Genomic DNA, 54,740 nt, shown 5'->3' with positions numbered 1-54,740 from the left:
CTGTCGGACGGCTTGAGTTTCACCACTTCCTGGAGATAGGACAGGGTGTCGTCATCGTCGGTCAAAAGGGCCCTGGAACTGTGGTGGAGCGTGTGTTCATGCTTGTAGACGTCGAAGGGCTTGAGCATCAGCACGCCGGAAATGATCCGGCCGACCTTCAGGTTGCGCTCGCGGTCCTTGAAGACCATGTCGTGGGCGCAGTTGTGGCAGATCATCACCTGCATCTGTTTGATGCCGCCGGTCGCCAGCACGAAGCCCAGCAGCCAGAGCCAGACGCTGCCTTGCAGGTAGCCGGCGCCGGCCAGCGACGCGCCGATGCCGATCAATCCGGCGGAGACGATGATATGGTGCATCGGTTTGAGGGGCCGGACCCGGTCGAGGTCCTCGGGCAGGGGCTTGGCGGTCAGCCAACTCAAGAACGGCTGCATGAACCCTGGAAGCGGGCGCATCGAGTTACGTATCATCCATGTTTCCTCTAGGGTTTTGCTCCATGCAAAAAACTTTAACGTGACCTCTGGTTATTTCGAACAGAAATACATGGGGATCGATTTTTCATTTTTGGGTAAATCATCGACATGGATTGGGATGATCTGAAAGTTTTTATCTTCGTCGCCAAATCGAACAACGTGACCGAGGCCGGCGCCTCGCTCAAGGTTTCGGCTTCGACGGTGTCCCGCAAAATCGCGGCGCTGGAGGAATCCCTCGGCGCCGCTCTGTTCCTGAAGAAGACCAACGGCTACTTCCTGACCGAGGCCGGCCGGGCGTTGCTGCCGCTGGCGCTGGAGACGGAGGAGCGCTTCAAACTCATCGAGCGGCAGATGTCGCAGCCGGGGGAACGGATGGCCGGGCAGGTGCGCATCGACTGCCCGGAACTGATGGGCACGCACCTGATCATTCCCGCGCTGGCGCAGTTTCGTGAGCAGTACCCGGAGATCAGTTTCGACTTCTTCAATTCGGCCGTGTCGTCCAAGCTCACCCAGAGCCACAGCGACATCATCGTCCGCCTGCGCCGGCCCGAGAATGGCAACTTCACCATGCGCCGGGTCGGCACGCTGACCCAGGCGCTGTTCTGTTCCGAAGGCTATGCCGCCGCCCACGGGCTGCCGGCGGCGGTCGATGACCTGAAGCGCCACCGGCTGATCGGCTGGACCGAGGAAATGGCGTACATGCCGCTCGCGCAGTGGTTGAGCGACATGAGCGGCGAACAGAAACCGTGGATGCGCGTCTCCAACCTCAACGGTCAGCTCAAGGCCGTTGAAGCGGATCTCGGCATCGCGGCGTTGCCGGTCTATGTCGCGCACCAGTCAGGCTTGTGCCGGGTGTTGGCGGACGGCCCTTCGCACAGCTCCGAGGTCTGGCTGCTGCGCAACCAGGCGACCCAGGGCATCGGCCGTGTCGACCGGGTGGTGGACTATCTGACGCAAGTGCTGAGCGAAAGAACGGCCGCGATTCACTGACGGCCGTTCTGCGGGCGGGTCATGGCATGAGGATCAGGGAACCGCGGGTTTCCCGGTCCTGCACCCGGCGATGGGCTTCGGCGGCGTCGGCCAGCGGCAGGCGGGTGATGGCGGGCGCTCGGATGGCGCCGTCGGAGAAGGCCCGCAGCACCCGCTGAGCGGCCTCGGCGAGCTCGCTGTCTTGGCCGATGTAGTGCTTGAGCGACGGCCGGGTCACGTGCAGCGAACCCATCTGCCCCAACCGGGACAGGTTGAATCCGGTCACGTCGCCGGAGGCGTTGCCGAACGACACCAGATGCCCGCGTTGGCGCAGGCACGCCAGCGACAGTTCGACCGTCGCGCGCCCCACGGAATCGAACACAGTGTGGACGCCCTTGTTCGCCGTCAGTTCGCGGATGTGCCTGAGCGTGTCCGGCGCTTCGGCGTCGAAGGCCGCCACGCAGCCGGCGGCGAGCGCCTGACGTCGTTTGTCTTCGCTCGACGCCAGGCCGATGACGTGCAGGCCCCGGGCGCTCAGCCAGGCCGTGGCGATGCTGCCCACGCCACCGGCGGCGGCATGCCAGACCACCCAGTCGCCGGGTGCCACGGGTATGCAGCGGTGCGTCAGGTACTCGACGGTCAGCCCCTTGAACATCAAGGCGGCGGCCACTTCGCTGGGCATGTCGTCGGGCAGGCGGATGGCCCGCGAGGCCGGCAGCACGGCGTGGCTGGCGTAGCTCCCCGTCGAACTGTCGACGAACGCGACCCGGTCGCCGGGGGCGAGGCCCTGCACCTGCGGCCCGCATTCGAGGACGCGGCCGGCGCCTTCCATGCCCAGGCCCCGGGGGAACGGCGAGCCGTCGTCCAGCGCGCCGGAGCGGCGGTGCAGATCGATGAAGTTGACCCCGGCCGCCTCGACGGCGACGGTGATCTCGCCGGCGCCGGGGGCGCGCAGCTTGAGTTCGCGCAGTTCCAGGACGTCCGGTGCGCCGGGGGTGGTGAAGACGATGGCGTGGGCGTGAGTCATGGGCAGTCCTTACAGCGGGCCGATGCGCAGGAAGATCCACACGGCGACCGCAATCAGCATCAGGCCGAACGCGGCGTTCTGGGCCACCAGCAAGCGGGGACGCGAGCGGATCAGCTTCTGCACGGTCGAGCCCATCGAGACCCAGATGACGTGGGAGAAGAAGTTCAGCGAAATCAGTGCGGCGCTGAGGACCAGCACCACGGTGCTGCTGGTGTCGCCGGCGGGCAGGAAGGTCGAGAACATCACCAGCAGCATGACGATCCCTTGCACGTTGCCCAACTGCACGAAGATGCCGTCGCGAAACTGCAGGTGCAAGGTCTTGTCGCCGGGTGCCTTGAGCGGACGGCGCAGCAGGCGCACGCCCAGCCACAGGATGTACAGGCTGCCCGCCACTTGCAGGCCCCAGACCAGCGTCGGGTGGTTCATCAGCGTGTGGTAGAGCCCCAGGCCCACCAGCACGGCGATCAGGAAATAGGTGATGTCGAGGCCGGCGATGAACCAGACCGAGCGGCGCACGCCGCTTTGCGCGCCGGAGGTGGCGACCATCAGGTTGCCGGGGCCTGCGCTGAGGGTGAGCGGCACCATGGTCGACAGCCAGAGCAACCAGTTGATGCTGAAAATGTCTTGCATGCTTTCTTCCTTAAATCGCGGTGCGAACTGCTTTCGCGCCAGTCTAATTCGCGGCCGCTTCTAAGGTTATAGCGAAGAGCGCAAGGCGATATCCCAGAAATGGTGGAAGCCTTGCGCGCCGCCCGATGCAGGCATCGGGCGGCGGTCTGGAAGGGTGGGGAGGGAAGGGCTCAGACCGTGACGACGATCTTGCCGATCTGCTGGTTGGCCTCAAGGAAACGGTGGGCCTGCTGGATCTCTTCCAGCGCGAATGTCTTGGCGATCACCGGCTTGAGCGCGCCCGAGGCCAGGCCGTCGAGGATGAACGCCTTGGCCCGTTCCAGCGCGGCCGGGTCGGCGACGATCTCGGCGTACAGGTAGCCTTTGAGCGTCAGGCATTTGCCCAGCACGGTGAACAGCGGGAACGGCGTGGGTTCCGGGCTCAGGGCGCCGTATTCGAGCAGGATGCCGCCGCGGGCCATGCTCTGGGTGAGCGTTTCGAAGGCCGGGCCGCCGACCGGGTCGAACACCACCCGGGCGCCCTGGCCGTCGGTGAGGGCCATGACCCGCGCCACGATGTCTTCTTCGTCGCTGACGATCACATGGGCGGCGCCGGCGTTCAGCAGGGCCTGCTTTTTCGCCTGGGTGCGGGTGATGGCCACCGGCACCGCGCCAACGCTGCGGGCGATCTGGAACGCGGCCAGGCCGACGCTGCTGGAGGCGGCGGTGATCAGCACCACGTCGCCCTGGGTCAGTTTCGCCTGCTCGATCAGCGCGCCCCACGCGGTGACGTACTGCATCCAGGACGCGGCGGCCTGTTCGAAGGACAGGTTGGCCGGGTGCTTGACGGTGAGGTGAGCGGGCACGTTCGCCACTTCGCCGTAGGTGCCCCAGCGGGCGATGTCCAGCGGCGGGATCAGGCTGACCGCGTCGCCGACATTGAAGCCGCTGACGCCTTCGCCGACCGCCGCCACCACGCCGGCCGCTTCGTAGCCCAGACGGCTGGGGAATTCGGCTTCCTGCAGGTAGGCGTGGTTGCGGAACATCACTTCCGCGCGGTTCAGGCCGAAGGCCTTGACCTGGATCTGCACCTCGCCGGGCGCGGGGGCGGGCACGTCCACCGCTTCCAGTTTCAAGACGCTTGCGTCGCCGTATTCGTGAATCCTGACAATCCGGGCCATGTGCACCTCTGCTGTATCAATGGAGCGACGCACCGGGGCAGTCCCGGTGCGTGCGTGTCGTGGCGCCCAATTTAGTCTTTGGCCTGGGCCGGATAAAGCCCTACGATGGCGCGACACTAGAAACACAGGGTTTCCAATGGATCGCCTCACGTTGATGGCCACTTTCGTCCGTTCGGTGGAGCTGGGTTCGTTCAGCGCCGTGGCCGACGAGCTCAACCTGTCGCCGCAACTGGTCGGCAAGCAGGTGAAAATGCTCGAACAGCATTTGGGCGTTTCCTTGCTCAACCGCACCACCCGCAAGCAAAGCCTGACCGACTTCGGCCGCACCTTCTACGAGCGGGCCAAGCTGATCCTGGCCGACGTGGACGCCGCCGAGGAAATGGCCGCCGTCACCCGTGGCGTGCCCAGCGGGCGGCTGCGGATCAACGCGCCGGTGACCTTCGGCGTGAGCACATTGTCGCCGCGCCTGCTGGAGTACATGGTGCGTTTTCCGCAGGTGTCGGTGGACCTGACCCTGTCGAACGAACTGGTGGATCTGGTGGAGGGCGGCTATGACGCCGTGTTTCGAATCGGCGAACTGGCCGACAGCGGCATGAAGGCCTTGCCGCTCAAGCCGTACCCCATGGTGCTGTGCGCCGCGCCGGCATACCTGGCCCGGCGCCCGGCCATCGCGACGCCGCAGGACCTGCAGGCCCATGAGTGCCTGGCGTTCGCCTATTCGGACGGACGTTCGCACATTCGCCTTGAGGGACCGGAAGGCGTCGTCGATGTGCCGATCAAGAGCCGGCTGACGATCAACCAGGGCGACCCGTTGCTGGCCGCCGCCGTGGCCGGGCTGGGGGTGGTGATGCTGCCGCTGGAGCTGGTCAAGGATGCCTTGCGCGCAGGCACGCTGGTGCGGCTGTTGCCGCAGTACAAGGTGCCGGTCTCGCCGATGAACCTGCTGTACGCCCCGGACCGGCGGCTGACGCCCAAGCTGCAAAGCTTCATGGAGTTCGTCAGGGCCGCGTTCGGTCCGGGTGCGTGAGGCTCAGAGCTCCTGTTCTTGCTCGAACAGGGCGTCCAGGGTCTGCCGGCGGCGGATCAAGCGGGCCTGGCCGTCGCTGAACAGCACCTCCGGCAGCAGCGGCCGGCTGTTGTAGTTGGACGACATTGACGCGCCGTAGGCGCCGGTGTCATGGAACACCAGCAAGTCGCCGACCTTGGCTTCAGGCAGCGGTTGCGGGCGCAGTTCCTGGTCGTCCTGGGTGAAGATGTCGCCGGACTCGCACAACGGGCCGCCGACGACGGTGTCCACCAGCGGCCGGTCCACCGGGCGGCCTTCGGCGTCCAGCAGCGTCATGTGGTGGTAGGCACCGTACATGGCCGGGCGCATCAGGTCGTTGAAGCCGGCGTCGACCAGCACGTAGCGGCGGTTGCCCATGCGCTTGACTGCCCGCACTTCGCTCACCAGCCGGCCCGACTCGGCCATCAGGAAGCGGCCCGGTTCGATCTCCATGTGCACCGGATGGCCCAGCAGCGCTTCGATTTCCTTCCTGGCCACCGCCCAGGTGCGCGCATAGCGCTCGACGTCCACGGCGGCCTCGCCCGGACGGTAGGGCGTGGAGAGGCCGCCGCCGATGGAGAAGGCTTCGATGTCCTGGCCCAGGCCGGCGATCAGTTGCACCATCGACCGCGCCACCTCTTCCAGGTGCGAGTAGTCCACGCCGGAGCCGATGTGCATGTGCACGCCCACCAGTTTCAGGCCGAACTCACGGATCACCGCCAGGGCCTCGTGCAGGTCTTCGTGCCAGATGCCGTGCTTGCTGTTCTCGCCGCCGGTGTTGGTCTTGCGGCTGTGGCCGTGACCGAAACCGGGGTTGATCCGCAGCCATACGCGGTGCCCCGGCGAACGCTCGCCCAGTTGGCGCAGCATGTCGATGGAACCGGCGTTGACCTCCACCCCCAGCTCGACCACGCGCTCAAGGGTCTTGCGGTCGAACAGGTCGCAGGTGAACACGATGCCCGCCGGCGCGCCGCCGACCTGGAAACCGGCGAGCAGGGCGCGTTCGATCTCGCCCAGGGAGACGGCATCCACGTGCAGGCCGTGCTCGCGCATCAGGCGCAGGATGTGCAGGTTGGAGCAGGCCTTCTGCGCGTAGCGGACGGTGTCGAACGCGCGCAGGCGCCCGATGCGCTCAAGGATTGTCGCGGCGTCGTAGCTCCATAGCGGGGTGCCGTGGGTACGCGCGCTGTCGGCCAACAGGGTGAAGGGAAGCGTAGGGGACATGGCGCATGCTCATCGAAAGGATCGGCGCAGCATGCCGTGCCTCGCTCATCAGAAAAAATAGCTTTTTATTCGCTGTCCATTCATATCTGATATGACCTTCTTGTTGTCACCGGAAAATCCCAGTGAAGATCTCGCTGCGCCAGATCGAAGTGTTCCGTTCCATCATGCAGGCCGGCAGCGTCACGGGCGCGGCGCGGTTGCTGTTCACCTCGCAGCCGACGGTCAGCCGCGAACTGGCCCGGCTCGAACAGGTCTCCGGACTGCGCCTGTTCGAGCGCGCCGGCGGGCGCCTGCTGCCGACGGACCAGGCCCTGATGCTGTTCGATGAGGTCGAGCGCAGTTACGTAGGGCTTGAGCGCATCGAGCGCTGCGCGCAGTCGATCCGCAATTTCGAGCACGGCCGGCTGGCCCTGACCTGTTTGCCGCTGTTTTCCCAGACCCTGCTGCCCCGGGTGTGCCGGCGCTTCTACCGCTCCCGACCGGGCGTCAGCGTGAGCATCGTGGCGCAGGAGTCGCCGATGCTCGAAGAGTCGCTGGTCACCCAGCAGCACGATCTGGGCCTGACCGAAGTCGAGCAAGTGCCGCGCGGCACCCGGGGCGAGCCGCTGTTCAGCGCAGACATGATTTGCGTCCTGGCGCCGGGGCATCCGCTTTTGGCCAAACCGGTGCTGTCGCTGGCGGACTTTCACCGGGTCGACTTCATCAACCTGTCCAGCCTGGACGTTTACCGCCAGCGCCTGGACGAGTGTTTCCGCCAGGCGCAGGTCGACCGGCGCACGGTGATCGAAACGGACAACGCCGCATCGGTCTGCGCCATGGTCAGGCAGGGCCTGGGGGTGGCGATCATCAACCCGCTGACCGCATTGACGGAGGCGGGGCGCGACCTGGTGATGCGTCCGCTGGCGGTGTCGCTGCCGTACCGGGTCATGCTGATCCGGCCGGAGCACCGACCGGCGTCGGTCAGCGCCGATGCGTTCTGCCAGGCGCTGCGCGAAGAGGCGCAGTCGATGGCCGAGGGGGTGAGGGCCGCCTTGCGACGGCCATGAGGCGTGGTTCCGGAATTGAGCGTTTCTATGGCCTTTGCGGCGAATTTCAATTTCGCCCCGCACCTGTGCGACGCTAGACTGCGGCCTTGCCGCAGGAGAGCGGCCGGCGCACCCGCAGCGGCGTCCGGCCTTGGAAATCGCACTGAACCATCGGGGGAATGAACGCAGGCTGGTGATGGAAATCTGCTGCTATCAATATCGCCCTGAACAAAAACAATGGTGTCGCAGGCATACGCTTGAGTTTCTGACGTCCATCGACCTTCCGATGCTCGGATTGAAAGAAGGCGCGGCGTTTCTGTATTCCTCGATCCCGACAGAAGTGATCATCATCGTGAGGGAACAAGATGACTGGGGGCTTTTCGAACAACCACTCCGTGCAATGGGAACATGAAGTTCTCGACACAGTGGGCACCTTGCAAGCGTTTATCAGAAAGGCCGCACCGTTGAAGGTCGACATGGTGCTGGAGGGGGAGACCGGCACCGGCAAGGACACCCTGGCCCGGCGCATCCACGAACTGTCCGGACGCGAAGGTCAGTTGGTGGCCCTCAACTGCGCGGCGGTGCCGGAACAGCTGGCCGAGAGCGAACTGTTCGGGGTCATGGCCGGGGCCTACACCGGCGCCTCCAAGTCCCGGGCCGGCTACATCGAAGCGTCCGACCGCGGCACCCTCTACCTCGATGAAATCGACAGCATGCCCTTGCTGCTGCAGGCCAAGCTGCTGCGGGTGCTGGAGATGCGCGGCATCGAACGCCTGGGCTCGACCCGTTTCGTGCCGCTGGACCTGCGGGTGATCGTCGCCACCCAGACGCCGCTGGAGAAACTGGTGGACGAGGGCAAGTTCCGCCGCGACCTGTTCTTTCGCCTCAATGTGATCAAGATCCAGCTGCCGACCCTGCGTTCGCGCCTGCAAAACATCCAGCCGCTGTTCCAGCGCTTCGTCTGCGAGGCCGCCGAACGCCACCGCCAGCCGATGCCGGCCCCTGACCCGCACCTGCTCAAGTGCCTGCTCAACCACCGCTGGCCGGGCAACATCCGTGAACTCAAGTGCGCCGCCGAGCGCTTCGTGCTGGGCATGCCGGCCTTGCAGACCGACGATCCTTCGCCCCCGTGCCGGCAGGCCGCACCGCTCAAGAGCCACCTGCGCCTGTTCGAAAAGACCCTGATCATGGATTGCCTGTCGCGCCACGCCAAATGCATCGACTCGGTGGTCAGCGAGCTGGGCATTCCGCGCCGAACCCTCTATCACCGCATGAAAAGCCTGAGCATCGACTCCCCGGAACTCTGACGCCCGCGGTCCGTCCCCCGACGCCCGGAACCTGCCGCACCGGCCAATTCGCGTTCGCCATGGAACCGCTGCCGAGAATCGACCACTCATTGTTCGAACACCATCCGGTGCTCAAACAACAATCGATTATCAGGAGTAGACACTATGGCCGGTACCGCATCCCTTGGCGCTTCGATGGCTGCCATGCAACAAATGGACGCCACTGCAGCAGCCACCACCACCATGAACGCCCAGGCTCAGTCCAACAAGATGATGACCGATACCGTCAACGGTATCGCCAGCGCCTACCAGGACTCCGCCACCAAGGCGCAGAACGCCGCCCAGCAGACCGGCAAGGCGATCAACTACTAAGTGGTCACAGGCCCTTCCGGCCTTGGCCGGAAGGGCCGTGACTTGGGCAATCCAGGCAAGGAGCACCTTATGTTTTCCACTGCGTTGACACTCCCTCCAGGCGGCTCGTTCCAGGGCGGCTTCAGCCTGCCGGGCATGGGCGGGTCCCAGGGCGGCTCGGGCAACAGCGCCGGGCAGATCGCCGAGCTGTTGAGCCAGGCGCTGTTCGAGAAATCCGGCAGCGGCGCCAACATCCGCGACGCGAAAAACCCGCTGCTGGGCATGATCGCCGACTACATGGACAAGAACCCCGGCAAGTTCGGCAAGCCCGACGACGCCAACGGCAAGGTGCGCAGCTGGCGCGACGAGCTGACCGAGGACAACTACCTCAACAGCGAAGAGAAGGCCGCGTTCACCAAAGGCCTCGAAGGCATGATCAAGGACATGCTGGGCGGCGGCCTGCAGAACGGCGGCCAGTTCGGCGGCGGCAACGGCGGCGGCTGGAACCCGATGCCGGGCGGCAACGGCGGCGGAGGCTGGAACCCGATGCCGGGCGGCAACGGCGGGGGCGGCTGGAACCCCATGCCCGGCGGCATCGGCGGCGGTGGCGGCGTGCAGGACCTGCTGTCGTCGCTGCTGGGCAGCCTGGGCGAGGAGAAGCTCGACAACCTGCTCAAGCCCACCGGCAACCCGGCCCGCGATGCCCGCGGCGAGATGGCGTTCTCCAACGATGACAAGGACGTGCTCAAGGAAATCGCACGCTTCATGGACATGCACCCTGAAGAGTTCGGCAAGCCGGACGGCAAATCCAAGGACTGGATGGGCGAGCTGTCCGAGGGCGATCAATACATGTCCCGCGATGAGAGCAAGCAGTTCCAGAAGGCGATCGACATGATCAAGGGCGAGGTCAAGGGCAGTGCCCAGGGCCACTCGATGGGCGGACTGTTCCCCAACGCCGAGCAGAACTTCCTCAACGGCGGTGCCGGCAACACGCTGCAGACCGATGCCCGGATCACCGCCGGCAACGTGCTCTCGGTGCTGACGCAGCAAAGCACCGGCAGCCTCTTCGGCTGAATGTAAACCTTCGTCCTGGCAGGAGAGCGTGAATGGCGATTACAGGGGTAACAACCGGGCATTCGGGTGCAGCCGCGCCCGAGGCATTGCCGGCCAGGCCGCCTGCCGAGGCGGACATCGCCTGGTTCAATGCGCAGATGCAGCAGGCGGCGACGCGCGCCGCCGGCAACGAACCGTCGGTGTCGGCGATTTCCCAGGCCTCGACGGCGTTGCACAAAGACGCCGACAAGGCGACCCGCGAACTGCAGCGCGCCGCGCGCTCGGTGGACCCGCAGCAGGCGCTGCAGGCCAACCGGTCGCTGTCGTCGTTTTATCTGCAAAGCCTGCTCAGCGCCAAACTGGTGAGCAAGGCCGCCCAGAGCGTGGAAAAACTCACCAGTCTTCAATGAGGCGCAGCCATGCATCCCAAGGTATTCGGGCCGCTCGCGGCGGTGCTGACGGTTCTGCTGCTGGCCGGTTGCGGCGAGCGCATGGAACTGCACCGCGACCTCTCTGAACAGGACGCCAACGAAGTGCTGGCGGAACTGGCCGGCAAGGACATCGACGCGCAGAAGCGTCTGGACAAGAACGGCGTGGCGGTGCTGGTGGCCAACCGCGACATTTCCCGGGCGGTGCGGGCGCTGGAGGCGGTGGGTTTGCCCCGGCGCTCGCGTTCGAGCCTGGGCGAGGTGTTCCGCAAGGAAGGGGTGATCTCATCGCCCCTGGAAGAACGGGCGCGCTATCTCTATGCGCTGTCCCAGGAACTTGAGCAGACCCTGTCGCAGATCGACGGCGTGGTGGTGGCGCGGGTGCACGTGGTGCTGCCCGAACGCATCGCGCCGGGCGAGCCGGTGCAGCCGGCGTCGGCGGCGGTGTTCATCAAGCACCGCGCCGAGCTGGATCCGGACAGCGTGCTGCCGCGCATCCGACGCATGGTGGCCAGCAGCATTCCGGGGATCGGCGGCGCCGACGACAAGAAGCTCGCGGTGGTGTTCGTGCCGGCCCAGGGTTACCGCGAGACCGTGGAGACGGTGACGGTCGGTCCGTTCACCCTGACCCGCGAGCGCTGGCGGTTCTGGCAATGGCTGCTGGGGCTGTGCGCGGTGGCCGGCGTGCTGCTGGTCGCCGGCCTGTTCGCCCTCAATCCGCACTGGCGCCAACGCCTGGGCAACGCGGCAGGCGGCGGCAAGAACGCGCCGTCCGGGCCGGCATGAAGCCCCAGGAGGTCACGCCGCCGCAGGCGCTTGCCTGGGTGCGCTGGTGGGCCGACGCCGCTCCGCCATCGAACACCCCATGGCCGGCTGAGTGGCGGGCCCGTCATGCGGGCATGGGCGCCACGCGGCCCGCGCCGCCCAACGGCGGACTGTTGCCGTTGCTGGTGCTGGACGCGCAGCAGTGGGCGAAGGTGCTGAGCCTGGCGGTGGCGGTCTGCGCCGGCAGCCAGGGCGAACCGCCGCCGGGGCTCGATGACGCGGGGCTGCGCTGGTGCCGCCGCCTGGGCCGGGCGCTGCAGCCGGGCCATTGGCTGCCGGCCCGCTGGCGCGAGGGCGACACGCAGAGCCAAGGCCTGAGGCTGCTGCGGGCCTGGGTCGGCGAACCGGTGTGGCAACGCCTGCGCCTGGAGTTCGCCTGCACATCCATCGAAGACGCGCCGCTCCAGGGGTTGCCCCACGCACGGCTGGCCTCACTCTGGCAGGCGGTCGGCTGGTACGCCCTCACGTTCACTACACAAGGATCTCCCCATGCTGACCCGTCGCCGACTGAGCCTGAGCCATCCCCAGGCGTTGCCTGACGGCCCCGTCCTGCGCCGAGAAGTCTTCGAAGACAGCCTGCTGGCCGGGCAACTGCTGGCGCATGCCCGCGCCCAGGCCGACACGTTGCTGGCCGACGCCCGCGAAGAGGCCGAGCGCCTGCGCCAAGCGGCGCAGGAACAAGCCTTGGCCGAGGTCTGGCAGCAGGCCGATGCGCTGCTCGCCCAATGGCAGGCGCAACGCCAACAGATGTGGGACGCCATTCTCCAGAGCGCCGAATCGCTGTTGGGCCAAGCCTGGCAGCGACTGCTGGGCGAGCAGGGCGATGCGGCACGGATCGCCGCCCTGTGCCGGCAGCTGAGCGCTGCCCGGCCGGCGGACGAACCCGGCGTGCTGCATTGCCACCCTGACCGGCTGGACCTGGCCGCGAACCACCTGCAGCAGGCCCAGGCCGTGTGGAGCCTGCGCGCCGATCCGCAGCAGGCGCCGGACAGCCTGTGCCTGCGCACCGAGCACGGCGACTTCGCGATCGACTGGCAGGCCCTGGGCAGCGCGCTCGGGCCGCTGCCGGACAGCGCGCAGCCATGAAGCTGGCGCAATGAGCGCAGGCGGGCAGGGAACCAACGTCGGGAACGTGCCACTCAATGGGCAGTTATCGACCTGGAGCCTCACCATGCTTTCTCCCGATGCACTGCGCCGCCGCCTGGACAACAACTTCGAAAACGCGCAACAGGATCTGGACGCCGCGGCGCTGGACATGGATGCGTTTTCCCCGGACGACTGGCATGCCTTCAACTCGGCGATCCGCCAGTCCTCCACCGCCAGCTGGGCGGCGAACCAGGAAATCGTGGTCAAGCACAACCTGGCCAAGGCGATCATCAATGAAATCCGCTGAACTGGCGCTCGCCGCGCAACGCTGGCTGGACGGCGGCGACGGCGAACTGGGGCTGCTGATCGACGGCGCGCCGCTGCGCCTGCAACGGCGGCCCGGCGGCGTGCTGTGCCTGGCCATGCTCAGCGCAGCCTGGCGCGGCGACGACGCCAGCCTTGAAGCGGCGCTGCGCCTGTCCGGCCCCAGCCTCGGGCGATTCGGCGGGGCGCTGGCGCTGGATCCGGCCGAGCGTCGCCTGTGCCTGATGCGCTACCTGCCGTTGCAGGGCATCCCGGCGCTGATCGCCGCCATCGAATCGCTGGCCAACCAACGGGACGTGTGGGAGGCGATGCTTGAACGCAGCGCCGCGGTTTCCCGTTCTTTGCCCCGCCCTGTGAACCGTCCTCTGCCTCTGGGAAGAACCTATGTTTAAGCGACTGTGCGGCCTGACCCTGCTGTTGGCCGCGTCCTGCCCGGCGCTGGCCGTGGTGCCCGATGACTGGCGGCAATCGGCCTACGCCTACGAGGCCTCGCGCACGCCGCTGGAGACCGTGCTCAAGGATTTCGCCAACGCCTATGGTGTGGGCCTGAGCCTGAGCGGCGTCAGCGGCACGGTGGACGCCAAGCTGCGGGCGGCGACGGCCGAGGAATTCCTCGACCGCTTGGCGCTGGAGCATCAGTTCCAGTGGTTCGTCTACAACGGCAAGCTGTACGTCAGTCCGCAGTCGGCCCAGGTCTCGCAGCGGCTGGAGGTGTCCTCCGACGCCGCGCCGGACCTGAAGCAGGCGTTGACCGACATCGGCCTGCTGGACAAGCGTTTCGGTTGGGGCGAGCTGCCCGACGAAGGCGTGGTGCTGGTCAGCGGTCCTGTGCGCTACGTCGAGCTGATCCGCGGGTTCAGCAAGGAGAAGGCCAAGCCCGACGAAAAGCAGCAGGTGATGATGTTCCCCCTGCGCTACGCGGCGGTGGCCGACCGCCAGGTCAATTACCGCGACCAGAGCCTGCGCATCCCCGGCGTGGCCAGCATCCTGGAGGACATGCTCGACAGCCAGCGCCCGACGCAGCCGTCGCCCCAGGATCCCAAGGCCAACATCGACGCCCTGCAAGGCATGGCGGACATGGCCCGGGGCAAGATCCTCAACTTGGCCAGCGAACGCACCGCCGGGCGCAGCGGCCACCGGCCCCAGTCCGCCGCAGGCCAGCGCCGGGTGGCGGCCGACGTGCGCAACAACGCCGTGCTGATCTACGACAACCCGGACAAGCGCGCCACCTACCAGCAACTGATCGAGCAGTTGGACCTGCCGGGCAATCTGGTGGAGATCGACGCGATCATCCTCGACATCGACCGCAGCCAACTGGCCAACCTGGAGTCGCGCTGGTCGGCGAGGGCGGGCAAGGTCGGCTTCGGCAGTTCGTTGCTCAACAGCGGTTCATCGACGCTGTTCATCAGCGACTTCGAGCGGTTCTTCGCCGAGATCCAGGCGCTGGAGGGGCAGGGCATGGCCTCGATGATCGCCCGGCCCTCGGTGCTGACCCTGGAGAACCAGCCGGCGGTGATCGACTTCAGCCGCACCCAGTTCATCACCGCCACGGGCGAGCGGGTGGCGACGATCCAGCCGGTCACCGCCGGCACCAGCCTGCAAGTAGTGCCGCGCACCATCGGGGGCGGGCCGAACAACCGCTTCCAGTTGATCGTCGACATCGAGGACGGCCAGCTGGAGCAGCAGCGTGACCAGCAGACGCCGACGGTCAAGCGCGGCACGGTCAGCACCCAGGCGGTGATCAGCGAAAACCGTTCGCTGGTGATCGGCGGTTTCCACGTGGACGAGCAGGGCGACCAGAGCGACCGCGTGCCGGTGCTGGGCAAGCTGCCGTGGGTCGGGCCGATGTTTTCCTCGACCCGCCGCGAGCTGTCGCGCCGCGAGCGCCTGTTCATCCTGACCCCGCGCCTGATCGGCGATCAGGTCGACCCGGCCCGCTACGTGGCCAGCGAAAACCGCGCGCAGCTGGGCCAGGCCCTGGCGTCCGGCCGCCAACCGGGGGGGCCTGCGGTGTTGCGGGCATCGATCGGCGCTACCTTCGCCGAGCTGGTGCGCGGGCGGATACCCGGTGATATCAAACGAACATCATCTGGTGTGGCCTTGGGCGACCTGTGTAAAGTGGACGGCCCGTTCGCGCTGGACCGCGGGCGGATGCAGTGGTTCAGCGCAACGGACTACTCGGTGGCGGTCGGCGTGGTCAAGAACGTCGGTGTCAAACCGCAGCGTTTCAACCCCGAGGCCTGTTCCGGCGGCGCGACATTGGCAGTGACGGCCGCACCGCGGTTCCTGTTGCAACCTGGTGAATCAACGGAGGTGTTCGTGGCCTTGCGGCCCGCAGCGACAGCGTCGCCTGCGGCGGCGCCGGCACGGGTATCGATGTTGCCCCCGCTTTCGCGCGGGTTATAAGAGAAGACTCAATCATCTGGACATGGCTTTTGCCTGTCGCGGTGCCCTTAAGCAGCTAGGCTTTGAGGCGATAATCTGTAGAGTCCGACAAGGAAGGTGAAGAGATGAAGTGGTGTCGTGCCGGTATTGCGTGGTTGTGTTTACTTATATTGAGCGCTTGTACGTCAGTACCTGAAACTTCCTGTCACATAGGGAATTGTCAGCAACTTGACGCCAACAACTCCGAGTTGAACGTCTGGTGGTCCCCGGCACTGCGTGACGGCGGTGGCCAATACAGTACGGTGCCTCTGAATGACTGAAACGATTTTTCAAAGCACCGATCAGCAGGACTTCCTCCAGCGCATCGCCCAGAAGCGGGCAAGCGTCTGGCAGTGGGCTCCGGGCGTCGAATTCGTCTGCCGCCAGGAGAGCCTGGGCTGGGGACTTTCCCTGAACATCCAGCGCCAGGCCCAGCGCCCGGATCTGTTTTCCGAGACTCTCAAGCGGCGTTTCGACAATGTCGAATCCTATGAGGGTTACTACATATGTCTCGATAGCCAGCACACTTTCGTGGTCTGGCATGAACTGCACAACGACGATCAGGGCGAACAACTACAGGCCTTGCTCGGACAACTCCTGTCGTTGGCCGGATTGAAGCACTGAGTCCGGAATATTTGTTCCGGCTGGAACTATTCGCCATTGTTTTTCCACTCAAGTTGCGAAACGGCCAACCCCAAGGCCATTCAACTTAAGAGGAAAAACAAATGGCGAACTCCACACCGGCCATCCAGCGTTTCATCGCCCATCTGGCCGATCGGTTGGGCACCCCCCTGACCTGGCAGAACGGCGTCTGCGCGCTGTACGACCGCGAACAGATCCAGGCCGCCGTCATCGAGTGGCCCGAACACAGCGAAAACGTGATCATCCACTGCCGGCTCGGCGCCTTGCGGCCAGGCCCGGACAACCTGCAACGCCTGCTGACCATGAACTTCGACATCGCGGCCTTGCGCGGTTGCTGGCTGGCCCTGGACAAGGGCGATGTGCGGCTGTGCACCCAGCGCGAACTGGCCCGGCTGGACGAGGACAGCTTCAGCGACGTGGTCGGCGGCTTCGTCGCCCAGGTACGCGAGACCCGCTCGGGGCTGGGTCGGGTCTTGCACTGACATACCCGGACAAATAAAAAACGGGCGCATGCATCATGCGCCCGTTTCTTTTTGTGTATCGGCAGCGCGGCTCACGTCGGGCGTGCGAGGCGCGCCCGGTCGAACTCCAGATAGAGCAGGGTGCGCGGCGCCTCGCTGGCGTTGACCACGAAATGGTCCAGCGAGCCGTCGAACACCGCCGCCGCACCGCAGCGGTGCCGATGGAATTCGCCGGCCACGTTCAGGTAGGCGTCGTTGCGCTCGTGCGCGGCATCGAGGGTCAAGTGCATCTGCAACAGGCCTTCGGCGCGGATCTCCGGGTGCCGGTGGCGAGGCAGGAACGCCTGGGGCGCCAACCGTGCGAGCGCCGCGACCTTGAGTCCGCCGACTTCGCCGAGCATGGCCAGGGTCTGGGGCAGGGCCGCCAGCGCCGGGGCGATGGGCTCATCCCGGAACAGCAGCGGGTATTGCACCCAGTCGCGATTGCCGCCCGATTCGCCCCAGCCCTTGAGCCAGCCGTAGGCGCCGCCCTGTCGCAGATGGGCGCTGACTTCGTCGTGCACCTCCTGATGGGGCTTGTCGGTGCGGTCGATGTCCAGCAGCGGCGCGTGCAGCGCCAGCAGTTCCTGGCGCATCACCGTCCAGCGGTCGGCCAGGGCGGCCAGGGCCGGGAAGGTGTCGAGCGGGTAGAAGGCAGGATCCATGTGAACTCCTTGTCGGGGGTAAAGGCCCCGTCCGGGCGGACGGGGCCGTGGGGCGGGCATCAGCCCTTGAGTTGCAGGCCCTCCTGTTTCAGCGCGCCGAGCGTGGTCTTCAACGCTTCGCCCGGCTTGGCGATCATGCCGTCGAGGAAGTAGCTCTTAGGCGTGTCCTGATCCTGGCCGTAGCTGAAGTTGATCTTGCCCAACGCCTTGCTGAGGTTGACCGACGCGTTGCTGCTGTAGCTCAGCACCGGCAGCGGCGAGGTGAAGTTTTCCGGTTGGTTGACGCTGTGGGACACGGTGATCGCCTTGATCCGCATGTTGTTGCGGTCCGACAGCAGCGCGCCGAGTTCCTTCTGCGAGAGGGTGCCGTCGCGGCTGCGCTGGTCGATGAGGTCCTGCACATCGTCCTTCAGTTCCAGGCGCACCCGCGCCTGGGTGCCGGGGGTGGCTTGCAGTTGCTTGACCAAGGCCTTGAGGTCCGGATCCCGCTCGATCAGCGCGGTGATGCGTTCGGCGTTGCTCGGCGAATGGTGGGGATTGATTTTCGCCATGACACTGGCGACCGCGCTTTTGCCGTCGATGCGCGAGAGGTTGGTGTAGGTCGATTCGAACCGGCCGCTGTCGAGCAGGCTGTGGCGGGCCTCGGCCGCCTGGTGCTGGACGCCGGCGCGGGTGAGGGCGCGCAGGGCGGCGTATTGCTCGTCGTTGTCCTTGGGCTTGCTGGCGAAGTGCGCCTGCAAGCCCTCCAGGTGGCGCTGCAGCCGCTCTGTGGCGTCCAGGCCTGCGTACTGCGCGTCGTCGGCGTCGGCCAGGCGGCCCAGCACCCGCTCCGATTCCGGATCCTTGAACGCCTTGCCCAGGCTTTTGCCGAGCTTGTCCAGGTTCTCGGCGGTCAGCGGTTCTGCCTCCTTGAAGGTGAACTTGATCCGCTTGCTGGTCTTGTTGTCCACCGAAACGCCGGCGCTGACGCCCAGCGGGGCGGTGATGCCCTGGTTGGCGGGCGTCGCGGCGTCCGAGGCCGGGGTGCGGCTGCCGGCGAACTGGGCACGGGCGAATCCCGACACGCCGAAGTTGTTGAGCAGGCGGGGCCGGTTGCGGCTGCTTTCCTGCAGCTCGCCCTTGTTGCTGTGCTGCTCGAGCGAATAGTTGCTGTAGTTGAGCAGGTTGACGTTGACCGTGCCGCCCACGCCGACCCGCGCCGCCGCCGACAGCGGCGTGCTGTCCTTGTCGGTCAGGCCGAACCCCACCCGGAATTCCGCGGTGGCGCTGGCATTGAGGTCGAAGTTGAAGCGCAGGCTCTTCTGGGCTTCGTGGTCGACGCCTTTCTTCATCAGTTCCAGCGGATCGAGCTTGCCGTCGACCAGCTTGTCGATGAACGGATCGATTTCCTCGTCGGGCAACGTGAACACCACGCCGTCTCGCCAGGTGGTGGCGGCGGTGCCGGTGACGTCCGCCCCCAGGCGCAGGGCCGGGGTCAGGCGGCGGTCGTTGCCGATGTCGACTTTGGTGAAACGGTCGGCGTCTTCGCCCCTGAAGAACCCCGGCCAATAGTCTTTGCCGCCGCCGACGCCCCCGCTGGCGGTGCCCGAGCCTTCGCGCTGCAGGTAGACAGTCACGCCTTTCTCGCCGCGTTCGGCGCTGAAGCTGTAGTTGCGTGCGCCGCTGACGGCGCCGCTGGGCCACGGCCCCAGGCCCTTGTTGGCCAGGGACACGAACGGCGTGCTCACGCTCATGCCGTAGCCGCGCTGCACGGCGATCTCGTCGTCGGGGTGATGCAGTTGCTTGAGCGCCTCTTTGAGGGTCTGCGCCATCTCCGGCTGGGTCTTGCTGCCGGTGGCGGCGCGCAGGCTGACGCTGGTGGCGTGGTCTTCCTTCTTGAAGCCGTTGAGGAAGCCCTTGATGCCGTCGTAGGCGCCTTCCAGGCTGGCGTGGTCGGCGAAGCCCATGTCGGTGATCTGCTTGAGCGGATGCTCGCCGTATTTCTTGTCCTTCAGTTCGCCCAGTTCCTTTTTCAAGGCCTCGACCCCGGCCTCGGTGTTGGAGGCCCCGGCCAGTTTCTCGGCGCCTTTGAGCACCTGGTCGAACTCTTCCATCGTGCCCACGTCCAGCGCCAGACGGGCTTTGATCAGGCCCAGGCTGTCGCTGGCGTCGCGCTGTTGGCCGAGGGGGATGTCGGCTTTCTGGTGGGACACCCGCAAGCCGTTGTTGCGCAGTTCCGTGAGCAGGGCGCCGGTGCGGTTCTGCGCCGAGGGCGCCAGATGCGCGAGGGCGCCGTTCAGTTCCTTGAGGAAATCGTGGCCGGAGCTGGCGAAGTTGAAGTTCTGCGAAAGCCGGTCCAGCTTCAGGCTCAACTGACTGCGCTTGGAGGGCGCCGACAGCTCGCCGTGGACGTTGAGCAGGCCTTCCTTCTGCTGCAGCAGCGTTGACTTGCCGGCGTGCCGGCCCAGGTGCTGGGTGGCGCGCAGGCTGTTGTCTTCCAGCTCCTTGCGGAACGCTTCCAGCGCCTCGACCAGTCCGGTGCCCTGCAGGCCGGGGCGGGAGCCCAGCGCGGCGATGCGCGACTGCAGATCCTGGCCGGCGCCGGTCCGCGGCGGTTTCTCGCTCAGCAGTTCCAGGCGCTTGAACTCGCGGCCTTCGGAGGCGTAGAGCGGCCTCAGGCCTTCGCGCCCCTGATAGCGGTGCTGGAGGTGATAGCCGACGTTCTTCAGCGGCCGCGGCATTTCCAGGGTCGGCTTGAAGATGTGCGCGCGGAAGTAGTCGCCGACGCTGGCCTGGTTGCCCGTTTCCATCGCGCCGCGGCCCATCAGGTTGTAGTTGAACCGGGCCGTGAGGCCGGTGCCGGGGATCTTCGCGGTCTTGACGCCGCCCTTGAGCCGGTCGAACAGATTGTCCAGGGCGTTGTGGTCGGCGGGGCGCGGCGTCAGCGGTTGCCAGGCGTTGCCCTTGAGCTGTACCTGCGAGTGATCCTGGCTGCCGTGCAGGGTGGCGCTCAAGCGGTTGTCGTCGGAGGTGCGGATGCTGGCCAGCGTCTTGCCCTCGGGCAGCGCCACGGGTTTCCATTTGGCCTGCGGACGCGGGTTGTCCGGGGGCGCCTGCCAGTCGTCCTTGGCCAGGGTGAACAGTTTGCCTTCGGTGGTCAGGGCATGCAGGTTGTGGTTCTCGTCGAGCGCCAGCGAGGCCACCGTGCCTTCGAGATCCAGGCGGCTGAGTTCGCTGGTTTCGCCGTTCTTGTGGTGGGCGGTGAAGCGGTTGTGGTCGTCCAGCGCCACGAACTGCTTGTCGTTGAGCATGGCGAATGCGGTGATGTGGCGGTCGGTCAGGCCCGGCAGCGCATCGCCCAGGGCCACGTCGGTGCTGCGCGGCGGCCGGTTGAGCGCATGGCCGTCGCTGACCGCCACCGACTCGAACTTGGCGCTGACGTCCAGCTTGTGCAGCTTGCCGTCCTGCAGCAGGTAGGCCTTGCTGTCGGTGCCCCGTTGCAGCTGCGTGACGTCCTTGATGCCGGTGTCCTTCCAGTCCTGGCGGGCTGAATCCCAGCTCTGCACGCGGCCGTCGCTCAGGCCGATCCGGCCCGAACGCTCCAGGTCGAACGTGGCGGCCGGTGTCGGCGCCTCGGCGCCGGGCAGGCCGCGGCGGTTGTCCAGCACCAGTGCGTCGCTGAGGTTCCAGCCGTGCTCCAGCGCAGGGTGTTGCTCGTCCAGGGGATGGGAATGGGCGTGCCCGGCCTTGTCGCCGACCAGCACATGCAGGCTGCCGTCGTCGCCAGGGAGGAAACCGCTGACCTGACGGCTGCCGCCCAGGGGTTCGCCCGGCGGCTGGAAGCGGCGGTCGGGCTGGAGCTTGAGGGTGGTCGCGTCGTCGTCGATCTCTTCGCGCCCGACGCTGTACAGCCGGCCTTCGGTGTCGCTGACGAACAGCCGGTCCTCTGTCAGGCCGATGTGCTTGGGTTCGGCCGAGCCGCCGTTCAGCTCTAGGGTCATGGACTTGGCGGTGTGGTCCGCGAGTTGCGTGAACTGCAGGGTCTGGCTCTTTTCGCCGCTCAGGCTGGCGGCGATGCCCTCGTTGTTCACGGAGAAGGCCTTGAGGTCCGCCACCGTGAGCGGTACGGCATCGTGGTCGGTCAGGTTCACCAGGTTGTCGCCGCTCTGGCCGTAGAGATGGCCGTTGCCCTGCCGGGAGAGCTGGCTGAACGTCGCCGGCTCGGCCTCCGTGGCCGGCTGCTGCCAGGTCGCGCTGGCGCGGTCGAGCTCATACAGTTTGCCGTCGTGCAGGCGCAGCGTCTGGCCTGCGTCGTCCTCGTGGATGCCGGTGAGGTGCCCCAACTGCGCCCGCCCGAGGGTGGGCAGCGGCGCGCCGTCGCCGACCTTGGCGGCGTTGCCCTCAAGCGTCAGGCCCGGCGCGGCCGCCGCTTTGTCCGCCACCGGCCCTTCGGCCCGGCTGCTGCGCACCGTGACCAAGGCTGTCGGGGTCTGTTTCACGTGCAGCAAGTGGCCTTGGCGGTCCAGCAGCAAATGGTTCCGACCGTCGCCGGCGCTGTGTTGCGCCTGATAGCGTTGGCCGGACTGGCCCAATGCGTTTTGCAGCAGGTCGCCCACCGCCGACGGCTGGAAGTGCTGGAACTCGGGCTTGCCCTTGGCGTCGAGGCGGATACCCGCCGAGGGCGGTTCGGGCGTGGGTTGGCGCTGGATGCGTTCGCTGTGGCTGTCGAAGCGCCCGGCGTTGCTGCGGTTCAGGCGCGGGGTGGAGCCGGACGCCTCGGCGGCCTCGCTGGGGTGTTCCTGCAGTTCGATCGTCTCGCTCGCCGGCGCCGCCCCGCGCTGTAGCGGTGCGCCGGTGGCCGGGGCCAGGTTGCCCGTCGGGGCCGTGTTCTGGCTGCGCCCCCAGGGGCGCGGCAGGGCCCGCAGGTCCTGGGACAGTTGGCCGATGTTGCGCATCAGCCGCTGGCCCATGTGGCGCAAGGAATGGGCGCTGCGTTGGGTCGGCTCCTGGGGGCGCTGTTCCAGGCCCTGGGGGTTTTGCCCGGCAGGGGCGGTGACCGGCGCGGTGATCGGGGTAGTGACCGCGCTGAAGTTGGCGTGAACCGGTGAGGGCATGCTGTTCTCCGTGTCATGGACTGACAGGGCGAGTTCGTTAGGCTCGCCGGGGGCGTTCAGGAAAGATTCCTTTGCCCTGAGTGGCAGCGCTCGCGCCCTGGTTCCAGCCCCGAGGCGTCAGTACGGCACGCCGGGCATCTCGATCAGTTCGCCGTGGGCGGCGGCGTCCAGCTCGCGCAGCAGGCGATAGACCTGGGCCACAGCCTGCAACGTCTCGCGCGGGACGAAGTGACCCACCTCGCTGCGGTACAGCGTGCGCGCCAGCCAGACGAAGCGGATCACCGGCACGCCGGCCTGGCGGGCACGCTCGATCAGCGCCCGGGCCTCGGCGTCGTGCCCTTTGCAGATGATCCGCGGCAACGGCGTTTGCCGCGGGCGGTAGAACAGCGCGACGGCGTAGTGGGTCGGGTTGACCAGCAGCAGGTCGGCGTCTTCCACCGGCGCCTTGGCCGCCGCGGCGCCGGCCGGTTGCTGGGTGAGTTCGCGGGCCAGGGACTTGCGGTGCGACTTCATGTGCGGGTCGCCCTCCATCTCCTTGTATTCCTTGCGCACGTCCTCGTGGCTCATGCGCTGGCCCTTGATGAAGAAGTACTTCTGCAAGGCGAAGTCGGCCACCGCCAGCACCAGCAGCACGCCCAGGCAGGTGCGCGACAGCCGGCTGAACAGGGCAATCATCGCCTGCCAGTAGGTGTCCAGGTCGGTGTTGGCCAAGCCGATCAGGTCGTTGAGGGCCGGCGGCAGCACCCAATACAGCACCGCACCGATCAGCAGGGCCTTGCACAGGCTGTTGAGCAGGTTGAAGAGTTGGCGCGAGGAGAACATCTGCTTGAACTGGTTCAGCGGGTTGAGCCGCTCAAAATCGAGCTTCAGGCTCTCGGTGGCGAACAGCGGGCCGAACTGCACCCAGCCGCCGGCCAGGCGCATGGCCACGGCGATGCCCAGCACCGGCAGCATGAACAGCAGCAGGTCCCAGCCGGCCTTGGTCAGCACCTCGCCGACCGCCGCGGCGAAGGGTCGGTCCAGTTGGCGCAGCGGCAGCATCACCAGACCTTCGAGCTTGCCGATCCCGCCGCCGGCCAGGCCCAGGATCAGCTCCAGCAGCGCCGCGAAGATCAGCAGCTTGGGCACGTCCTGACTCTGGCCGACCTGGCCTTTCTTGCGGGCGTCGGCGAGTTTCTTGGGGGTGGGCTGTTCGGTCTTTTCGCTCACGGGCGGTGCTCGTCAGGTTTCATGGCAGAGAGGTCAGGGGGCAGGCGTCAGGGGGTAGGGTGCAGCAGCAAGGGCAGCAGGTGCCTGAGGTCGGCCAGTTCCGCCAGCCGGCCGTTGCCCAGCCAGCACAGCATCGGCAGATAGAGGACCAGGAAGCCCAGGCCGATCAGGCTCTTGGCCGGCATCGCCAGGGTCGAGACCTGCAACTGCGGGCTGTACAGGCTGAGGATCGCCATGCCGAATTCGATCAACAGCAACAGGCCCACCAGCGGCGCGGCGAACAGCACCATGAAGCGAAAGGTGCTAGCCAGCAGCTTGAGGTACAGGCCCCAGCCGTCCACGGCGGGCATCGGCAGCCACTGGCTGGCGGGCCACAGGCCGTAGCTGTCCCAGATCACCTGGGTGAGGCTGGCGTAGCCGCCGCCGAGGATCAGCAGCAGGATCAGCACCTGCTTGAACATGTGCCCCAGCTCCGAGGTGTTGTCCCCCAGCGCCGGGTTGATCTGCCCGCCGATCAGGGCGCCGCGCTGGTTGTCGAACAGGCAGCCGACCGACTCGAACAGCCAGAACGGCATGGCCAGCAACAGCCCCAGCAGCAGGCCGATCAGGCTTTCCTTGAGCATCAGCCCGCTCAGGTCGAGCCAGCCGAGGTCGCGCCCGGCCAGGCTGGCGCGGATCGCCGGCATCGGCACCAGGGCCAGCGCCAGGACGATCGCGTGGCGCAGCGCGCCCTTGATCTCCCGGAAGGCGAACGCCGGCACCAGGAACAGGCACGGGTACAGGCGCGCCATGCCGACGGTCAGGGCGATGATCGATTCGCTGATGTCGCTGAAGGCCGCCTGGAACATCTCAGGCCCTCGTCTGCGGGATCATGGCGAAGGCCAGTTGCGCCAGTTGGATCAGCTCCACGCCGATCCAGCGCCCGGTCAGCGCCAGGGCGATGCCCACGGCCACCAGTTTCACGGCGAACGGCAGGGTCTGGTCCTGCAGCTGCATCACCGCCTGAAGCAGCGAGGTCAGCACGCCGACGATCACCGCCACGATCAGCGGCGGCGCCGACAGCACCACCACCAGCAACATGGCCTGCTTGAACAGGGTCAAGGTTTCCATGGCGTCCTCACAGGTAGCTGTAGAACAGGCCGTCGAGCAGCCGCGTCCAGCCGTCCACCAGCACGAACAGCAGGATCTTGAGCGGCAGCGAGATGGACATCGGCGCCACCATCTGCATGCCCAGGGCCAGCAGGATGTTGGAGACGATCAGGTCGATGACGATGAACGGCACGTAGATCAGAAAACCGATCTGGAAACCCGCCTGCAACTCCGAGAGCACGAACGCCGGGATGACCAGCAGCAGGTCGTCGCGGCTGGCCTTGGCCGCCATCGCCGCCGGCCACATGCGCTGGGTGTTTTCCAGCAGGTGGGTCTGGATGTCCGGGTCGACGTTGCGCGACATGAACTTGCGCAGCGGTTCGGCCACTTGGCCGGCGGCGCTCTCCATCGCGGGGTAGTCGGCCATGCGCTGGGGCAGTTGTCTGAAGCGTTGGCCCATGTCGCTGAACACCGGGGCCATGATGAACAGCGTCGCCGCCAACGCGATGCCGTACAGCGCCATGTTCGGCGGCGCCTGCTGGACGCCGATGGCGTTGCGGGTGATCAGCAGCACCATGGAGATCTTCAGGAACGCGGTGCAGATCATCATCAGCAGGGGCACCAGCGACAGCGCCCCGAGAAACAGCGCGAGCGTCAGCGGATCGACATCCTGCAGGTTCACGGGCGCGGCTCCAGGCGGGTGATCTGCAGGCCCAGCCGGCCGTCGATGTCCACCAGGTCGCCGTGGGCCAGCGCGCGTTCGCCCTGGAACAGGCTGGCCTGGCCCGGTGCGCAGCCGCTGAAGGCCAGCACCGAACCGACGCTCAGGTGACGCAACTGGCCCAGGCTCAGGCTCACGCTGCCGGCGCGCAGGGTCAGGGCCAGCGGCAGGTCGTCGAAACGGCCCGGGTCGGGCTGCGCGTCGAAGGATTCGGACGCGGCGTACAGCGGCTCGCTGTCGGCCAGGGCGAAAGCGTCAAGGGAGGCGTTCATGGGCAGGTCTTCCAGTTCAGTGAGGGTAAAACGCAGGTCCGTTGCAGGCAGGAGCCGCAGGTGCAGGCGACAGGCGCCGAGTTGCAGGTGGCCGAGGCCCTCGGGGGTGAACAGCGGCTGTTCGGCGAGCAGCACATCGCCCGTCCGCAGGCTGGCCAGCTCCGCAGCGCTCAGCGTGCAGTGGCCCAGCGGCAGGGGGATGCGCAGCGGCCAGTCCGGCGCTGCGTCATGGCTCGATAGCCGCTGCCAGGGCGCGCCACGGATCAGGTTCAGCAGCGTGGCGGCGGGTATCCGCGCACGGCAGACGAGGGCGGTCGCGCTGTCCTCGTGCAGCCCCAGCAGGCAATCGATGCCCCCATCCGGCACTGCCGCCACCGTCCGCAACGGGCTGAGCAGCGGCTGGAGTTCGGCAGCGAGGTAATGGTTGTACAGCGGCCAGTACCAGTCGTTGTCGTCTGACGCCGGTTGCACCGGATCCAGGATCGCCGGGCACTGCGACAGTCGGCTGAGCAACGGCTGGCCATCGTCCAGCCACAGCCGCCCGCAGGCGGTTTCGAGGGCGTTGCCCGGTGCGCGGACGAAGGGCTCGGGGGCCAGGCGCAGGGTCAACGTGGCGGAGGACGGCGCGGCGAGCCGCAGGTCCAGGCCGGCGCCCAATTGCAGGCGGGCCTGGGCGTCGGCGGCGGGCAGGCCAGGCAGGCGCAGGGCATGGGCCGGCATGTCAGTGCGCCTCACTGTGCAGGGTCAGGCGCACGCGGCGGCCCAACTGCCGGCCGAGCCAATCGGCACTGGCCTGGCGCCGGGCGTCGCAATAGCGCCGGGCGCTGTCCTTGGCGAAACCCAGGGCGATCTCCAACGCGTCGCCCTGTTGGCTGATCCGCGCCGACACCGTGCCGAGGGTCGGCATGTGCAACTGGACGTCGAGCGGTCCTGCGTCGAGCGCTTGGAGCCGTTCCTCCAGGCGCGCCAACAGGGTTTGCCAAAGGCCCGCCGACGGCCCGGGGGGCAGGGGGGCGCCGGCGGATCGCTCCGGATCCTGGCCGGAGGGCTGGCGGTCGCCGCCGCCGAAGTCCGCCACCGCACCTTGGCCGACGTCTGCCGGACTTGGGCCGTCAATGCCTGCCAGCAGTTGTTCGAAGCGGTCGCCGTCGTCGTGGGTTTCGCCGCGCAGTTCACGGGAGGCGCCGTGCCGGGCCGGCCAGGCACCGGGCGCTTGCGGCTCCTGGCGCGCACGGGGCGGCTCCGCTGGCCGGGGCGGCGGCTTGAGCAAGGCAGGACGTGCGCTCATGAGGCCTCCCGGGACAGGTCGCGCAGGCAGTCGAGCTTTTCCAGGTCGCGCTGGCGCCGACGCAGCTGTTGGCGGCTGTCGTCGGTCCAGTGCTGCTGTTGCCGGTGCTCTTGCTGCAAGGCCTTGTAGTGCTGCTCGAAACGCTCGATGCGGCGGATCGCCTGCTGCTCGCCGGCCAGCCAGCGGTTCATTTCGTGCAGCGGCAGGCGGCGGTGGCTGTGCTGCTTGCGCTGCTCCTGGCGCTCCTGTTGCTGGCATTGGCGCAGCCGTTGCAGCTCGTCGGCCATTTGCGTCAGGCGCGTCTGCAACGCCGCCAGCACGTCGCGCTGACGGCGCCAAGCCTGTTCGGCCATGGCCAGCCGGTGGCGGCGGATCGGGGCCAGCAGGTCGAGGGTCGGCAGCAGCGCGTCGCCGGCCGGCGACAGGGTGTCGGAATCAGAGTGGGACATCGGCGGTCACCTGCAAGAGATGGTCGAGGGTGTCGTCGAGCGACACGGGTTCGCGCAGCGACTGCTGCAGAAAAGCGTCGATCCGCGCCCGGGCATCCACGGCGCAATCGGTCAACGGGTCGTTGCCCGGCTGGTATTCGCCCAGCTTGAGGAGCATCTCCACTTGCTGGTAGGCCGCCATCAGCCGGCGCAACTGTGTGGCGCCGTGCAGCTGTTCGGTTCCCGTGACGTTGCCCATCGTCCGGCTCAGGCTGGCGAGCACGTCCACCGCCGGGTAGTGCCCGCGCTCGGCCAGGCGCCGGGACAGCACGATGTGGCCGTCCAGCAGCGAGCGCACCTCGTCGGCGACCGGGTCGTTCATCGAGTCCTGTTCGATCAGCACCGAGTACAGCGCGGTGATCGCCCCGTCGCCGGTGCGCCCGGCCCGTTCCACCAGGCGCGGCAGCAGGCTGTAGACCGAGGGCGGCAGGCCGCCGCGCCCGGCCGGTTCGCCGCTCGCCAGGCCGATCTCGCGCTGGGCCCGGGCGAAGCGGGTCAGCGAGTCGATGATCAGCAGCGTCGAGCGGCCCTGTGCGCGGAACCCCTCGGCGATGGCCGTGGCGGTGAAGGCGGCACGGGCCCGCTCCATGCTGCTGCGGTCCGAGGTGGCGCAGACCAGCACGGTGCGGCTGCGCAGTTCGGCGTCCAGTTCATGGTCGAGGAATTCACGCAGTTCGCGGCCCCGTTCGCCGATCAGGCCGAACACGATGGCCTGGCACGGCGTGTTGCGCGCCAGTTCGGCGAGCAGGGTGGTCTTGCCGCAGCCGGCCCCGGCGAACACCCCGACGCGCTGGCCTTCGCCCAGGGTGAGCAGGCCGTCGATGGCGCGCAGCCCGGTGGGCAACGGGGCCTCGATGCGCGGCCGCTCGGTGGCCGCCGGGGCATCGCGGATCACCGGCAGGGCGCCGGGCGTGCCGGCCGGTGCGAAGGCTTCCGGGCCTTCGCCACCGAGGGCGCGGCCGAAGCCGTCGAGCACGGTGCCGAGCAGCCGGTCGCTGACCACCAGGCCATGGGGCTGGAACAGCGGCGTGACCGGCGCACCGACGGCAATGCCGTCCAGCGGGCCGAGGGCCGCCAGCAGGGTGTGGTCGCGGTCGAAGCCGACGATCTCGGCCATCACCTCGCCGCCGTCGGCCCGGCGGATCCGGCACAGGTCGCCGATCCGCGCCCGGGGCATGCGGCTGTGCAGCAGGATGCCGCTGACCCCGACGATGCGCCCGCAGATCTCCACCGCCGCGCAGTGCCCGAGGCGGGCCTGGTGCTGGCCTTGCCACTGGGCCAGGCGTTCGAGCGCGGCCTGCATCACCAGCTCAGCTCGACGCGTTGGTCGCCTTCGAACACCACCGTGTGGTCGCTGATGTCCACCAGCCGCACCCCGGCGACCTCGTCACCGAGGAACAGCCGGCGGCCGTCGCTGGTCAGCACGCTGGGCAACCGCGCATTGCTGATCTGCACCACGGTGAACGGCAAGACATCAGTGGCCGGGGGCAGGGCGCTCTGCACCGGCAGGGGGCTGCGGTACTGTTGCTCGAAGCGCAGCAGCATGCGTTCGGTGGATTGCAGTAGATCGTCCTCTTCGAAGCGGCCCTTGAGCAGCAGCTTGCCCTGTTCCTCGACGATGCTGATGCGGCTTTGCAGCTCCCGTTCCTTGAGCATGTCCTCCAGCACCCCGCGCACGGCGGCGGCATCCTTGAGCGGCGTGCGGGCCGGCGCAACCGGCACCGGCGGCACCGGATCCTCGGCGCTGAGCCCCCAGATCAGCGCCCCGAGGAACAGCGCCAATGCGCCCAGCAACAGCAGCGGCCCGAGCAGCGGACGGGACTGCACCACCGCTTGCGGCCGGGGCGCGTCATCCGGTTCGGCGTTCAGGGGCAAGGCCTCGGGCGCGAAGGCGTCGGCGACGGGCTCCTCGTCCTCGGGCCATTCGGTGTTGGCGCTGACCACCGACAGCCAGACGCCGTTGAGCGAGAAGGGCGTGCCCGGCTCCAGGGTGTCGATGGCGTCGACCTTGTGCCCTTCGCTGTCGGTCACTGCGCCGTCCTTGCGCGACAGCGACCAGGTGTCGTCCACCAGCCGCAGCAGGCAATGGCGGTCCTTGATGCCGGGATCGTAGAGCGCCAGGTCGGCGCCGTTGGAGGAGCCGATGCTCCACTCGTCGCCGGTCAGCGGCAGGGCCGCGCCACGGTGCAGGCCCGTGAGCACGCGCAGTTCATAGAGCATCTGGGGTTTCATGGTCGCACTCCGTCAGGCCAGCATGGCCTGTGCCTCTTGCAGATCGATACGCCCCAGCACCTGCACCTGCACGCTGGACAGCAGTTCGGCGAAGGACAGCACCGGGACGTGGTTGAATTCCTCGTTGAGCAGGCCGTGCAGCGGGCTGCGCAGGTCCTGGGCCACCAGCAGCACCGGGGCCGGCCGGGCCCGCAGCGGGAACGCGTCGCGCAGTTGCTCCAGCAGGGCGCCGCCGAGCTCGGGCTCCAGGGCGAAATAGGCTTCGCTCTGACTCTGGCGCAGGGCGTCGCGCAGCAGCACTTCGGTCTCAGGGTTCAGCAGCCAGGCGTTCAGCGCACCCTGGTCGGCGTGCTGATGGCAGATCTGCGCCTTGAGGGCGATGCGCACGTAGTCGGTGAGGGCGCTCAGGTCGCGTTCGTGCTGGCCCTGCTCGATCAGGGTCTCGGCGATCGGCCGCACGGCGCGTAGCGACACCAGTTCCGCCGACAGCCGTTGCAGCACCGCCGCGAAGCGGGCCAGCGGCAGGGTGCGCTGCAGCTCCTGGGCCAGTTCCGGCTGTTCGCTTTCCAGCCAGCCGAGGATCGCCTTGCTTTCCTGCAAACCGATGAAGCGCGGGCCGGTGGCCTGGAAGGCGCGGCTCATGCGTTCCAGGATCAGTTCCTCGGCGCTCGCCGGCTCCACGCTGGTCATGCGCAGCAGCGTGTGTTCCGGTTCGAGCCAGACCCACTGGCCTTCGTCGCGCTCCGCCGAGCCGCGTTCGCCGTCATGCAGTTCGCCCACCTGATGCACCGGCACCGCCACCCGGCGGCTGTCGAAGGTGGCGCGGATCAGCGGCACCTCGTAGACGCAGAAGCAGAATTCGTCCTCGGCGCAGCGCTCGGTGAACTCCAGCTCGAACGAGGGCAGGGTCAGGCCAAACCGGTGCACCAGGGTGTTGCGCCGCTGACGGATGCCGGACACCAGCCGCTCGACCTCGGCGCTGCCCTGGTGAGCGGGGTGAAATTGCAGCAGGTAAGGGCGCGAGGGGTTGAAGCGGCGGATGTCCTCGCGGCCGTTGAGCTCGGGCGCGGCGTTGCGGGCGGCGCCGGCATGTTCCTGCAACAGTTGCCGGCGGCGGATGCGCCACAGCTGGAACAGCCCGCCGGACAGGCACACCAGGCTGATGCTGACGAACACCAGGCCCGGCATGCCGGGGATGGCCGCAAAACCCAGCATGCCGATGGAGGAGAACACCCAGGCCTTGGGCTGGCTGGTCAGCTGCTCGGCGATTTCGTGGCCGATGTTGGCGTCGCCGGCCTGACTGTCCGGCGCCACGCGGGTGATGATCATGCCGGCGGTGAGGGAAATCAGCAGCGCCGGAATCTGCGCGATCAGGCCGTCGCCGATGGTCAGCACCGAGTACAGGTGCATGGCGTCCGCGGCTTCCATGCCGTTCTGCAGGACGCCGATGGAGAACCCGCCGATCAGGTTGATGAACACGATCACCAGGCCGGCGATGGCGTCGCCCTTGACGAACTTCATGGCCCCGTCCATGGCGCCGAACAGCTGGCTTTCCTTGGACAGCTGCTCGCGCCGCTGGCGCGCCTCGCGGACGGTGATGAGGTTGGCCCGCAGGTCGCTGTCGATGGACATCTGCTTGCCGGGCATGGCGTCCAGGGTGAAGCGCGCCGCCACTTCGGCCACCCGTTCCGACCCCTTGGTGATCACCAGGAAGTTGACGATGGTCAGGATCAGGAAGATCACCAGGCCCACCGCCAGGTTGCCGCCGACCACGAAGCTGCCGAACGCCTCGACGATGTGCCCGGCGTCCTGCTGCAGCAGGATCAGGCGGGTGGTGGCGATCGACAGCGACAGGCGGAACATGGTGGTCAGCAGCAGCACCGCCGGAAACGTGGAAAACGCCAAGGGCCTTGGCAGGTACATGGCCAGCACGATCAGCAGCGAGGAAATGCAGATGTTCAGGGCGATCAGCACGTCCACCAGCGGCGTGGGCAAGGGCAGGATCATCATGAACACGATGGCCATGACCATCACCGCGCCGACGATCTCGGTGCGGCGCATCACCGCCAGCGCCAGGCGGTTGAGGCTTTGGATCAGTCGGTTCATCGCGGGCTCCGACCATCGTCCAGGCCCAGGGCCTGACGCTCCTGGCGGGCCATCTCTTCCATCAGGCCCTGCAGCAGGCGCAGGCCGTTCTGGCGGGTCTTGAGGTCTTTCCACAGCACCAGCGGCAGCTGTTGCAGCAACGGATACAGAGCGTTGAAGAACCACGCCTGACGGTCGGACGCAGATCCCAACGTGTCATCGCCCAGCAGCGTCAGGTCCCGGGCGAAGAAACCGTTGCCGCAAAAGCGCAGCAGCCGTTTGCTCATGCCCAGCGAGGTCATGCCGCCGTGCCGCTGGCCCAGGCGCTCCAGCAACGCCTGGCAGGCCTGGAGCAGGCTGTTGAGCCGCCCGCAGGAACCCAGCCCGCGCAGCATCGAGCCCAGCACGCCACCGGGCAGGGACGGCGACAGGGCGGCGATGTCGTCGGCCAGTGCCCGCTGCAAGGTGCGCAGGCCCCGGCCGAACTGCTCTTCGCTGAACTGTTCGAGCAGCCCTTCGAGCAGGTTGGCCAACGGCTGCTGGCCGACGATGGCCTTGTAGTAGAGCTGGCGCATCGCGGCGCGCTGCTGCGGGTCGCGGGTGAACAGGGCGATGGCCCCGGCGGTGTTGAACCCGGCGCGGATCCGGTCGCCGTGCAGCTGGCGCAGCTCGTCGATCAGGCTGCGGGTGGATTGCGCATCGGTCTCCCGGCCTTCCTGCAAGGACAGGCGCAAGGCCTGCTGCAACAGGATGTCGGCCCGCGCCGGATCCTGCTCGGCCAGCCCCAGCGCGGTCTGCAGCGACGGTTGCTGCTGCAGTTGCATCTGCATGCGCCGGGCCTGTTGCTCCAGGCTCGGTTGGTCGCCGTGGTCGAGCAAGCGGTAGAGCTCGGCGAGCTTCTCGATGCGCTCGACCCGCTGGCCCCGTGTCGATTCGCTGATCAGGCGTTCGTCCAGGCTCTTGCTGTGCCGCTCGACGCTTTCGCTGAACTTGAGCGCGACTTCTTCCATGGAGTCGATCAGCGGGTTTTTCGCCGTGGCCACGGTCGTGTCGGCGGGGAAGGGAAACCGGCCCGGCAGGTCCAGGGGCAGGACGTCGTTGTAGCTGTTGATTTTCATGGAGGCGCGCTTTCCACCGCAGTGCAGGTGAGCTCTGAGTGGCGCGCGGCGGCATCCGGTTCCCTGGGCGTTCCTTGGCCCGAAAACGGCGTGCAAGAACTGGCACGGGGATTTTTCCGAAAGTGCAACAAGTTGCCCGAATCGGCGTTTATCGAAAATTAAATCGTTCTAAATCAATGGCTTGAAAATGCGTCGAGGTTGGTACGTTCGCTGCTCTCTGTCTCTCCCGCCACTGTCGGCATAGCGTGAGACATGAGGGATCAAGCGTGGATTCGAATACCGTTCAAACGGACATGAAAGTGATTGGCGCGATCAAGCTGGACCTGGGAGGCCTGGCTCGCAGCAGCGAACGCAAACTGCGCTGCTTCATCAATAAGCGGGTGTTCAACCAGGCCGATGTCGATGACCTGATGCAAATGACTTACCTGGAGGCCTGGCGCAACCAGCACAAGTTCGCCGGCGCGTCCCGGCCGGAGACTTGGCTGTTCGGCATCGCCTCCAACCTGGTCAGCAACCATTTCAAGAGCCTGTACAGCCGCCCGCAATGCGCGGTGCTGGAAGAGTCGGGCATCGAAAGCCTGGAGCACGGGCACGACCCCAGCCACGTCAGCGAACACCAGCGCCTGCTCAGCCGCGCGGTGGAGGCCATCGACGGGTTGTCGGTGGACATGCGCGCGGTGATCGACCTGCTGGTGGATTCCGACATCAGCTATCAGGACGCCGCCGTGCAGCTGGGGGTGCCCATCGGCACCGTGCGTTCGCGCCTGGCCCGGGCCCGGGGCCAACTGAAGATGAGCGTCTTCGCAGAGGAGGCCGGCGCATGAACGGTTTCAACCGCCGGGCCTTGCCCGCGACCCTGCCGCGCGGCGTGCGCGAGTCCTGCGACGCCGACCTGCCGGCGATGATGGAGATCTTCAACGAAACCGCCGGCACCGGCGCCAACTCGCCGGTGACCCGGCCGATGACGCTGGAGGAAGTGACGTTCTACATCAACCTCTACAAGCGCGACGGGCTGCCGGTGTACGTGCTCGAACGCGGCGGCGAGGTGGTGGGCTGGCTGTCGATCAACCGCTTCAGCTGGGGCACCCAGGCCTGCCGCCACACCGGCGAGACCGCGATCTACGTGCGGGCCGACCGCCACGGCAGCGGCATCGGCGTGCGCCTGGGCCATGCGACGGTGATCCTCGGCCGCCAGTTCGGCCTGGAGACCCTGGTGGCGTGGATCATGGCGGCCAACCGGCCCAGCCAGCAGATCGTGCAGTCCATCGGCGCGGTGCTGTGGGCCCGCCTGCCGAACATCGCGCGCTTCGGCGAGGAGCGGGCCGACGTGCTGCTGTACGGCCTGCCGCTGTACGAAGGCTTGCCCCAGCGACCCGACGACCACCCGCCCGGCGCCTGACGCCGCCACCGGGCCGACCGTTCACGGCGATGGACGGCGGCCTGGCTGCCGATTGACCAGGCAGGGGGCCAAAACCCCCTGCAACCAGTCCACGAACACCTCCAACACCCCCGAACGCTGCTGCCGGTGCGGATAGAGCAGGGTGGCCGGCAACGGCGCCGGGCGCGCGTCCGTCAGCACTTCGCACAGGTCGCCGGCATCGAGCAGGTGCTGCACGTCGTAGCGCGGGATCTGGATCAGCCCCAGGCCCGCCCGGCAACAGGCGATGTAGCTTTCGGCGTTGTTGACCGTCACCTGGCTGGGCAACGTGAGCGTGTGTGCCTGGCCCTGGGCATCGACATGTTCCCAGGGCATTTCCCGGCCGGAGAGCGGCGAGGCATAGCCGATCATCCGGTGCCCCTGCGCCAGGTCTTCCACGCTTTCGGGTGTGCCGTGGCGTTGCAGGTAGTCGGGGCTGGCGCAGTTGATCAGCTCGATCATCCCCAGCGGACGGGCCGCCAGACTGCTGTCGGTGAGCGGGCCGACCCGCAGCACGCAATCGATGCCTTCGCGCACCAGGTCCACGGCGCGGTCGCTGGAGCCGAGCAGCAATTGGAGATGGGGGTATTCGCCGAGCAGTTGCGGCAAGGCCGGTGCCACCACGCGGCGGGCGATGCGGCTGGGCAGGTCGACGTGCAGGCGGCCCTTGACCTGGCGTTGCTGGTCCTTGAACAGCCGGTCGATGGCCTCGGCGCTGGTCAGCAGTTCCACGGCCCGTTCGAAGAATTGCGTGCCGGCGGCGGTCAGTTGCACGTTGCGGGTGGTGCGGTGCAGCAGGCGGGCGCCGAGTTCGCTCTCCAGCCGCTGCACGGCGGCGGAGACGGTCGCCCGCGGCAACTCCAGCAGGTTGGCGGCCTTGATGAAGCTGCCCATTTCCGCCACGCGGACAAAGATCCTGTAGCGCTCAAGCTTGTCCATACCCTGTCGTTCCTGGGGTGGCGGTGGTGCCGAGTATAGGGCGGCCAGAAAAGAAAAAGGCCCGGCGCAGGTTGCGCCGGGCCCCGGAGGGCATCACTTGGTGGTGTAGCCGCCGTTGATCAGGATCGTCTGGCCGGTGATCCACCAGCCGTCGCTGACCAGGTGGCGGATGAAGGGCACGACGTCGCCGATGTCGGTCAGGCCGGTGCTCGACAGGGCCGAGAGCGCCGCAGCGGTCTTGTGGTAGGCCACGGCGTCGGCGCCTTCGGCGGGGTAGAAGAACGGCGTATCCATCGGGCCCGGCCCTACGGCGGTGACCGAAATCCCGCGTTCGCCGAATTCCTTGGCCGCGGCGCGGGTGAAGTGCTCCACCGGCGCCTTGGTGCCGGCGTAGGCCGCATAGAACGGCGTGAACGCCCCGAGCAACGAGGTGACGAGGGTGCAGACCTTGCCGTTGTCGTTGAGCTGGCGGCCGGCCTCGCGCAGGAAGAAGAACGCCGACTTGGCGTTGACCGCCGCCATCTCGTCGTACTCGGCCTCGCTGACTTCGGCGATCGGCTTCTTCAGCACCTTGCCCACGGTGTTGATGGCGATGTCCGGCCGGCCGAAGGTGGCGACCACCTCGGCGAACAGCCTTTCCATGGCGGCGGCGCCGCTGAGGTCGGCCTGGATCGCCAGAGCCTGGGCGCCGGCGGCGCGGATGGCTTGCACGGTGTCTTCGGCGGCCGCCCGGCTGGCGTCGCTGTTGTAGTGGATGGCCACGGCACGGGCACCGTGGGCGGCGAGATCGCGGGCGAGCAGGCCGCCCAGGTTCTTGGCGCCGCCGGTGATCAGCACGACTTTGTCCTGGATGCTGTGGTTGGGCATGGGTGTACTCCTGATGGCTGGGTTGAGAGCGCTCAGGATAGGGAGGCTTGGGGGGCGGATCAGCGCCGCTTTTCTGGATGGTGCATCCAGGGATCGCGAACAATCACAGGCCAGGTTCGCTGTCCGCCGCGCCGGGGTTCAGCTCGTTCAGGTAGGCCTCGACCTCGTCGCAAAGCCACCCGCAGAACGCCTGCCGCCGGGCCGGCGAGCGCTCGCGGCCCGGCACCACCAGCCAGTAGGGGAAGGGGTAGGGGGCCGTGTATTCGCTGAGCTGCACCAGCTCCCCCCGGCGGATCGCGTCATGCACCAGGCTGCGCCGCTCCAGCGCGATGCCTTGGCCCAGGCGCACCGCTTGCAGCACCAGGTTGGAATCGTTGCTGCACAGGCCCGAGCGTGGCACGTCGATGTCCAGGCCCGCCGCCTGGCACCAGGGCTGCCAGGATTCCATGTTGAAGATGATCCGGCTGCCGACGATCTCTTCGGGGGATTGCGGCAAGGCGCCGGCGTTGAAGTGCGGCGCCGCCACCACCACGGTTTCGTCGTGGAACAGCAGATGGCTGTCCAGGCCTTCCCAATCGCCCTTGCCCATGCGGATGCCGACGTCCACCGATTCCCGGTTCAGGTTCGACACCGCCAGGCTCGCTTGCAGGCGCACGCTGACGTTCGGGTGCGCCTGCCGAAAGCTAGTCAGGCGCGGCAACAGCCAATGGCAGCCGAATGACGGCACCACCGCCACCACCAGCTCGGAAGCCTTGGGCTGGGTCTTGATCTGCCGGGTGGCCTCGGCGATGCCGCCCAGGGACTCGCGGATCTGCAAGGCGTACAGCCGCCCGTCTTCGCTGACCCTGACGCCGCGCCCCTCGCGCACCAGCAGGGTGGCGCCGAGCAGTTCCTCCAGCACTTTGATCTGCTGGCTGATCGCCGAATGGGTGACGTGCAGCTCCTTGGCGGCCGCCGTGACGCTGCCCAGCCGCGCGACGGCCTCGAAACTGCGCAGGCAGGTGATGGGTGGAATGGTCGACATGTCACTTTTTCTTACGCGTTTTGGTAATAAATACCGATGTTTTGGCGCCATCGGTTTCTCTACTGTAAGGGACAGTAAACCATCAGCCCTAAGGAGGCACAACGCTATGGAACGGCAATGGCTTCAGGTCGCACTGGCCAAATCTCAACTGCTGTCGGTGCAGGCCGACCGGGCGCTGTACACCCAGGCGGTCAGCGGCACGCACTGGATCAGCGCCGACGGCGTCGATTACCTGATCGGCCCCGGCGAACAATTGAAGCTCTCGGCCGGGCTTGCCCTGATCGACGGCGAGGGGCTGTTGCAGCTGCGTTCGGCGGGGCGCCGGATCCATGGGCGCCCTTGGCGTTCGCGGCTACTGAAAATCAATGTCTACTAGGGAGCGAACGCCATGAAACTGATAGGGATGCTGGACTCGCCTTACGTGCGGCGGGTGGCGATCAGCCTGGACCTGCTGGGGGTGCCGTTCGAACATGAGCCGCTGTCGGTGTTCCGCACCTTCGAGACGTTTTCCGCGGTCAACCCGGTGGTCAAGGCACCGACACTGCTGCTGGACGACGGTACCGTGCTGATGGATTCGACGCTGATCATCGAGTACGGCAGATCCCTCGTGGCGCCGGCCTTCCGGTGCCTGCCGCAGAACCCGCAGGCGCTGGTGGAAGTGCTGAGCACGTTGGGGCTGGCGCTGGCGGCCTGCGAGAAGGCCGTCCAGCGGGTGTACGAGGACAATCTGCGGCCGGCCGAAAAGCGCCATCAGCCGTGGGTGGAGCGCGTCACCCGGCAGTTGCTCGCAGCCTGCGCGGAGCTGGATCGCCGGCTGGCGGTGCGGCCGGTGCACGAACGGCCCGATCAGGCCGCACTGACCAGCGCCGTGGCGTGGTCGTTCATCCAGTTGGTGCTGCCGGAAGTGGTGAAGGCCGCTGACTTTCCGGCCCTGAAGGCCCATGCCGAGCGCCTGGAGCAGACCGCGCTGTTCAAGCGTTACCCGATGCTCTGATCAGTTCCGGCGCAGGATCTCGACGAAGGCGCGCACCAGCGGGCTGCGCTCCTCTCGGCGGGTCATCGCCAGCAGCGGCACGGTGGCGTGGGCTTCCGCCAGGGGGCGGTAGGTGACGCCGTGCCGCGCCAGGGTCTGCACGCACTGCGGCACGACGGCGACGCCCCGGCCCGCTGCCACCAGGGCGATGAGCGAGGTGATCTGCTTGCCGGTCGGCGCCCGGCGGGGCGTGAGCCCGTGGCGGCGGTACAGCGTTTCGATGCTTTCGTTGAGCCCGGAGCCGTAGTCCGTCGGGAATGCGATCAATGGGTGTTCGCTCAATTCGCTGAGCGACACCCGTTTCTGCGCGGCGAGGGGGCTGTCGCTGGCCACGGCGGCGATCAGCGGTTCCTGGCCCAGGCACGTCACTTCGATGTCCGAGCGGTCGGCCGGCGGATGCAGGCGGCCCAGGCCGACGTCTAGGCGTCCCTCGGCGATCTGCGACCACTGCGCGGTGGACGCGCCTTCCTCGACCGTCAGTTGGACCTGCGGGTGGGCCGAGCAGAAATCCCGGACGGCCTGGCTGAACAGGTCGGACAGGGCGATGGAACTGGCGAAGCCCAGGGCCAGATGGCCGACGCTGCCGGCGGCCAGCTTGTGGCCGATGGTGGCCGTGCGCTCGACCTGTTCCAGCAACGCCCGTGCGTAGGGCAGAAAGTGCCGGCCTTCGGCGGTGAGCGTGACGTTGCGCGAGCTGCGGTCGAACAGGCGAAAGCCCAGTTCCGCTTCCAGCGCCGAGATCTGCCGGGTCAATGGCGGCTGAGACAGGTGCAAGCGCGCCGCGGCGCGGCCGAAGTGCAATTCTTCGCTGACAACCAGAAAGCAACGCAGGCGGCGCAGGTCGAGCATGTTCGTCCTTGGTATCGATCGGTCGGAAATCGGTATTGGATCCTGAAGGCGGCCCATCTTATAAAAATGTTCGGTCCGCTGACGAACATTCCCATGAAGCCACGCCTGCATTGCCCGAAAATCGCCTTGTTCCTCTGCGGTTGCGCGGCGTTCCTCAACCTGTACGCCACCCAGGGGCTGCTCGATCAGCTGTCGGCCGCTTTCCGGATCTCTGCCCGGCAGGCCAGCTGGAGCATCACGGCCACCACCCTGGCCGTGGCGGTGTGCGCCCCGTTTGTAGGGCGGATGACGGCCCGTTGGCCGCAACGGCAGGTGATCGTCGTGGCCGCGCTGCTGCTGGCGCTGCCGGCGGCGATGTCGGCGTGGGCCGGCGGTTTCGGTGCTTTCCTGTTCTGGCGTTCGGTCGAGGGGCTGCTGATTCCGTTCGTGTTCGCCACCAGCGTCGCCTACATCGGCGGGCGCTGGAGCGGCGGCGCCGTCACCGAGGTCACCAGCGTGTACATCGCCGGCACGGTGCTGGGCGGCTTTCTCGGGCGTTTCCTGACCGGGCTGCTGACGGAAGTCGGCGACTGGCGCCTGGGGCTGGCCTCGTTGGCGGGCCTGAGCCTGTTGACCGGGCTGGCGATTGCCTTGTTATTGCCCGCCAACCCGAAAGCCCCGGAGCGGCCGGTCCAGGCCGCCCGGTCAAGCCTGTTTTCCGCACCGCTGCTGGGCGCCTGCGCGGTGGGGTTCTGTGTGCTGTTCGCCCAAGTGGCGATGTTCACCTACATCGGCCTGCACCTGGGAAGGGCGCCGTTTTCGCTGGGCAGCGCAGCGCTCGGATCGATCTATGCGGTGTTCCTGCTGGCGCTGGTGGTGGTGCCGCTGGCGGGACGGTTGGGCAAGGGCCGGCCCCAGGTCGATCTGGTGAAAGTGGCCGCGTGCCTGGGGGTGGCGGGCACGGCCCTGACCCTGTCGCCGTCGCTGGGCTGGATCGTGGCGGGCCTGGCGTTGAGCTCCACCGCGGTGTTCCTCGCCCAGGCCGCCGCCAATGCCTTCATCACCGCCAATGCTCGGCACAACAAGGCCGCTGCCGTGGGGCTGTACCTGACCTGCTATTACCTGGGCGGCAGCCTGGGAGCCTTTGTGCCGGGCGCGGCCTGGGAGCGCTGGGGCTGGCCCGGATGCGCCGCCGTGATCGTGCTGTTCCAAGTGTTGCCGCTGCTGATCGCCCAGCGGTCCTGGAAGCCCGGCAACGCCACTCTTCAATCCCGTTTGCCCACCGATACGCCGGAGTCTTGATGAAAACACTGTTCGAATGCCTGTTGCCCATCCCGGTGGCGGCGCTGGGGGCCTGGATCGGCCACCTGACCGGGCTGCCCCTCGGCGAGCTGATCGGTGCGATCTGCACCGTCACGGCCGTGAGCAAGCTGGGCGTGCCGCTGCGCATGCCGCATCCGTTCGTGGCCGTCGTGCAGTTGCTGCTGGGGATCAGCGTCGGTTCCATCGTCACGGTCTCGATGATCGGCGAGCTGGGCGACGTCAGCATCCTGGGCGGTCTGCTCATCTGCATGAGCGTGCAGATCCTGGTCGGCTACCACTGGCTGCGGCGCGCGGAAAAATGGGGGCATGTCGAAAGCCTGCTCGGCTCCGTGCCCGGCGCCATGGCGGCGGTCATGACCGTGACGGGCGGGCAGGGAACCGATTCCGGGCGCATTGCGTTCGTGCACATCGTCCGTCTGCTGGCGTTGCTGCTGGTGGTCACGCTTATCGCCGGCGGGCACCCCGGCGGCGCGGCGCCCACGGTCGGGTCGCTGCACGATTACCTCTTGGTGCTGGCGCCGGCATCCGCGGCCGTCGTCACCGGCTACCTGCTGGAACGCCTGGACATGCCGGCGCCGTACATGCTGACCGGCCTGCTGTACACCGCCGCGTTCAACGTCGAGTTCCCTCAGGCGGCGCTGCATGTACCGGATCCGCTGGCCGTGGTCGCTCTGGTGCTGCTCGGCGGGCTGATTGGCATCCGCCTCAAGGACATCACCCTCAAGGACGTGCTGCGTTACGTACGCGCCGGCCTTGCGGTCACCACCCTGACGTTCTGCGCCACGCTGCTGGTGGCCGCTGCGTTCAGCCAGGTGACGGGGCGGCCGTTCCTGGCGCTGTTCATGTCCTGGGTGCCCGGCGGGGTCGAGGTGATGACGGCGGCGGCCTTGCTGCTCAAGCTCGATCCGGCCTTCGTGATGCTCAACCACGTGGTGCGGATGTCGATCATCCATGCGTCGCCGGCGGTGCTGCCCAAGCGCTTGTGGCAGGAACGGCCGCAGACCTGAGGCGCCCTGGCGCAAAAAAGCCGTGGCCTCATCCCCTGGGTCCGGTTAGCATCGCCCGCAGGAGATGGTGTTCCTCCTTGAACCGCCGCATCGCACGCGGCTGATGACGCCTACAGAGACCTGACCAACGTCGGGGCTGTAGGCGTTCGCGTCACGTTCCCCTCCGTCGGTCAGCCCGAATCCTTTCGAGCTCATGACCCATGCCAATCCTCAATCGTTTCGAACCGTTCCGGATGCTGCCTTACCTGGCCAAGTGGCTGGCCATCGCCTCTGCCGTGGCGGTGCTGGCCGGCAGCGCGTCGGCGTTTTTCCTGCTTTCGCTTGATCAGGCCACGGCTTGGCGCGAAGGCCATCCCTGTATCATCTGGCTGCTGCCGCTGGCGGGTTTCGCGGTGGGCTTGTTCTATCACCGGTTCGGCAAGGCCGTCGACGCCGGTAACAACCTGATCATCGACGAGATCCACGATCCCCAACGCGTGATCCCCCTGCGCATGGTGCCGCTGGTGCTGGGCGGCACGGTGGTTTCGCACCTGTTCGGCGCCTCGGTGGGCCGTGAAGGCACGGCGGTGCAGATGGGCGGGGCGCTGGCCGATCAGCTCACGCACCTGTTCAAGCTGGATCGCGTCGACCGGCGCGTGCTGCTGATGGCCGGCATCGCCGCCGGGTTCTCGTCGGTGTTCGGCACGCCGTTGGCCGGGGCGGTGTTCGGCCTGGAGGTGCTGGCCATCGGGCGTCTGCGCTACGACGCGCTGTTTCCCTGCATCGCCGCCAGCCTGGTGGCGGACCGGGTCTGCTTGGCCTGGGGCGTGCATCACACGCCTTACGCCATCGGCGAATTGGTGCCGGTCAGCGCCGGCAGCGTCATGGCCGTCGTCATCGCGGGCGTGGTGTTCGGTCTGGTCGGTATGCTGTTCGCCGGCGCCACCCACCGGCTCGGCGCGCTGATGAAACGGCGGATCGCCTACGCGCCGCTGCGTCCGCTGCTGGGCGGCACCGTCATCGCGTTGGCGGTGTGGGGGTTGGACGCTCAGCCCTACATCGGCCTGGGCCTCGACGGCATCGTCCGCTCGTTCCAGGAACCGATGCCGGCCTACGACTTCGCGGGCAAGCTGGCCTTCACCGTCGCCTCGTTGGGCAGCGGCTTCAAGGGCGGCGAAGTGACGCCGCTGTTCTACATCGGCGCGACCCTCGGCAACGTGCTGGGGCCGCTGCTGGACATGCCGTTCGCCCTGATGGCGGGCATCGGTTTCGTGGCGGTGTTCGCCGGCGCCGCCAACACGCCCATCGCCACGACGCTGATGGCGATGGAGCTGTTCGGCGCCGGCATCGGGCCGCTGGCGGCGGTCGGCTGCGTGACGGCGTACCTGTTTTCCGGGCATGCCGGCATCTACCGGGCGCAGCGGGTGAGCGCCAAGCATCACCGGCAGGCGGCGGATGCCGCGTTGCGCTGAGCCTTCCTCGTCGGTCAGCGCGGCGTCAGCCCCCAGGTCTGCGCGAGCTTATCGGCGGAGGCCTTGGGCAGCAGGGTCGAACCGCTGCGGCGGACTTCGGCGGCATGCTCGGCCAGGCCCTCGACGAGCGCGGCCCATTCCGGACGGGGATCCTGGACATAGTCCCAGCCGAGCCCGAGCCATGGGCATCGCCCGCCGATCCGGGCGGTGACGGCGTCCGTGGCCTGGGCGGCATAGTTGGGGAGGGCGGGTCCGCCGTCCGGGGACTGGCGCGCCTTGACCGCAGGCACCTGCACGATGAGGGCGCCGTCCGCCGCCTTCGTCACCGGCATGGCGCCCAGCAGCGCGATGTCGTAGGGCACCGCCTGGCCTCGTTTGGCGTAGAAGCACGCCATGCGCCGGATGTTGTCGAAGTCGGCGGTCGCGCGGTAGAGGTAGGCGCAGATGACGCCGAGCATCGGATCGGCGTGCTTGTCCCGGCGCAGGTCGGCGGCCAGCCGGTCGAGGCTGTCCGGCCTGAGCCGTCCGGCGGCGAAGTCGTCGATGGCCTTGAGGGCTTCCTGGTAACGCTCGGCGAAGCCTTGTTCTCCGTAGGCCTGGAAAATGTCGCCTTCGGCGTTGGGGGCGATGACGGCAAACAGCCCCTGGTAGGGAACGACCGGCGAGAACTGCCCCGGCGTCACCTCCACCAGCACCGGCAGGCCCCGGTCATCGCCGTCGATGCGAAAACTGTTGAACGGCGCAGCGGCGGCCTGGGACTCGATCGGGTGGGCGTACCACAGCTTCACTCGGTTACCCCAAGCGTATAGGTTGGCGCCGCCGGGATCCCCGATCTGCCCGAGGCGCTGGCGCAGCTCTCCGGCGGCCGCCTCGGTCTCGATCCGCTCGACCAGTGCCCGGACCTGTTGCTTCTTGCCGAGCACCCAGGTGGCGGGTTGGCGCAGTTCCACCAGGTCGCGGAGCAAGTCCTTGCTGTCATCGGGAATGGTCATGGCCTGGCTGTCGGGGACGGTCAGGTTGAAGCGCTTGAGGCCGAAATCCGCGCCGAGCACTTGGTCCCTGAACGCCGGGTCGGTGTGCACGCGCTCCAGAATGTGGTCGGCGGACTGCGGCGCTTCGGCGGCCGGTGAGGCACCCAGGGCCGCGGCATTGGTTCCGGCGGGCCAGGGCTGAAGGTCGCCGGGCACCTGCAGCGGTTCGGCGGTGTCGTAGAGCACCGCCGATTCGACGTCGACCTGGCATTGCGGATTGAGCCTGAGGTGGTATTGGCTGGCGCGCTCGGTGGTTCTGGAGCGCACGCACTTGCCCAACGTGGTCGTGGTGATCACGCCTTTCTCGATGGCCGTCGGCTCCAGCCCCCACAGCGCGTCCGTTATGACGCCGGAGAACACGCATTTGCCCGGCGCCGCTGCCGCAGGGTCGAAGACCATGTAACCGAGCTGCCCGTCCTGGCAGGACGTCAGACGGTCGAATTTCGGGCTGTCGACCTGCGTCCCCTGCACGACGATTCCGCGCACGCCGTCGAGGCGCATCAGGTCCAGGCCCTGGGGCGCCTCGCGGCAGGCATCGCTGATGAGCGTGATGCGCCGGACGCCGTGCAGCAGCAGTTCGGCATAGAAAGCATTGGCCACCACCCGGTACTTCTGGCGCAGCGAATCGCTGAACAGCCATGACACCGAGTCGAAGTTCGCGTCGGTCAGCCCATGGCCGCAATAGGCCAGGATCAGCTGGTCCACCACTGCGGCGCCTGGGGGAAACAGCTCGTCGACAGCTTTTTGTACCCGCTCGCGGGTGACCGGGTTGGGGGTTGCGTCAACCGGTTCGTCGTCGACGACCCGGACGTTCGAGGCGCCGAAGCCCGCGCTCAGGGCCCACTCGCCCAGGGAGCGGGCCGCGAAGACGGCGCCGTCCAGGTACGCGAAATTCAGGGCCAGATTGTCGACGGGCACCACGGTGCTCACGCCGATTGCCAGACACGCACGCCTATCCATGGGAACGCTCCGTGTTGCGCTTGATGAGAAGCGAGAAAAGGTGGATGGATGAAGCACCGGGGTTCCAGCGCCAACGCGCAGGGCCGGGCGGGGACAGGCGTTCGGCCAGCAGGACGACGCCAGCGGCCAGCATCACTGGCAGGTGCCAGGCGCCGCTGACCAGCGGCACCAGCATCCACGCCCAGCACGACGCGATGCACCCGGCGCCATGCGTCACGCCGAAGGCCAGGCAGTCCCGGTCGGCCGCCCAGCCGAACAGGCCGATGCGCCGTCGGCGGTGGCTGCGGTTGAGCGCCGCCCGGTGCCACGGGCTCATGCTCCACAGCAACGCGATCAGCAGCGACACGATCAATGCCCCCTTGAGCGCGGCGATCTGCAGCAACAGCGCCAGGGCCAGCAGCACAGGGCCTGCCGCCATCCACAGCGCGCCGTAGCCGAGCAGAAAAACGACCGTCGCCCGTACCCGTCTGCGCGGCAGGCTGGAGCGCCACACGTGCATGAGCGGCATCGCCAGCAGGGGCGGCATCATGGCCAGCAGCATCAGGAACCATTCCTGCAGAACCCGCGGGAGCGGGTTCAACGCCAGCTCCGCCTGCAATGCCGCGGGCCAGCGCGTGAGCACCGACACCCCGTTGACGGCCGCGCAGAACGCCGGGCCCTCGCGGGTCGCCTCGCTGTAGACGCAAAGGGCCAGGCCGAGCCCCGACGTGGCCAGCAGCAGCGGCCAGGGGGCATAGGTGAAACTGCGCAGAACCGAGCCGACCCGCATGGGACCGATCCTCAAGTCACGACACCGCTACGCTTCAGGACGCTGATGCGCTCGACCGTGATCGGCTCGTCGTCGGAGACCTGTTCTCCCGGGACCAGCGTCACACGCAGGTGTTGGGGGTCGAAGTCGCCGGCGTCGGTCAGCCGCTGGGCCAGGTCCGTGATGTCGATCGTGTAGCCCAGGCCGCCACCCGCATGGGGGCCGTCGTCCTGCGAGGCAACGTTGAGCCCGAACAGCGTCAGGCTGCCGGCCTGCCGTTCGGGGTGCTGCGCCGGGTCGGCGTCCGGCGGCAGGTTGACGTAGACATGCAGGAGCGGAGACGGCGCCGAACCGCGCACGGAATCCAGCGCCAGGTAGAGCCGGGTCACTTCCTGGCCTGTGGCCGTTGCGCCCATGGTGGCCATGCCTTTGGCGGTGGCGGTCGGTTCCAGGTCGATGCGGGTCTGCACCGGCGCACCGCCGACCTTGACGACGTCGGCGTTGGCGCCGATCGGCTGGACCTTCTGTGTTGTGGGCGAACCCATGTTGACCCGTGCCACTGCCTGGACTCCTGGCTTCACGCCTGTGCCGATGCTCAGATCATCGTAGGTCCGGTGATATTTGCCACCCTTGAGGGTGTCTTTGCCGCTGAACGTCACACCCGGCGCGTTATCGCCGGGCACCGGCATGATGAACCGGCGGTTCGCCGGGCCGTTGAGCCAGCGTGGGTCACGCACCATCGTCTTGCCCGGCGTGTTCATCCACGCTTCCCAGAGTCGGTCGATGTTGCAGTGGTGCAGCCAGAATATCGGGTCGAGCCCGGCCAGCAGGGCGTTGCCCATGTAGCCGCCGACCAGACCGTGGACGGTGTTGTGCGGGTTGCTTTCCAGGTCGCCGGTCATGGCCTCGAACTGCACGAAATCATCGGAGATCCCGCCGCCGAACCCCAGGGATCCGTCGTTGCCCACCAGGAAATCGTTCTCCTCCATCGCGGCAAGGCTCAGCCAGGGGCTGGCCTGGATCGCCGTGATCCCGTTGCGGCGCGGGTACTTCCTCAGCGGGTTGGGCTTGCCGTTGGGCAGCGTCTTGGCCACGAAGGCGTCCGGCAGGTTCAGCGCTTTCGGGTTGCTGCTGTCGAGGTAGTTCCAGTAGGGAAGCGCCCAGTCGTCGCCGGTCAGCTGTTTCACTTTGGCGGCGACGATGGACTCGAACGCGTACAGGTAGGCCCGGTGCCAGGACAGGAAATACCAGCTGCCGTGCTGGCACTGGTTGCCGAAGGTGTTGTTGGTCAGATCCGTCGGGATCGGGGCGTTCGCTTTGATGAGGTGCTCGTTTCTCCATAACTGGGGATGAAAGCCATGCATGGCGCCCAGGAACTTCCAGCTGTTGCGATCCTGGATGGGCAGTTCGTCCATCGCTTGCATCGCAAGGGCGTAGTTCAGCAAGTCCTTGTTCCATCCAGAGCCGAGTTTTGCGACATCCTGGCGTACGGCGGCCATGGTGTTTCCCTCCGTTCCTGTGGGTGATGCCGGCCGGACGCGGGTGCGCGCCGGCCGGCGGGGTTGCTCTGTTTTCAGCGATAAAGGGGAGACAGAGCGAGCCTTCAAGGGGAGGGTCGCCGAGGGGTTCGTAGGCAGGCACTGCAGACAGGTACTGTCCGGGTGCGGGCATGACTCCCTCCTTGGGGAACGCCCGCACGGACGCGCTTGCGTCGTCAGGCGTAGGGCTCTCTGCCAATCAGCGTTGCGGTGCCCGGACAGCGGAACCGGAGGCCATGCGCTTCAAGGCCAATGGCCATTAGCGCAGCATTGGGGAGCATAGTCGCCGCGGCCTTGCGCGCAAGGTGATTGGGCGGCCAGTTCGCACCGGCGGTCTGGTTTCTAATGGCCGGCGCGATGGTCGATAACCGATGGCTACAAGGGCTATGCCGAAATGGCAGTGTTCGGCTCCCTGCCGCTCAGGCCGGCGCCCTGAGCAGCCCGACATAAGCGCAAAACATGTCCGCCATGCCGTCGGCGCACACGCTGATGTCCGCCTCGCTGCGCGGGGTGCCGGAAAAGTCCTTGCCCACCGAACTCAACGTCCTGAGCATCAGATCGCAGGCCTGGGCGCGGACGTCCTCTGCGGCGTCGGGCAGCAGCTCCAGCATGAAGGCGTCGAAGATCCGTTTGCCGGCCGCGCGCACTTCCTGAGCCTCGGGGGCGTCGCGGTAGAGCGGGGCGGCGTCGTGCAGCGCGCCGCGCATCTGCGCTTCGTCGCATTCGGAACGGATGAAGGCATGCACCAAGGCGCGCAGGCGCTCCAGCGGCGGCTGCGCCTGGCTTTCCAGGATCCGCTGCAGCATCTGAGTGGTCTGCTGCCACTCGTCGCTCTGCAGGCGAAACAGGATCGCCGCCTTGTTGGGAAAGTACTGGTACAACGAGCCGATGCTCACGCCGGCCTTTTCCGCAACCCGTGCGGTGGTGAAGCGGGCGGCGCCTTCCTTGGCCAAAACCTGAACAGCCGCCTCCAGGATGGCGCCCACAAGCTCAGTGGAGCGCACCTGCTGCGGCTGTTTGCGTGAGGAAATACGGGCGGTCTGGCGGTTTGTCATGAGAGCCCCAACGGTGGGTGGAGAACGCGAATAGCGGCGGGCGCGAATCGCTCGCATCATTTGAATGCGACGAATCACTCGCGTTTGGTTCGCAACTCTAGCGCCGAACCCACACAAAGCAACCGACGGAAAGCAATCATGACGACCCTGACCTCTGCGCCATTGGCGCCCCTGATCGAACGCCTCTACACCCAGGCCAGCACCGCCACCAGCCCGGTGCTGGAGACGTTGTCGCGCGATGAGCGCGAGCGCCTGATGCACAGCAAGACCGAGTACCGCCAGCTCTACGCCATGCTCAAGGACCTGTGGCTGCCGGTGTCCCGCGACACCGGCAAGCTGCTGTACATGCTCGCCCGCAGCACGAAGGCCAAAGCCATCGTCGAGTTCGGCACCTCGTTCGGGCTGTCCACCCTGCACCTGGCGGCGGCCCTGCGGGACAACGGCGGCGGTGTGCTGATCGGCAGCGAATTCGAGCCGTCGAAGATCGCTTTGGCGCGGCATCACTTCGAGGAAGGCGGGGTCAGCGACCTGGTGGAGATCCGCGAAGGCGATGCGCTGGTCACGCTGGCGAGCAACCTGCCCGGATCGGTCGACCTGCTGCTGCTCGACGGCGCCAAGGCGCTGTACGGTGACGTGCTGGGCCTGGTGGAGAAACACCTGCGGCCGGGCGCGCTGGTGGTGGCGGACAACACCGATTACTGCCCCGAGTTCGTGGCCCACGTGCGCTCGCCGCAGAACGGTTACGTTTCGGTGCCGTTTGCCGATGACATCGAGGTGTCGATGCGCTTGGCCTGAAGAGGGGCCGCCCTCAACGGTGTTTGACGACGGCCCGCAAACACTCCATGAAACGCTGGGCCACCGGTGTGAGCAGGGTGCCCTTGCGCAGGATGATGCTCATCTCCAGCGCCGGCAGTTTCTGCTCCAGCGGAATCCGCTGCAGCCCGAAGCTGGCGATGCTGTCGGCCAGCAGCCGCGAGAACAGCACCAGGGAATCCGTGCCGGTGACCAGGCCCAGCGCGATGGCGAACGATGAGCAATGGACGATGCGCCGGGGCAGGGGCAGCCCGGCGTGGCCGAACATGGTCTCCATCACGCTGTGCTGGAAACCGCCGGACGGCACCGTGCTCAGCCATTGCGCGTCGGTCAGTTCGCGCAGGTGGCGCGCGTTCGCCAACGGGTGCCCGGCCCGCGCCATCACGACGAAGTCGGTCGAGAACAGCGGCAGGCTGATCAGGTCGTCCCCGAGCATGTCGGGCAGTTCGTGGGAGACCACGAAATCCAGTGAGCCGTCGCGCAGGTGCTGGGCCGCGAGCGGGAACTTGACCTCCATGAACGTCATTTCGGCATCGGGGGCCGTCTTCTGGAATTGCTCCAGGGCCTTGGGCAGCAGGCTCAGCGCGATGGTGGAGGTGGCGCTGACCGTGACCTTGCCGCGCATGTTGTGGGTGATCTGGTCGAGCTCTTCCCGGGCCCGCCGCACATCCTCAAGGATCTGGTGCGCGCGGATCTGCAACGCCTTGCCGCATTCGGTCAGCGTGATGCCCTGCACGTTGCGGGTCATCAGGACCACGCCCAGGTCGCTTTCCAGTTCCTGCACGCTGCGGGTGACGGCGGGCTGCGTCAGGTTCAGGCAGCGGGCGGCGGCGCGCAGGCTCTTTTCTTCGGCGACGGTCACGAACACCTGGAGTTGGTTGATCTTCACGGGCACTGCCTTCCACGGGTTTTGGGTGATAAATAAAGCTGATCATTGGCAAAAAAATTACATCTTCTCAGCGCACCCGGCAATCTCTACTGTGGCTTCACACCCCCGTCAGACGGGGGGAATCACAAAGAGAAGCCAAGCGATATGGACACTACCCGACGTTATTGCGAGGTCGCCGACCTTGCCGAATCGACCGACGATCTGCGTGCGATACGCCATCACCTGCATCAGCATCCCGAGCTGGCCTACGAGGAATTGGAGACGGCCGGGCTGGTGGCCAAGAAGCTGGAGGCGTGGGGCTACGCCGTGACCACTGGCGTCGGGAGAACCGGCGTGGTCGGTACGCTGAAGGTCGGCGACGGCCAGCGCAGCATCGGCATCCGCGCCGACATGGACGCCTTGCCGATCCTGGAGCAGACCGGCTTGCCCTACGCCAGCCGGCATCACGGCAAGATGCACGCCTGCGGCCATGACGGCCACACCACCATGCTGTTGGGCGCCGCCCGTCACCTGGCGCAGACGCGCAACTTCTCCGGCACCGTGCACCTGTACTTCCAGCCGGCCGAGGAACACGGCATCGACAGCGGCGCGCTGAGCATGATCAAGGACGGCCTGTTCGAGCGTTTTCCCTGCGATGCGGTGTTCGGCCTGCACAACCATCCGGGCGCGCCGGCCGGCACCATGCTTTTCCGTCGCGGGCCGCTGCAGGCGGCGGGCGACAACGTCTACATCACCGTCAAGGGCAACGGCGGCCATGCGGCGCGGCCCCATCTGACGGTGGATCCGGTGGTGGTGGCCTCCAGCATCGTGATGGCGTTGCAGACCGTCGTGGCGCGCAACGTCGAGCCCACCCAACCTGCGGTGGTGACGGTCGGCGTATTGCAGGCCGGCACCGCCAACAACGTCATCCCCGGCACCGCCCGGCTTGAGTTGAGCGTGCGTTCGTTCAGCGCCCAGGTGCGTGCCTTGCTCAAGTCGCGCATCACCGAACTGGTGCAGCAGCAGGCCGCCAGCTACGGCGCCGAAGTCGAGATCGACTACCGCATGGGCTATCCGGTGGTGATCAACAGCGACCGCGAAACCGACTTCGCGATTGAGGTGGCGCAAGAGCTGCTCGGCACCGACCGGGTCGTGCCGCACACCGACCTGCTGATGGGCAGCGAAGACTTCGCCTACATGCTCCAGGCCCGTCCTGGCTGCTTCCTGCGCCTGGGCAACGGCGTCGGCGCGGACGGCTGCATGGTGCACAACCCCGGTTACGACTTCAACGACAGCAACCTGCCGGTCGGGGCCGCCTATTGGGCGCGCCTGGTCGAGCGGTTTCTGGCGCAGCCCTGACCTGATGCTTCCCCCAACCAGCCTCTGACAATGAGTCCAACTACCCAGGCTGGCCTTACCTCAAAGCACGGCTTTGAACGAATGTGTCCTCGGAGACCGACATGAACAAAATCATCCTCTCGCTCGTCCTGTTCCTGGCTGCCGGCGGCGTCCACGCCAAAGACTGGACCGTCATCCGCTTCGGCGTCGATCCCAGCTATGCGCCATTCGAATCGAAGGCGCCCGACGGCACGCTGGTGGGCTTCGACATCGACATCGGCAACGCCATCTGCGAGCAGCTCAAGGCCAAGTGCGTGTGGGTCGAAAGCCCTTGGGACAGCGTGATCCCGGGGCTCAAGGCAAAAAAGTTCGACGGCATCCTGTCGTCGATGAGCGTGACCGAAAAGCGCCTTCAGCAGATCGACTTCTCGGACAAGATCTACCACACCCCGTCCAGCCTGGTGGCCCGCAAGGGCTCGGACATCAAGCCTGTGATCGAGTCGCTCAAAGGCAAGCACATCGGCGTGGAGATGGGCTCGACCCAGGAGGCCTACGCCAAGGCCCACTGGGCGCCGAACGGTGTCGACGTGTTGTCCTACCAGAATCAGGACCTGGTGTATCAGGACCTGCTCTCGGGGCGACTGGATGCCGCGCTGCAAGACACGGTGCAGTCGGACATGGGGTTCCTCAAAACCGATCGAGGCCATGACTTCGGCTTCGCCGGCGAGGCGGTGCACGACACCCAGACCCTGGGCGTCGGCGCGTCCATCGGCCTGCGCAAGGATGACACCGAGCTGAAGCAGGCCATCAACGCCGCCCTGGCCGAGATCCGCCGCAACGGCACCTACGAGAAGATCCGGGCGAAGTACTTCGACTTCGATATCGACAACGGCTGATCCGACGGCAGACGGGTCGCGATCGGGCCTGTCGGGGAGGGTGCCTTGCACGGTTCCCGACAGGATGACGAACAAACCGACCAAATGCTTAAGCCTGTCTGTACAAGTAAATATAGGTGCATTAGAGTCGGCCGCACACCTCGACACACGGATCGGTTCGAGACCCGGGTCGGGGTGTCTGCGTGTCATCGCCTCATCTGCGTTCCATGAACAGTACCCGTGCGCCGCAAGCGCCCTTGTCGGTCTTCAGGAAATAACAATGAAAAAAACATTTCTGATCCTTGCTCCACTGCCTTTCCCGCAACGCTGCCCTCAAGCCCCCTGCGTGCCTGGCGCCTCTGCCCTGGAGGTGCGCGATGTTCGATGAACTGCTGCAGCTGCTGGGGCTGTCGGGCTTCAGCCTGAAAGGCTTCGGCCCGTTGCTGCTGGAAGGCGCCTGGATGACGGTCAAACTGTCCTTTCTGTGCCTGCTGGTGAGCGTGCTGCTGGGCCTGATCGGCGCCAGCGCCAAGCTGTCGCGCACGGCCCTGCTGCGCATGCCGGCGCAGGCCTACACCACGCTGATCCGCGGCGTGCCGGACCTTGTGCTGATGCTGCTGATCTTCTACAGCCTGCAGACCTGGCTGACCAACCTGACCGAAGCGATGGGCTGGGAGTACATCGAGATCGACCCGTTCAGCGCCGGTGTGATCACCCTGGGCTTCATCTACGGGGCGTACTTCACCGAAACCTTCCGCGGCGCCATCCTCGCTGTGCCCCGCGGGCAGATGGAAGCCGCCACCGCCTATGGCCTGACCCGCATGCAGCGCTTTCGCCTGGTGGTGTTCCCGCAGATGATGCGTTTCGCTCTGCCGGGCATCGGCAACAACTGGATGGTCATCCTCAAGGCCACGGCGCTGGTGTCGATCATCGGCCTGGCCGACCTGGTCAAGGTGGCCCAGGACGCGGGCAAGAGTTCGTATCAGCTGTTCTTCTTCCTGCTGCTGGCGGCCCTGATCTACCTGCTGGTCACCACCGTCTCCAACTATGTCTTGCGCCGGCTGGAGATCTTCTACGCCGCCGGCACCCGGGAGGCCGTACGATGATCGAGCTCCTTCAGGAATACTGGAAACCGTTCCTGTTCCACGACGGCTACCACATCACCGGCCTGGCCATGACCCTGTGGCTGCTCAGCGCCTCGATCTTCATCGGTTTCGTGCTGTCGGTGCCGCTGTCCATCGCCCGGGTCTCGTCCAATGCCCTGGTGCGTTGGCCGGTGCAGTTCTACACCTACCTGTTCCGCGGCACGCCGCTGTATATACAGTTGTTGATCTGCTACACGGGGATCTACAGCATCGCGGCGGTACGCGCCCAGCCGATGCTTGACGCGTTCTTTCGCGACGCGATGAACTGCACCATCCTGGCTTTCGCCCTGAACACCTGCGCCTACACCACGGAGATCTTCGCCGGGGCGATCCGCAGCATGAACCACGGCGAAGTCGAGGCCGCCAAGGCCTACGGCCTGCGCGGCTGGAAGCTGTATGTCTACCTGATCATTCCGTCGGCCCTGCGCCGCTCGCTGCCGTACTACAGCAATGAAGTGATCCTGATGCTGCACTCGACCACCGTGGCGTTCACCGCCACCGTGCCGGACATCCTCAAGGTCGCGCGGGACGCCAACTCGGCGACGTTCCTGACCTTCCAGTCCTTCGGCATCGCGGCCGCGATCTACCTGGCCGTCACGTTCTCGCTGGTCAGCCTGTTCCGCCTGGCGGAACGGCGCTGGTTGTCCTTCCTTGGCCCGGCCCATTAATTCAGGAGGTTTGCCATGTACAAACTGACCGTTGAAAACCTGCACAAAAGCTACGGCAACCACGAAGTCCTGAAGGGCGTTTCGCTGAGCGCCAAGACCGGCGACGTGATCAGCCTGATCGGCGCCAGCGGCTCGGGCAAGAGCACGTTCCTGCGCTGCATCAACTTCCTGGAAACGCCCAACGACGGCGCCATGAGCCTGGACAACCAGCCGATCCGCATGGTCCACGACCGACACGGCATGCGCGTGGCCGACGCCGACGAACTGCAACGCCTGCGCACGCGTTTGGCGATGGTGTTCCAGCACTTCAACCTGTGGAGCCACATGACGGTGCTGGAGAACATCACCCTGGCCCCGCGCCGGGTGCTGGGCGTCAGCAAGAAGGACGCCGAGGAGCGGGCCCGGCGCTACCTGGACAAGGTCGGCCTGCCGGCGCGGGTCGCGGACCAGTACCCGGCGTTTCTCTCGGGCGGCCAGCAGCAGCGGGTCGCCATCGCCCGGGCCCTGAGCATGGAGCCGGAAATCATGCTGTTCGATGAGCCGACCTCAGCGCTGGACCCGGAACTGGTGGGCGAGGTGCTCAAGGTAATCCAGGGGTTGGCCGAAGAGGGGCGCACCATGATCATGGTCACCCACGAAATGAGCTTCGCCCGCAAGGTATCGAACCAGGTGCTGTTCCTGCATCAAGGGCGGGTGGAAGAGCAGGGCGCGCCCGAGGATGTGCTGGGCAACCCCAAGAGCGAGCGCCTGCAGCAGTTCCTCAGCGGCAACCTGAAGTAACGTTCCAGCCTTTTGAGCGGCCGTCCGGCCGCTCGTTTTCCATCGTTAGCCCATTCCTTTCACCCTAAGCGACAGGTAACGCACAGGTCGTCAAATTTCGCTTGATTGAGCCTGTATATACATGTTTGTATTTACTCCAATCCACAACAACAAAACGGCACGACTGCCGATTCAAGAGGATTCACGGTGAGCAAGCCAACCCGTTTTCGCGACGTCGAAATCCGCGCCCCCCGCGGCAACCAGCTGACCGCCAAGAGCTGGCTGACCGAAGCGCCGCTGCGCATGCTGATGAACAACCTCGACCCG

The 54,740-nt window shown here is 66.9% G+C and carries 56 protein-coding genes, 1 pseudogene and 1 riboswitch (1 of these 58 running past the window's edge); of the genes and pseudogenes, 30 read left to right on the top strand and 27 right to left on the bottom strand.

The features are described from left to right. Window positions 1–464, bottom strand: partial view of a fatty acid desaturase gene (locus tag CAG29_RS25665; RefSeq protein ID WP_170930066.1) — the start only. It extends 673 nt beyond the left edge of the window; only the first 464 of its 1,137 coding nucleotides appear in the window; its start codon is at window positions 462–464; the stop codon falls past the left edge of the window. A gap of 111 nt (window positions 465–575) precedes the next feature. On the opposite strand from CAG29_RS25665, the gene CAG29_RS25660 reads away from it, so the two are divergent. After that, on the top strand, window positions 576–1,457 hold the full coding sequence (locus CAG29_RS25660; protein WP_085695326.1) for a LysR family transcriptional regulator: 882 nt from the start codon (window positions 576–578) through the stop codon (window positions 1,455–1,457). Window positions 1,458–1,476: 19 nt separating this feature from the next. Here CAG29_RS25660 and CAG29_RS25655 read toward each other — a convergent pair whose 3' ends face one another. The 3 genes from CAG29_RS25655 to CAG29_RS25645 form a co-directional block, all read right to left on the bottom strand. Beyond that, window positions 1,477–2,463 carry a quinone oxidoreductase gene (locus CAG29_RS25655; RefSeq protein WP_256575583.1) on the bottom strand — a complete coding sequence of 329 codons (987 nt, stop codon included), beginning with the start codon at window positions 2,461–2,463 and terminating at the stop codon, window positions 1,477–1,479. Between the two features lie 9 nt (window positions 2,464–2,472). Further along, window positions 2,473–3,093 carry a LysE family translocator gene (locus CAG29_RS25650; RefSeq protein WP_085583729.1) on the bottom strand — a complete coding sequence of 207 codons (621 nt, stop codon included), beginning with the start codon at window positions 3,091–3,093 and terminating at the stop codon, window positions 2,473–2,475. A 170-nt stretch (window positions 3,094–3,263) separates the two neighbouring features. Further along, on the bottom strand, window positions 3,264–4,253 hold the full coding sequence (locus CAG29_RS25645; RefSeq protein WP_085657079.1) for a zinc-dependent alcohol dehydrogenase family protein: 990 nt from the start codon (window positions 4,251–4,253) through the stop codon (window positions 3,264–3,266). Between the two features lie 136 nt (window positions 4,254–4,389). Between CAG29_RS25645 and CAG29_RS25640 the strand changes: the two genes are divergently transcribed. Beyond that, entirely contained in the window at window positions 4,390–5,280 is an 891-nt protein-coding gene (locus tag CAG29_RS25640; protein ID WP_085583725.1) for a LysR family transcriptional regulator, read from the top strand. A gap of 3 nt (window positions 5,281–5,283) precedes the next feature. Here CAG29_RS25640 and lysA read toward each other — a convergent pair whose 3' ends face one another. Beyond that, window positions 5,284–6,522: a diaminopimelate decarboxylase gene (gene lysA, locus CAG29_RS25635; protein WP_085583723.1), complete on the bottom strand. Its 1,239-nt coding sequence runs from the start codon at window positions 6,520–6,522 to the stop codon at window positions 5,284–5,286. Window positions 6,523–6,644: 122 nt separating this feature from the next. Between lysA and CAG29_RS25630 the strand changes: the two genes are divergently transcribed. The 14 genes and pseudogenes from CAG29_RS25630 to CAG29_RS25570 all read left to right on the top strand — a co-directional run bounded on the left by CAG29_RS25630 (window position 6,645) and on the right by CAG29_RS25570 (window position 16,448). Beyond that, on the top strand, window positions 6,645–7,568 hold the full coding sequence (locus CAG29_RS25630) for a LysR family transcriptional regulator (protein WP_085583721.1): 924 nt from the start codon (window positions 6,645–6,647) through the stop codon (window positions 7,566–7,568). A 130-nt stretch (window positions 7,569–7,698) separates the two neighbouring features. Beyond that, entirely contained in the window at window positions 7,699–7,959 is a 261-nt protein-coding gene (locus CAG29_RS28375; RefSeq protein WP_139831397.1) for a hypothetical protein, read from the top strand. After that, complete coding sequence (locus tag CAG29_RS25625) at window positions 7,913–8,854, top strand: sigma 54-interacting transcriptional regulator (RefSeq protein ID WP_085583719.1); 942 nt, start codon at window positions 7,913–7,915, stop codon at window positions 8,852–8,854. Before CAG29_RS28375 ends, CAG29_RS25625 begins: the two co-directional genes overlap by 47 nt. 90 nt (window positions 8,855–8,944) lie before the next feature. Continuing rightward, window positions 8,945–9,205, top strand: a pseudogene (locus CAG29_RS25620) (hypothetical protein); the annotation flags it as partial. A gap of 69 nt (window positions 9,206–9,274) precedes the next feature. Further along, window positions 9,275–10,258 (top strand): DNA-binding protein, encoded by a 984-nt coding sequence (locus CAG29_RS25615; protein ID WP_085583715.1) that lies wholly within the window; start codon window positions 9,275–9,277, stop codon window positions 10,256–10,258. A 32-nt stretch (window positions 10,259–10,290) separates the two neighbouring features. Further along, a complete protein-coding gene (sctI, locus tag CAG29_RS25610) occupies window positions 10,291–10,647 on the top strand; it encodes a type III secretion system inner rod subunit SctI (RefSeq protein WP_085633477.1) in 357 nt (118 codons plus the stop codon). Window positions 10,648–10,656: 9 nt separating this feature from the next. Then, window positions 10,657–11,451 (top strand): type III secretion system inner membrane ring lipoprotein SctJ, encoded by a 795-nt coding sequence (gene sctJ / locus CAG29_RS25605; RefSeq protein ID WP_085583711.1) that lies wholly within the window; start codon window positions 10,657–10,659, stop codon window positions 11,449–11,451. Continuing rightward, window positions 11,448–12,029, top strand: coding sequence for a hypothetical protein (locus CAG29_RS25600; protein ID WP_085583709.1), 582 nt, complete (start codon window positions 11,448–11,450; stop codon window positions 12,027–12,029). The genes sctJ and CAG29_RS25600 overlap by 4 nt, the downstream gene beginning before the upstream one ends. Beyond that, complete coding sequence (gene sctL / locus CAG29_RS25595) at window positions 11,980–12,576, top strand: type III secretion system stator protein SctL (RefSeq protein ID WP_085583706.1); 597 nt, start codon at window positions 11,980–11,982, stop codon at window positions 12,574–12,576. The genes CAG29_RS25600 and sctL overlap by 50 nt, the downstream gene beginning before the upstream one ends. Window positions 12,577–12,661: 85 nt before the next feature. Continuing rightward, window positions 12,662–12,883, top strand: coding sequence for a serine kinase (locus tag CAG29_RS25590; RefSeq protein WP_085583704.1), 222 nt, complete (start codon window positions 12,662–12,664; stop codon window positions 12,881–12,883). Then, a complete protein-coding gene (locus tag CAG29_RS25585; protein WP_085583702.1) occupies window positions 12,870–13,292 on the top strand; it encodes a type III secretion system chaperone in 423 nt (140 codons plus the stop codon). Before CAG29_RS25590 ends, CAG29_RS25585 begins: the two co-directional genes overlap by 14 nt. Then, on the top strand, window positions 13,285–15,306 hold the full coding sequence (gene sctC / locus CAG29_RS25580; RefSeq protein WP_085695325.1) for a type III secretion system outer membrane ring subunit SctC: 2,022 nt from the start codon (window positions 13,285–13,287) through the stop codon (window positions 15,304–15,306). The genes CAG29_RS25585 and sctC overlap by 8 nt, the downstream gene beginning before the upstream one ends. Window positions 15,307–15,597: 291 nt before the next feature. Beyond that, entirely contained in the window at window positions 15,598–15,948 is a 351-nt protein-coding gene (locus CAG29_RS25575; RefSeq protein ID WP_085583698.1) for a negative regulator of hrp expression HrpV, read from the top strand. Between the two features lie 101 nt (window positions 15,949–16,049). Beyond that, complete coding sequence (locus tag CAG29_RS25570; RefSeq protein WP_085583696.1) at window positions 16,050–16,448, top strand: type III secretion system chaperone; 399 nt, start codon at window positions 16,050–16,052, stop codon at window positions 16,446–16,448. Between the two features lie 71 nt (window positions 16,449–16,519). Here CAG29_RS25570 and CAG29_RS25565 read toward each other — a convergent pair whose 3' ends face one another. From CAG29_RS25565 to sctW, 13 genes are all read right to left on the bottom strand, one after another. Beyond that, a complete protein-coding gene (locus CAG29_RS25565; RefSeq protein ID WP_085695324.1) occupies window positions 16,520–17,131 on the bottom strand; it encodes an aspartyl/asparaginyl beta-hydroxylase domain-containing protein in 612 nt (203 codons plus the stop codon). A gap of 59 nt (window positions 17,132–17,190) precedes the next feature. After that, on the bottom strand, window positions 17,191–22,224 hold the full coding sequence (locus CAG29_RS25560; RefSeq protein ID WP_085695323.1) for an AvrE-family type 3 secretion system effector: 5,034 nt from the start codon (window positions 22,222–22,224) through the stop codon (window positions 17,191–17,193). A gap of 117 nt (window positions 22,225–22,341) precedes the next feature. After that, a complete protein-coding gene (sctU, locus tag CAG29_RS25555; RefSeq protein WP_085633485.1) occupies window positions 22,342–23,433 on the bottom strand; it encodes a type III secretion system export apparatus subunit SctU in 1,092 nt (363 codons plus the stop codon). 47 nt (window positions 23,434–23,480) lie between these two features. Beyond that, window positions 23,481–24,281: a type III secretion system export apparatus subunit SctT gene (sctT, locus tag CAG29_RS25550; protein WP_085695322.1), complete on the bottom strand. Its 801-nt coding sequence runs from the start codon at window positions 24,279–24,281 to the stop codon at window positions 23,481–23,483. A 1-nt stretch (window position 24,282) separates the two neighbouring features. Continuing rightward, a complete protein-coding gene (gene sctS, locus CAG29_RS25545; protein ID WP_085583685.1) occupies window positions 24,283–24,543 on the bottom strand; it encodes a type III secretion system export apparatus subunit SctS in 261 nt (86 codons plus the stop codon). Window positions 24,544–24,550: 7 nt separating this feature from the next. Beyond that, window positions 24,551–25,204 carry a type III secretion system export apparatus subunit SctR gene (gene sctR / locus CAG29_RS25540; protein WP_085695321.1) on the bottom strand — a complete coding sequence of 218 codons (654 nt, stop codon included), beginning with the start codon at window positions 25,202–25,204 and terminating at the stop codon, window positions 24,551–24,553. Next, window positions 25,201–26,235 carry a FliM/FliN family flagellar motor switch protein gene (locus CAG29_RS25535; RefSeq protein ID WP_085695320.1) on the bottom strand — a complete coding sequence of 345 codons (1,035 nt, stop codon included), beginning with the start codon at window positions 26,233–26,235 and terminating at the stop codon, window positions 25,201–25,203. The genes sctR and CAG29_RS25535 overlap by 4 nt, the downstream gene beginning before the upstream one ends. Before the next feature lies 1 nt (window position 26,236). Beyond that, window positions 26,237–26,803, bottom strand: a complete 567-nt coding sequence (locus CAG29_RS25530) for a type III secretion system HrpP C-terminal domain-containing protein (RefSeq protein WP_085589517.1) — start codon at window positions 26,801–26,803, stop codon at window positions 26,237–26,239. Continuing rightward, complete coding sequence (locus CAG29_RS25525; protein WP_085695319.1) at window positions 26,800–27,252, bottom strand: type III secretion protein; 453 nt, start codon at window positions 27,250–27,252, stop codon at window positions 26,800–26,802. The genes CAG29_RS25530 and CAG29_RS25525 overlap by 4 nt, the downstream gene beginning before the upstream one ends. Then, a complete protein-coding gene (locus CAG29_RS25520) occupies window positions 27,239–28,594 on the bottom strand; it encodes a FliI/YscN family ATPase (protein ID WP_170930401.1) in 1,356 nt (451 codons plus the stop codon). Before CAG29_RS25520 ends, CAG29_RS25525 begins: the two co-directional genes overlap by 14 nt. After that, window positions 28,594–29,523: an FHA domain-containing protein gene (locus CAG29_RS25515; protein WP_170930400.1), complete on the bottom strand. Its 930-nt coding sequence runs from the start codon at window positions 29,521–29,523 to the stop codon at window positions 28,594–28,596. The genes CAG29_RS25520 and CAG29_RS25515 overlap by 1 nt, the downstream gene beginning before the upstream one ends. A gap of 12 nt (window positions 29,524–29,535) precedes the next feature. Beyond that, a complete protein-coding gene (gene sctV / locus CAG29_RS25510; protein ID WP_085633497.1) occupies window positions 29,536–31,629 on the bottom strand; it encodes a type III secretion system export apparatus subunit SctV in 2,094 nt (697 codons plus the stop codon). Next, window positions 31,626–32,726: a type III secretion system gatekeeper subunit SctW gene (sctW, locus tag CAG29_RS25505; RefSeq protein WP_085640777.1), complete on the bottom strand. Its 1,101-nt coding sequence runs from the start codon at window positions 32,724–32,726 to the stop codon at window positions 31,626–31,628. The genes sctV and sctW overlap by 4 nt, the downstream gene beginning before the upstream one ends. Window positions 32,727–33,019: 293 nt before the next feature. Between sctW and CAG29_RS25500 the strand changes: the two genes are divergently transcribed. Together CAG29_RS25500 and CAG29_RS25495 are read left to right on the top strand one after the other, a co-directional pair. Next, the gene (locus CAG29_RS25500) at window positions 33,020–33,550 is read left to right on the top strand and encodes an RNA polymerase sigma factor (protein WP_225927243.1); all 531 of its coding nucleotides are present in this window, start codon (window positions 33,020–33,022) and stop codon (window positions 33,548–33,550) included. Beyond that, entirely contained in the window at window positions 33,547–34,125 is a 579-nt protein-coding gene (locus tag CAG29_RS25495) for a GNAT family N-acetyltransferase (protein ID WP_085640779.1), read from the top strand. The genes CAG29_RS25500 and CAG29_RS25495 overlap by 4 nt, the downstream gene beginning before the upstream one ends. A gap of 21 nt (window positions 34,126–34,146) precedes the next feature. On the opposite strand, the gene CAG29_RS25490 is transcribed toward CAG29_RS25495, so the two are convergent. From CAG29_RS25490 to CAG29_RS25480, 3 genes are all read right to left on the bottom strand, one after another. Then, entirely contained in the window at window positions 34,147–35,082 is a 936-nt protein-coding gene (locus tag CAG29_RS25490) for a LysR family transcriptional regulator (protein ID WP_085695317.1), read from the bottom strand. A 93-nt stretch (window positions 35,083–35,175) separates the two neighbouring features. Beyond that, the gene (locus CAG29_RS25485; RefSeq protein WP_085583660.1) at window positions 35,176–35,949 is read right to left on the bottom strand and encodes an SDR family oxidoreductase; all 774 of its coding nucleotides are present in this window, start codon (window positions 35,947–35,949) and stop codon (window positions 35,176–35,178) included. 103 nt (window positions 35,950–36,052) lie between these two features. After that, the gene (locus CAG29_RS25480; protein ID WP_085583658.1) at window positions 36,053–36,973 is read right to left on the bottom strand and encodes a LysR substrate-binding domain-containing protein; all 921 of its coding nucleotides are present in this window, start codon (window positions 36,971–36,973) and stop codon (window positions 36,053–36,055) included. A 106-nt stretch (window positions 36,974–37,079) separates the two neighbouring features. On the opposite strand from CAG29_RS25480, the gene CAG29_RS25475 reads away from it, so the two are divergent. Both CAG29_RS25475 and CAG29_RS25470 read left to right on the top strand, forming a co-directional pair. Then, the gene (locus CAG29_RS25475; RefSeq protein ID WP_085583656.1) at window positions 37,080–37,349 is read left to right on the top strand and encodes a hypothetical protein; all 270 of its coding nucleotides are present in this window, start codon (window positions 37,080–37,082) and stop codon (window positions 37,347–37,349) included. A gap of 12 nt (window positions 37,350–37,361) precedes the next feature. After that, window positions 37,362–37,967, top strand: coding sequence for a glutathione S-transferase (locus tag CAG29_RS25470; RefSeq protein ID WP_085583654.1), 606 nt, complete (start codon window positions 37,362–37,364; stop codon window positions 37,965–37,967). Here the strand turns inward: CAG29_RS25470 and CAG29_RS25465 are convergent, their stop codons facing one another. Beyond that, entirely contained in the window at window positions 37,968–38,855 is an 888-nt protein-coding gene (locus tag CAG29_RS25465) for a LysR family transcriptional regulator (RefSeq protein ID WP_085633503.1), read from the bottom strand. A gap of 93 nt (window positions 38,856–38,948) precedes the next feature. Here CAG29_RS25465 and CAG29_RS25460 point away from each other — a divergent pair, with 93 nt between their 5' ends. The 3 genes from CAG29_RS25460 (at window position 38,949) to CAG29_RS25450 (ending at window position 42,615) form a co-directional block, all read left to right on the top strand. Next, window positions 38,949–40,136, top strand: a complete 1,188-nt coding sequence (locus tag CAG29_RS25460; RefSeq protein ID WP_085633524.1) for an MFS transporter — start codon at window positions 38,949–38,951, stop codon at window positions 40,134–40,136. Then, window positions 40,136–41,164 (top strand): AbrB family transcriptional regulator, encoded by a 1,029-nt coding sequence (locus CAG29_RS25455; protein ID WP_085583650.1) that lies wholly within the window; start codon window positions 40,136–40,138, stop codon window positions 41,162–41,164. Before CAG29_RS25460 ends, CAG29_RS25455 begins: the two co-directional genes overlap by 1 nt. A 51-nt stretch (window positions 41,165–41,215) precedes the next feature. Beyond that, a riboswitch (Fluoride riboswitch) is annotated at window positions 41,216–41,284 on the top strand. A gap of 80 nt (window positions 41,285–41,364) precedes the next feature. Then, window positions 41,365–42,615: a voltage-gated chloride channel family protein gene (locus CAG29_RS25450; protein ID WP_085695316.1), complete on the top strand. Its 1,251-nt coding sequence runs from the start codon at window positions 41,365–41,367 to the stop codon at window positions 42,613–42,615. Window positions 42,616–42,629: 14 nt separating this feature from the next. Here CAG29_RS25450 and CAG29_RS25445 read toward each other — a convergent pair whose 3' ends face one another. From CAG29_RS25445 to CAG29_RS25430, 4 genes are all read right to left on the bottom strand, one after another. Next, window positions 42,630–44,606: a caspase family protein gene (locus CAG29_RS25445; RefSeq protein WP_085695315.1), complete on the bottom strand. Its 1,977-nt coding sequence runs from the start codon at window positions 44,604–44,606 to the stop codon at window positions 42,630–42,632. Next, the gene (locus tag CAG29_RS25440; protein WP_085583644.1) at window positions 44,599–45,375 is read right to left on the bottom strand and encodes a DUF2182 domain-containing protein; all 777 of its coding nucleotides are present in this window, start codon (window positions 45,373–45,375) and stop codon (window positions 44,599–44,601) included. Before CAG29_RS25440 ends, CAG29_RS25445 begins: the two co-directional genes overlap by 8 nt. A gap of 11 nt (window positions 45,376–45,386) precedes the next feature. Next, window positions 45,387–46,853 carry a tyrosinase family protein gene (locus CAG29_RS25435; protein ID WP_085583641.1) on the bottom strand — a complete coding sequence of 489 codons (1,467 nt, stop codon included), beginning with the start codon at window positions 46,851–46,853 and terminating at the stop codon, window positions 45,387–45,389. 458 nt (window positions 46,854–47,311) lie between these two features. Further along, window positions 47,312–47,947 (bottom strand): TetR family transcriptional regulator, encoded by a 636-nt coding sequence (locus CAG29_RS25430; protein ID WP_085657088.1) that lies wholly within the window; start codon window positions 47,945–47,947, stop codon window positions 47,312–47,314. A 138-nt stretch (window positions 47,948–48,085) separates the two neighbouring features. Here CAG29_RS25430 and CAG29_RS25425 point away from each other — a divergent pair, with 138 nt between their 5' ends. After that, on the top strand, window positions 48,086–48,742 hold the full coding sequence (locus CAG29_RS25425) for an O-methyltransferase (RefSeq protein ID WP_085583637.1): 657 nt from the start codon (window positions 48,086–48,088) through the stop codon (window positions 48,740–48,742). Between the two features lie 13 nt (window positions 48,743–48,755). On the opposite strand, the gene CAG29_RS25420 is transcribed toward CAG29_RS25425, so the two are convergent. Further along, window positions 48,756–49,649 (bottom strand): LysR substrate-binding domain-containing protein, encoded by an 894-nt coding sequence (locus CAG29_RS25420; protein ID WP_085633514.1) that lies wholly within the window; start codon window positions 49,647–49,649, stop codon window positions 48,756–48,758. 144 nt (window positions 49,650–49,793) lie between these two features. Here CAG29_RS25420 and CAG29_RS25415 point away from each other — a divergent pair, with 144 nt between their 5' ends. From CAG29_RS25415 to CAG29_RS28600, 6 genes are all read left to right on the top strand, one after another. Beyond that, window positions 49,794–50,987, top strand: a complete 1,194-nt coding sequence (locus tag CAG29_RS25415) for a M20 aminoacylase family protein (protein ID WP_085695314.1) — start codon at window positions 49,794–49,796, stop codon at window positions 50,985–50,987. Between the two features lie 101 nt (window positions 50,988–51,088). Continuing rightward, a complete protein-coding gene (locus CAG29_RS25410) occupies window positions 51,089–51,862 on the top strand; it encodes an ABC transporter substrate-binding protein (protein WP_085695313.1) in 774 nt (257 codons plus the stop codon). Between the two features lie 356 nt (window positions 51,863–52,218). Continuing rightward, a complete protein-coding gene (locus CAG29_RS25405) occupies window positions 52,219–52,947 on the top strand; it encodes an ABC transporter permease (RefSeq protein ID WP_085633518.1) in 729 nt (242 codons plus the stop codon). Beyond that, on the top strand, window positions 52,944–53,654 hold the full coding sequence (locus CAG29_RS25400; protein WP_085583627.1) for an ABC transporter permease: 711 nt from the start codon (window positions 52,944–52,946) through the stop codon (window positions 53,652–53,654). The genes CAG29_RS25405 and CAG29_RS25400 overlap by 4 nt, the downstream gene beginning before the upstream one ends. A 15-nt stretch (window positions 53,655–53,669) precedes the next feature. Further along, the gene (locus tag CAG29_RS25395) at window positions 53,670–54,434 is read left to right on the top strand and encodes an ABC transporter ATP-binding protein (RefSeq protein ID WP_085583625.1); all 765 of its coding nucleotides are present in this window, start codon (window positions 53,670–53,672) and stop codon (window positions 54,432–54,434) included. Window positions 54,435–54,620: 186 nt separating this feature from the next. Then, on the top strand, window positions 54,621–54,740 hold a 120-nt coding region (locus CAG29_RS28600), incomplete at its 3' end, for a hypothetical protein (protein ID WP_170930399.1).

The organism is Pseudomonas sp. B7(2017) (genome assembly GCF_002112745.1).
Classification (GTDB): Bacteria; Pseudomonadota; Gammaproteobacteria; order Pseudomonadales; family Pseudomonadaceae; genus Aquipseudomonas; species Aquipseudomonas ekonensis.
This window is presented reverse-complemented; position numbering and strand designations above follow the sequence as displayed.

Excerpts from the sequence above, each read along its gene's own strand:
- CAG29_RS25660 (WP_085695326.1), top strand. The coding sequence starts at position 576 with ATGGATTGGGATGATCTGAAAGTTTTTATCTTCGTCGCCAAATCGAAC.
- CAG29_RS25655 (WP_256575583.1), bottom strand. The coding sequence starts at position 2,463 with ATGACTCACGCCCACGCCATCGTCTTCACCACCCCCGGCGCACCGGAC.
- CAG29_RS25650 (WP_085583729.1), bottom strand. The coding sequence starts at position 3,093 with ATGCAAGACATTTTCAGCATCAACTGGTTGCTCTGGCTGTCGACCATG.
- CAG29_RS25645 (WP_085657079.1), bottom strand. The coding sequence starts at position 4,253 with ATGGCCCGGATTGTCAGGATTCACGAATACGGCGACGCAAGCGTCTTG.
- CAG29_RS25640 (WP_085583725.1), top strand. The coding sequence starts at position 4,390 with ATGGATCGCCTCACGTTGATGGCCACTTTCGTCCGTTCGGTGGAGCTG.
- lysA (WP_085583723.1), bottom strand. The coding sequence starts at position 6,522 with ATGTCCCCTACGCTTCCCTTCACCCTGTTGGCCGACAGCGCGCGTACC.
- CAG29_RS25625 (WP_085583719.1), top strand. The coding sequence starts at position 7,913 with ATGACTGGGGGCTTTTCGAACAACCACTCCGTGCAATGGGAACATGAA.
- CAG29_RS25615 (WP_085583715.1), top strand. The coding sequence starts at position 9,275 with ATGTTTTCCACTGCGTTGACACTCCCTCCAGGCGGCTCGTTCCAGGGC.
- sctI (WP_085633477.1), top strand. The coding sequence starts at position 10,291 with ATGGCGATTACAGGGGTAACAACCGGGCATTCGGGTGCAGCCGCGCCC.
- sctJ (WP_085583711.1), top strand. The coding sequence starts at position 10,657 with ATGCATCCCAAGGTATTCGGGCCGCTCGCGGCGGTGCTGACGGTTCTG.
- CAG29_RS25600 (WP_085583709.1), top strand. The coding sequence starts at position 11,448 with ATGAAGCCCCAGGAGGTCACGCCGCCGCAGGCGCTTGCCTGGGTGCGC.
- sctL (WP_085583706.1), top strand. The coding sequence starts at position 11,980 with ATGCTGACCCGTCGCCGACTGAGCCTGAGCCATCCCCAGGCGTTGCCT.
- CAG29_RS25590 (WP_085583704.1), top strand. The coding sequence starts at position 12,662 with ATGCTTTCTCCCGATGCACTGCGCCGCCGCCTGGACAACAACTTCGAA.
- CAG29_RS25585 (WP_085583702.1), top strand. The coding sequence starts at position 12,870 with ATGAAATCCGCTGAACTGGCGCTCGCCGCGCAACGCTGGCTGGACGGC.
- sctC (WP_085695325.1), top strand. The coding sequence starts at position 13,285 with ATGTTTAAGCGACTGTGCGGCCTGACCCTGCTGTTGGCCGCGTCCTGC.
- CAG29_RS25575 (WP_085583698.1), top strand. The coding sequence starts at position 15,598 with ATGACTGAAACGATTTTTCAAAGCACCGATCAGCAGGACTTCCTCCAG.
- CAG29_RS25570 (WP_085583696.1), top strand. The coding sequence starts at position 16,050 with ATGGCGAACTCCACACCGGCCATCCAGCGTTTCATCGCCCATCTGGCC.
- CAG29_RS25565 (WP_085695324.1), bottom strand. The coding sequence starts at position 17,131 with ATGGATCCTGCCTTCTACCCGCTCGACACCTTCCCGGCCCTGGCCGCC.
- CAG29_RS25560 (WP_085695323.1), bottom strand. The coding sequence starts at position 22,224 with ATGCCCTCACCGGTTCACGCCAACTTCAGCGCGGTCACTACCCCGATC.
- sctT (WP_085695322.1), bottom strand. The coding sequence starts at position 24,281 with ATGTTCCAGGCGGCCTTCAGCGACATCAGCGAATCGATCATCGCCCTG.
- sctS (WP_085583685.1), bottom strand. The coding sequence starts at position 24,543 with ATGGAAACCTTGACCCTGTTCAAGCAGGCCATGTTGCTGGTGGTGGTG.
- CAG29_RS25535 (WP_085695320.1), bottom strand. The coding sequence starts at position 26,235 with ATGCCGGCCCATGCCCTGCGCCTGCCTGGCCTGCCCGCCGCCGACGCC.
- CAG29_RS25530 (WP_085589517.1), bottom strand. The coding sequence starts at position 26,803 with ATGAGCGCACGTCCTGCCTTGCTCAAGCCGCCGCCCCGGCCAGCGGAG.
- CAG29_RS25525 (WP_085695319.1), bottom strand. The coding sequence starts at position 27,252 with ATGTCCCACTCTGATTCCGACACCCTGTCGCCGGCCGGCGACGCGCTG.
- CAG29_RS25520 (WP_170930401.1), bottom strand. The coding sequence starts at position 28,594 with ATGCAGGCCGCGCTCGAACGCCTGGCCCAGTGGCAAGGCCAGCACCAG.
- CAG29_RS25515 (WP_170930400.1), bottom strand. The coding sequence starts at position 29,523 with ATGAAACCCCAGATGCTCTATGAACTGCGCGTGCTCACGGGCCTGCAC.
- sctV (WP_085633497.1), bottom strand. The coding sequence starts at position 31,629 with ATGAACCGACTGATCCAAAGCCTCAACCGCCTGGCGCTGGCGGTGATG.
- sctW (WP_085640777.1), bottom strand. The coding sequence starts at position 32,726 with ATGAAAATCAACAGCTACAACGACGTCCTGCCCCTGGACCTGCCGGGC.
- CAG29_RS25500 (WP_225927243.1), top strand. The coding sequence starts at position 33,020 with ATGAAAGTGATTGGCGCGATCAAGCTGGACCTGGGAGGCCTGGCTCGC.
- CAG29_RS25495 (WP_085640779.1), top strand. The coding sequence starts at position 33,547 with ATGAACGGTTTCAACCGCCGGGCCTTGCCCGCGACCCTGCCGCGCGGC.
- CAG29_RS25490 (WP_085695317.1), bottom strand. The coding sequence starts at position 35,082 with ATGGACAAGCTTGAGCGCTACAGGATCTTTGTCCGCGTGGCGGAAATG.
- CAG29_RS25485 (WP_085583660.1), bottom strand. The coding sequence starts at position 35,949 with ATGCCCAACCACAGCATCCAGGACAAAGTCGTGCTGATCACCGGCGGC.
- CAG29_RS25480 (WP_085583658.1), bottom strand. The coding sequence starts at position 36,973 with ATGTCGACCATTCCACCCATCACCTGCCTGCGCAGTTTCGAGGCCGTC.
- CAG29_RS25475 (WP_085583656.1), top strand. The coding sequence starts at position 37,080 with ATGGAACGGCAATGGCTTCAGGTCGCACTGGCCAAATCTCAACTGCTG.
- CAG29_RS25470 (WP_085583654.1), top strand. The coding sequence starts at position 37,362 with ATGAAACTGATAGGGATGCTGGACTCGCCTTACGTGCGGCGGGTGGCG.
- CAG29_RS25465 (WP_085633503.1), bottom strand. The coding sequence starts at position 38,855 with ATGCTCGACCTGCGCCGCCTGCGTTGCTTTCTGGTTGTCAGCGAAGAA.
- CAG29_RS25460 (WP_085633524.1), top strand. The coding sequence starts at position 38,949 with ATGAAGCCACGCCTGCATTGCCCGAAAATCGCCTTGTTCCTCTGCGGT.
- CAG29_RS25455 (WP_085583650.1), top strand. The coding sequence starts at position 40,136 with ATGAAAACACTGTTCGAATGCCTGTTGCCCATCCCGGTGGCGGCGCTG.
- CAG29_RS25450 (WP_085695316.1), top strand. The coding sequence starts at position 41,365 with ATGCCAATCCTCAATCGTTTCGAACCGTTCCGGATGCTGCCTTACCTG.
- CAG29_RS25445 (WP_085695315.1), bottom strand. The coding sequence starts at position 44,606 with ATGGATAGGCGTGCGTGTCTGGCAATCGGCGTGAGCACCGTGGTGCCC.
- CAG29_RS25440 (WP_085583644.1), bottom strand. The coding sequence starts at position 45,375 with ATGCGGGTCGGCTCGGTTCTGCGCAGTTTCACCTATGCCCCCTGGCCG.
- CAG29_RS25435 (WP_085583641.1), bottom strand. The coding sequence starts at position 46,853 with ATGGCCGCCGTACGCCAGGATGTCGCAAAACTCGGCTCTGGATGGAAC.
- CAG29_RS25430 (WP_085657088.1), bottom strand. The coding sequence starts at position 47,947 with ATGACAAACCGCCAGACCGCCCGTATTTCCTCACGCAAACAGCCGCAG.
- CAG29_RS25425 (WP_085583637.1), top strand. The coding sequence starts at position 48,086 with ATGACGACCCTGACCTCTGCGCCATTGGCGCCCCTGATCGAACGCCTC.
- CAG29_RS25415 (WP_085695314.1), top strand. The coding sequence starts at position 49,794 with ATGGACACTACCCGACGTTATTGCGAGGTCGCCGACCTTGCCGAATCG.
- CAG29_RS25410 (WP_085695313.1), top strand. The coding sequence starts at position 51,089 with ATGAACAAAATCATCCTCTCGCTCGTCCTGTTCCTGGCTGCCGGCGGC.
- CAG29_RS25405 (WP_085633518.1), top strand. The coding sequence starts at position 52,219 with ATGTTCGATGAACTGCTGCAGCTGCTGGGGCTGTCGGGCTTCAGCCTG.
- CAG29_RS25400 (WP_085583627.1), top strand. The coding sequence starts at position 52,944 with ATGATCGAGCTCCTTCAGGAATACTGGAAACCGTTCCTGTTCCACGAC.
- CAG29_RS25395 (WP_085583625.1), top strand. The coding sequence starts at position 53,670 with ATGTACAAACTGACCGTTGAAAACCTGCACAAAAGCTACGGCAACCAC.